This window comes from Methanobacterium sp. CWC-01 (assembly GCF_030323845.1).
In the GTDB taxonomy this organism is placed as follows: Archaea; Methanobacteriota; Methanobacteria; order Methanobacteriales; family Methanobacteriaceae; genus Methanobacterium; species Methanobacterium aridiramus.
In genome coordinates this window covers 57,672-115,342 of the sequence record NZ_CP040735.1, presented here as the reverse complement: position 1 = coordinate 115,342, position 57,671 = coordinate 57,672, and the positions used below count along the sequence as shown (strand labels likewise).

Annotated in this window: 59 protein-coding genes (2 of these 59 cut by a window edge); 27 read left to right on the top strand and 32 right to left on the bottom strand. The window is 48.6% G+C overall.

Annotated elements, in window-relative coordinates:
* The 3 genes in view from FGU46_RS00530 to FGU46_RS00520 are tightly spaced (at most 17 nt apart) and all read right to left on the bottom strand, a layout consistent with a single transcriptional unit that may run on beyond the window.
* Window positions 1–1,034, bottom strand: partial view of a 3-dehydroquinate synthase II gene (locus FGU46_RS00530; protein ID WP_286475428.1) — the 5' portion only. It extends 91 nt beyond the left edge of the window; only the first 1,034 of its 1,125 coding nucleotides appear in the window; its start codon is at window positions 1,032–1,034; its stop codon lies off the left edge, out of view.
* Between the two features lie 17 nt (window positions 1,035–1,051).
* Complete coding sequence (locus FGU46_RS00525) at window positions 1,052–1,846, bottom strand: 2-amino-3,7-dideoxy-D-threo-hept-6-ulosonate synthase (protein ID WP_286475426.1); 795 nt, start codon at window positions 1,844–1,846, stop codon at window positions 1,052–1,054.
* A 16-nt stretch (window positions 1,847–1,862) separates the two neighbouring features.
* Window positions 1,863–2,399: a class I SAM-dependent methyltransferase gene (locus FGU46_RS00520; protein WP_286475424.1), complete on the bottom strand. Its 537-nt coding sequence runs from the start codon at window positions 2,397–2,399 to the stop codon at window positions 1,863–1,865.
* A gap of 194 nt (window positions 2,400–2,593) precedes the next feature.
* Between FGU46_RS00520 and FGU46_RS00515 the strand changes: the two genes are divergently transcribed.
* Window positions 2,594–3,220: a hypothetical protein gene (locus FGU46_RS00515; RefSeq protein ID WP_286475422.1), complete on the top strand. Its 627-nt coding sequence runs from the start codon at window positions 2,594–2,596 to the stop codon at window positions 3,218–3,220.
* Between the two features lie 42 nt (window positions 3,221–3,262).
* Here FGU46_RS00515 and FGU46_RS00510 read toward each other — a convergent pair whose 3' ends face one another.
* The 3 genes from FGU46_RS00510 to hisD all read right to left on the bottom strand — a co-directional run bounded on the left by FGU46_RS00510 (window position 3,263) and on the right by hisD (window position 7,472).
* Window positions 3,263–4,588: a BaiN/RdsA family NAD(P)/FAD-dependent oxidoreductase gene (locus tag FGU46_RS00510; protein ID WP_286475420.1), complete on the bottom strand. Its 1,326-nt coding sequence runs from the start codon at window positions 4,586–4,588 to the stop codon at window positions 3,263–3,265.
* Between the two features lie 76 nt (window positions 4,589–4,664).
* Complete coding sequence (gene aspS / locus FGU46_RS00505; RefSeq protein ID WP_286475418.1) at window positions 4,665–5,984, bottom strand: aspartate--tRNA(Asn) ligase; 1,320 nt, start codon at window positions 5,982–5,984, stop codon at window positions 4,665–4,667.
* A gap of 210 nt (window positions 5,985–6,194) precedes the next feature.
* A complete protein-coding gene (gene hisD, locus FGU46_RS00500) occupies window positions 6,195–7,472 on the bottom strand; it encodes a histidinol dehydrogenase (protein WP_286475416.1) in 1,278 nt (425 codons plus the stop codon).
* 305 nt (window positions 7,473–7,777) lie between these two features.
* On the opposite strand from hisD, the gene FGU46_RS00495 reads away from it, so the two are divergent.
* From FGU46_RS00495 to thiI, 7 genes are all read left to right on the top strand, one after another.
* Complete coding sequence (locus tag FGU46_RS00495) at window positions 7,778–8,113, top strand: UPF0058 family protein (protein WP_286475411.1); 336 nt, start codon at window positions 7,778–7,780, stop codon at window positions 8,111–8,113.
* Between the two features lie 25 nt (window positions 8,114–8,138).
* The gene (locus FGU46_RS00490) at window positions 8,139–9,518 is read left to right on the top strand and encodes a 2,3-diphosphoglycerate synthetase (RefSeq protein WP_286475408.1); all 1,380 of its coding nucleotides are present in this window, start codon (window positions 8,139–8,141) and stop codon (window positions 9,516–9,518) included.
* 58 nt (window positions 9,519–9,576) lie between these two features.
* Window positions 9,577–10,110, top strand: coding sequence for a putative ATP-dependent zinc protease (locus FGU46_RS00485; RefSeq protein ID WP_286475406.1), 534 nt, complete (start codon window positions 9,577–9,579; stop codon window positions 10,108–10,110).
* Between the two features lie 118 nt (window positions 10,111–10,228).
* The gene (thsA, locus tag FGU46_RS00480) at window positions 10,229–11,866 is read left to right on the top strand and encodes a thermosome subunit alpha (protein WP_286475404.1); all 1,638 of its coding nucleotides are present in this window, start codon (window positions 10,229–10,231) and stop codon (window positions 11,864–11,866) included.
* A 201-nt stretch (window positions 11,867–12,067) separates the two neighbouring features.
* A complete protein-coding gene (gene acs / locus FGU46_RS00475; protein ID WP_286475402.1) occupies window positions 12,068–13,972 on the top strand; it encodes an acetate--CoA ligase in 1,905 nt (634 codons plus the stop codon).
* Between the two features lie 48 nt (window positions 13,973–14,020).
* Window positions 14,021–15,286 carry an L-lactate MFS transporter gene (locus FGU46_RS00470; protein ID WP_286475399.1) on the top strand — a complete coding sequence of 422 codons (1,266 nt, stop codon included), beginning with the start codon at window positions 14,021–14,023 and terminating at the stop codon, window positions 15,284–15,286.
* Between the two features lie 360 nt (window positions 15,287–15,646).
* Window positions 15,647–16,801, top strand: coding sequence for a tRNA uracil 4-sulfurtransferase ThiI (thiI, locus tag FGU46_RS00465; RefSeq protein WP_286475392.1), 1,155 nt, complete (start codon window positions 15,647–15,649; stop codon window positions 16,799–16,801).
* Here thiI and FGU46_RS00460 read toward each other — a convergent pair.
* A complete protein-coding gene (locus FGU46_RS00460; RefSeq protein WP_286475390.1) occupies window positions 16,798–17,994 on the bottom strand; it encodes an FAD-dependent oxidoreductase in 1,197 nt (398 codons plus the stop codon). The two genes, thiI and FGU46_RS00460, sit on opposite strands and share 4 nt — an antisense overlap.
* A 16-nt stretch (window positions 17,995–18,010) precedes the next feature.
* Complete coding sequence (locus tag FGU46_RS00455; protein WP_286475387.1) at window positions 18,011–18,487, bottom strand: DUF5518 domain-containing protein; 477 nt, start codon at window positions 18,485–18,487, stop codon at window positions 18,011–18,013.
* A gap of 184 nt (window positions 18,488–18,671) precedes the next feature.
* On the opposite strand from FGU46_RS00455, the gene FGU46_RS00450 reads away from it, so the two are divergent.
* The 4 genes from FGU46_RS00450 to FGU46_RS00435 all read left to right on the top strand — a co-directional run bounded on the left by FGU46_RS00450 (window position 18,672) and on the right by FGU46_RS00435 (window position 22,136).
* Complete coding sequence (locus FGU46_RS00450; protein ID WP_286475385.1) at window positions 18,672–18,899, top strand: FeoA family protein; 228 nt, start codon at window positions 18,672–18,674, stop codon at window positions 18,897–18,899.
* Window positions 18,900–18,949: 50 nt separating this feature from the next.
* Window positions 18,950–20,677, top strand: a complete 1,728-nt coding sequence (locus FGU46_RS00445) for a ferrous iron transporter B (protein ID WP_286475382.1) — start codon at window positions 18,950–18,952, stop codon at window positions 20,675–20,677.
* Window positions 20,678–20,796: 119 nt separating this feature from the next.
* Window positions 20,797–21,252: a metal-dependent transcriptional regulator gene (locus FGU46_RS00440; RefSeq protein WP_286475381.1), complete on the top strand. Its 456-nt coding sequence runs from the start codon at window positions 20,797–20,799 to the stop codon at window positions 21,250–21,252.
* A 176-nt stretch (window positions 21,253–21,428) separates the two neighbouring features.
* Window positions 21,429–22,136 (top strand): HEAT repeat domain-containing protein, encoded by a 708-nt coding sequence (locus FGU46_RS00435; protein ID WP_286475378.1) that lies wholly within the window; start codon window positions 21,429–21,431, stop codon window positions 22,134–22,136.
* 47 nt (window positions 22,137–22,183) lie between these two features.
* On the opposite strand, the gene FGU46_RS00430 is transcribed toward FGU46_RS00435, so the two are convergent.
* Entirely contained in the window at window positions 22,184–22,639 is a 456-nt protein-coding gene (locus tag FGU46_RS00430) for an HIT family protein (RefSeq protein WP_286475376.1), read from the bottom strand.
* A gap of 15 nt (window positions 22,640–22,654) precedes the next feature.
* The gene (locus tag FGU46_RS00425; RefSeq protein ID WP_286475374.1) at window positions 22,655–23,398 is read right to left on the bottom strand and encodes a ZIP family metal transporter; all 744 of its coding nucleotides are present in this window, start codon (window positions 23,396–23,398) and stop codon (window positions 22,655–22,657) included.
* 94 nt (window positions 23,399–23,492) lie between these two features.
* Here FGU46_RS00425 and FGU46_RS00420 point away from each other — a divergent pair, with 94 nt between their 5' ends.
* A complete protein-coding gene (locus tag FGU46_RS00420; RefSeq protein WP_286478464.1) occupies window positions 23,493–24,869 on the top strand; it encodes an MFS transporter in 1,377 nt (458 codons plus the stop codon).
* Between the two features lie 2 nt (window positions 24,870–24,871).
* On the opposite strand, the gene FGU46_RS00415 is transcribed toward FGU46_RS00420, so the two are convergent.
* Both FGU46_RS00415 and FGU46_RS00410 read right to left on the bottom strand, forming a co-directional pair.
* Window positions 24,872–25,126, bottom strand: coding sequence for a hypothetical protein (locus FGU46_RS00415; RefSeq protein WP_286475371.1), 255 nt, complete (start codon window positions 25,124–25,126; stop codon window positions 24,872–24,874).
* An 8-nt stretch (window positions 25,127–25,134) separates the two neighbouring features.
* Window positions 25,135–26,559, bottom strand: coding sequence for a M48 family metallopeptidase (locus tag FGU46_RS00410; RefSeq protein WP_286475368.1), 1,425 nt, complete (start codon window positions 26,557–26,559; stop codon window positions 25,135–25,137).
* 111 nt (window positions 26,560–26,670) lie between these two features.
* Here FGU46_RS00410 and nucS point away from each other — a divergent pair, with 111 nt between their 5' ends.
* Together nucS and FGU46_RS00400 are read left to right on the top strand one after the other, a co-directional pair.
* On the top strand, window positions 26,671–27,426 hold the full coding sequence (gene nucS, locus FGU46_RS00405) for an endonuclease NucS (protein WP_286475366.1): 756 nt from the start codon (window positions 26,671–26,673) through the stop codon (window positions 27,424–27,426).
* A 44-nt stretch (window positions 27,427–27,470) separates the two neighbouring features.
* Window positions 27,471–28,250: a methyltransferase domain-containing protein gene (locus tag FGU46_RS00400; RefSeq protein WP_286475364.1), complete on the top strand. Its 780-nt coding sequence runs from the start codon at window positions 27,471–27,473 to the stop codon at window positions 28,248–28,250.
* A 21-nt stretch (window positions 28,251–28,271) separates the two neighbouring features.
* Here FGU46_RS00400 and mmp10 read toward each other — a convergent pair whose 3' ends face one another.
* From mmp10 to FGU46_RS00365, 7 genes are all read right to left on the bottom strand, one after another.
* A complete protein-coding gene (gene mmp10, locus FGU46_RS00395) occupies window positions 28,272–29,528 on the bottom strand; it encodes a methyl coenzyme M reductase-arginine methyltransferase Mmp10 (protein ID WP_286475359.1) in 1,257 nt (418 codons plus the stop codon).
* A gap of 9 nt (window positions 29,529–29,537) precedes the next feature.
* On the bottom strand, window positions 29,538–29,939 hold the full coding sequence (locus FGU46_RS00390) for a hypothetical protein (protein WP_286475357.1): 402 nt from the start codon (window positions 29,937–29,939) through the stop codon (window positions 29,538–29,540).
* Window positions 29,936–32,203, bottom strand: a complete 2,268-nt coding sequence (locus FGU46_RS00385) for a DUF4350 domain-containing protein (RefSeq protein WP_286475355.1) — start codon at window positions 32,201–32,203, stop codon at window positions 29,936–29,938. The genes FGU46_RS00390 and FGU46_RS00385 overlap by 4 nt, the downstream gene beginning before the upstream one ends.
* Before the next feature lie 15 nt (window positions 32,204–32,218).
* Window positions 32,219–32,644: an FHA domain-containing protein gene (locus FGU46_RS00380; protein WP_286475352.1), complete on the bottom strand. Its 426-nt coding sequence runs from the start codon at window positions 32,642–32,644 to the stop codon at window positions 32,219–32,221.
* Window positions 32,645–32,874: 230 nt separating this feature from the next.
* Window positions 32,875–33,129, bottom strand: a complete 255-nt coding sequence (locus FGU46_RS00375; RefSeq protein WP_286475350.1) for a hypothetical protein — start codon at window positions 33,127–33,129, stop codon at window positions 32,875–32,877.
* 110 nt (window positions 33,130–33,239) lie between these two features.
* On the bottom strand, window positions 33,240–34,316 hold the full coding sequence (locus FGU46_RS00370; protein ID WP_286475348.1) for a pentapeptide repeat-containing protein: 1,077 nt from the start codon (window positions 34,314–34,316) through the stop codon (window positions 33,240–33,242).
* A 13-nt stretch (window positions 34,317–34,329) separates the two neighbouring features.
* Complete coding sequence (locus tag FGU46_RS00365; RefSeq protein WP_286475346.1) at window positions 34,330–34,884, bottom strand: FHA domain-containing protein; 555 nt, start codon at window positions 34,882–34,884, stop codon at window positions 34,330–34,332.
* Window positions 34,885–34,989: 105 nt separating this feature from the next.
* On the opposite strand from FGU46_RS00365, the gene FGU46_RS00360 reads away from it, so the two are divergent.
* A complete protein-coding gene (locus FGU46_RS00360) occupies window positions 34,990–35,754 on the top strand; it encodes a metallophosphoesterase (protein WP_286475344.1) in 765 nt (254 codons plus the stop codon).
* A 14-nt stretch (window positions 35,755–35,768) separates the two neighbouring features.
* Here the strand turns inward: FGU46_RS00360 and FGU46_RS00355 are convergent, their stop codons facing one another.
* The 5 genes from FGU46_RS00355 to FGU46_RS00335 form a co-directional block, all read right to left on the bottom strand.
* On the bottom strand, window positions 35,769–36,581 hold the full coding sequence (locus FGU46_RS00355) for a ZIP family metal transporter (RefSeq protein ID WP_286475342.1): 813 nt from the start codon (window positions 36,579–36,581) through the stop codon (window positions 35,769–35,771).
* 83 nt (window positions 36,582–36,664) lie between these two features.
* Entirely contained in the window at window positions 36,665–37,816 is a 1,152-nt protein-coding gene (locus tag FGU46_RS00350) for a vWA domain-containing protein (protein WP_286475339.1), read from the bottom strand.
* Between the two features lie 9 nt (window positions 37,817–37,825).
* Window positions 37,826–38,701: an AAA family ATPase gene (locus FGU46_RS00345; protein WP_286478463.1), complete on the bottom strand. Its 876-nt coding sequence runs from the start codon at window positions 38,699–38,701 to the stop codon at window positions 37,826–37,828.
* A 159-nt stretch (window positions 38,702–38,860) separates the two neighbouring features.
* Window positions 38,861–39,256 (bottom strand): TIR domain-containing protein, encoded by a 396-nt coding sequence (locus tag FGU46_RS00340; RefSeq protein WP_286475337.1) that lies wholly within the window; start codon window positions 39,254–39,256, stop codon window positions 38,861–38,863.
* A 12-nt stretch (window positions 39,257–39,268) separates the two neighbouring features.
* Complete coding sequence (locus FGU46_RS00335) at window positions 39,269–39,481, bottom strand: hypothetical protein (protein ID WP_286475335.1); 213 nt, start codon at window positions 39,479–39,481, stop codon at window positions 39,269–39,271.
* Between the two features lie 62 nt (window positions 39,482–39,543).
* On the opposite strand from FGU46_RS00335, the gene FGU46_RS00330 reads away from it, so the two are divergent.
* Both FGU46_RS00330 and FGU46_RS00325 read left to right on the top strand, forming a co-directional pair.
* Complete coding sequence (locus FGU46_RS00330; protein ID WP_286475333.1) at window positions 39,544–40,557, top strand: alpha/beta hydrolase family protein; 1,014 nt, start codon at window positions 39,544–39,546, stop codon at window positions 40,555–40,557.
* A gap of 13 nt (window positions 40,558–40,570) precedes the next feature.
* A complete protein-coding gene (locus FGU46_RS00325) occupies window positions 40,571–41,398 on the top strand; it encodes a carbon-nitrogen hydrolase family protein (RefSeq protein WP_286475331.1) in 828 nt (275 codons plus the stop codon).
* Window positions 41,399–41,428: 30 nt separating this feature from the next.
* On the opposite strand, the gene FGU46_RS00320 is transcribed toward FGU46_RS00325, so the two are convergent.
* The 5 genes from FGU46_RS00320 to FGU46_RS00300 form a co-directional block, all read right to left on the bottom strand.
* Window positions 41,429–41,767, bottom strand: coding sequence for a DsrE family protein (locus FGU46_RS00320; protein ID WP_286475329.1), 339 nt, complete (start codon window positions 41,765–41,767; stop codon window positions 41,429–41,431).
* Between the two features lie 17 nt (window positions 41,768–41,784).
* Window positions 41,785–42,270 carry a HEAT repeat domain-containing protein gene (locus FGU46_RS00315; protein WP_286475326.1) on the bottom strand — a complete coding sequence of 162 codons (486 nt, stop codon included), beginning with the start codon at window positions 42,268–42,270 and terminating at the stop codon, window positions 41,785–41,787.
* 82 nt (window positions 42,271–42,352) lie between these two features.
* Complete coding sequence (locus tag FGU46_RS00310) at window positions 42,353–42,787, bottom strand: Hsp20/alpha crystallin family protein (protein ID WP_286475323.1); 435 nt, start codon at window positions 42,785–42,787, stop codon at window positions 42,353–42,355.
* A 125-nt stretch (window positions 42,788–42,912) separates the two neighbouring features.
* Window positions 42,913–43,275 carry a DUF5518 domain-containing protein gene (locus FGU46_RS00305; RefSeq protein WP_286475321.1) on the bottom strand — a complete coding sequence of 121 codons (363 nt, stop codon included), beginning with the start codon at window positions 43,273–43,275 and terminating at the stop codon, window positions 42,913–42,915.
* A gap of 54 nt (window positions 43,276–43,329) precedes the next feature.
* Entirely contained in the window at window positions 43,330–45,009 is a 1,680-nt protein-coding gene (locus tag FGU46_RS00300) for an ABC1 kinase family protein (RefSeq protein WP_286475318.1), read from the bottom strand.
* A gap of 80 nt (window positions 45,010–45,089) precedes the next feature.
* Here FGU46_RS00300 and FGU46_RS00295 point away from each other — a divergent pair, with 80 nt between their 5' ends.
* Window positions 45,090–45,896 (top strand): carotenoid biosynthesis protein, encoded by an 807-nt coding sequence (locus FGU46_RS00295; RefSeq protein WP_286475315.1) that lies wholly within the window; start codon window positions 45,090–45,092, stop codon window positions 45,894–45,896.
* A 9-nt stretch (window positions 45,897–45,905) separates the two neighbouring features.
* Here the strand turns inward: FGU46_RS00295 and FGU46_RS00290 are convergent, their stop codons facing one another.
* On the bottom strand, window positions 45,906–46,814 hold the full coding sequence (locus FGU46_RS00290) for a prenyltransferase (protein WP_286475313.1): 909 nt from the start codon (window positions 46,812–46,814) through the stop codon (window positions 45,906–45,908).
* A 221-nt stretch (window positions 46,815–47,035) separates the two neighbouring features.
* Between FGU46_RS00290 and FGU46_RS00285 the strand changes: the two genes are divergently transcribed.
* From FGU46_RS00285 to FGU46_RS00270, 4 genes are all read left to right on the top strand, one after another.
* The gene (locus FGU46_RS00285; RefSeq protein WP_286475310.1) at window positions 47,036–48,511 is read left to right on the top strand and encodes a phytoene desaturase family protein; all 1,476 of its coding nucleotides are present in this window, start codon (window positions 47,036–47,038) and stop codon (window positions 48,509–48,511) included.
* A 24-nt stretch (window positions 48,512–48,535) separates the two neighbouring features.
* Window positions 48,536–49,369, top strand: a complete 834-nt coding sequence (locus tag FGU46_RS00280; protein WP_286475307.1) for a phytoene/squalene synthase family protein — start codon at window positions 48,536–48,538, stop codon at window positions 49,367–49,369.
* 29 nt (window positions 49,370–49,398) lie between these two features.
* Window positions 49,399–50,250, top strand: coding sequence for a prenyltransferase (locus FGU46_RS00275; protein ID WP_286475305.1), 852 nt, complete (start codon window positions 49,399–49,401; stop codon window positions 50,248–50,250).
* Between the two features lie 135 nt (window positions 50,251–50,385).
* The gene (locus FGU46_RS00270) at window positions 50,386–52,686 is read left to right on the top strand and encodes a PAS domain S-box protein (RefSeq protein WP_286475303.1); all 2,301 of its coding nucleotides are present in this window, start codon (window positions 50,386–50,388) and stop codon (window positions 52,684–52,686) included.
* Window positions 52,687–52,691: 5 nt separating this feature from the next.
* On the opposite strand, the gene FGU46_RS00265 is transcribed toward FGU46_RS00270, so the two are convergent.
* A complete protein-coding gene (locus FGU46_RS00265) occupies window positions 52,692–53,372 on the bottom strand; it encodes a methyltransferase domain-containing protein (protein ID WP_286475301.1) in 681 nt (226 codons plus the stop codon).
* A 70-nt stretch (window positions 53,373–53,442) separates the two neighbouring features.
* On the opposite strand from FGU46_RS00265, the gene FGU46_RS00260 reads away from it, so the two are divergent.
* Window positions 53,443–53,823 (top strand): hypothetical protein, encoded by a 381-nt coding sequence (locus FGU46_RS00260; RefSeq protein WP_286475299.1) that lies wholly within the window; start codon window positions 53,443–53,445, stop codon window positions 53,821–53,823.
* 246 nt (window positions 53,824–54,069) lie between these two features.
* Here the strand turns inward: FGU46_RS00260 and FGU46_RS00255 are convergent, their stop codons facing one another.
* A complete protein-coding gene (locus FGU46_RS00255; RefSeq protein ID WP_286475297.1) occupies window positions 54,070–54,657 on the bottom strand; it encodes a tetratricopeptide repeat protein in 588 nt (195 codons plus the stop codon).
* A 153-nt stretch (window positions 54,658–54,810) separates the two neighbouring features.
* Here FGU46_RS00255 and FGU46_RS00250 point away from each other — a divergent pair, with 153 nt between their 5' ends.
* From FGU46_RS00250 to FGU46_RS00240, 3 genes are all read left to right on the top strand, one after another.
* Window positions 54,811–55,362 carry a manganese efflux pump MntP gene (locus FGU46_RS00250; RefSeq protein ID WP_286475295.1) on the top strand — a complete coding sequence of 184 codons (552 nt, stop codon included), beginning with the start codon at window positions 54,811–54,813 and terminating at the stop codon, window positions 55,360–55,362.
* A gap of 307 nt (window positions 55,363–55,669) precedes the next feature.
* Window positions 55,670–56,278 (top strand): CRISPR-associated CARF protein Csa3, encoded by a 609-nt coding sequence (gene csa3 / locus FGU46_RS00245; RefSeq protein WP_286475293.1) that lies wholly within the window; start codon window positions 55,670–55,672, stop codon window positions 56,276–56,278.
* A gap of 116 nt (window positions 56,279–56,394) precedes the next feature.
* Window positions 56,395–57,671: the 5' portion of an ABC-ATPase domain-containing protein gene (locus FGU46_RS00240; protein WP_286475290.1), read on the top strand. The gene runs 415 nt beyond the window's last position; 1,277 of the gene's 1,692 nt are visible here — the first part of the coding sequence; it begins with the start codon at window positions 56,395–56,397; the stop codon falls past the right edge of the window.

Genomic DNA, 57,671 nt, shown 5'->3' with positions numbered 1-57,671 from the left:
TCCGCCACTGATATGGGGTTACCATCTTCTCCCACCAGCCGAATTGTCTCGGCATTTTGTAAGAGAGTCCGGAGTACCACACCTTCGGTTTCTGCTTCCACCAGCATCAGGGGTCTTTTCTCAATTTTAACCCTTCCCACTATGACGTTTCGAGTCTTACCATCCTTATCCACGGCTAGAATCTCATCTCCAGTCTGGATTTCGGAGAGATAGCGGGTACGATTACCGGGGGCCATGACATAGGCATGCACCGGTCCAGCGTTAACTCGGAAGGGCCTGGAGGCCACGTATTCACTCTCCAGGGATTCGCTGTGCACCAGGAAAAGTCCCTGACTGTAGGATCCCACCAGCATACCCTCACCCAGGGACATCATACTGCAGGTGTCCACACAAACCCGGTCGCCACTGCCCACTGGCTCCACCCGGGTAACAGTGGCAACTTTCAAAGAGTAAGATTCGGATTCAATCTTTTCCAGTAACTCGGCCACCTTCTTGATCTCTCCCACTTCACGGGGAGAGAGCATGATTCCATCGGTACCGTATTCCAGAGTTTCCAGGGCCAGCTTGGCCTCTTCAAAGTCAGAAACCGAGGCGATGAGCTGCACATCTTCCTTCTGCAGGTCGGCGATTATGTTCTCCAGGGGTATCACCTTCCAGTCCCGGCCCAGCAGTATCAAGTAGTCGGCTTCTCTTCCCAAGAGAGAAGCCAGTTCCTCATGTTTTTTACTGGTGATTTCCACATAAGCGGCGGTTAATTTACCCCTTTTCTTCAGATGGCGCACGGCTGCCAGATCCTTGGATTCGGCAAGGTTCTGGGGCAGGGACAGGGTGCTGTCTCCTTCTCCGTTGCGACCCACCAGTACGATGTCTGATCCTTCCATATCTGATATGATGGTTATGTTCCCTAATTTACGAATTCTATCCACGTCGGTGAAGTCCACCACGTGGTCAATACCTGACTCCAAAGCGGCAGTGATGAGGGTCTTCTTTTGGTCCCACTCGGTTCCTTCAGCCATTATCCAAGCAAATTTCATGATACTTTCCACCTATTTTACCCTTTCAGAATCTTCAGGGCCTCATCCACTCCCAGATTGTTATGGACGATTTCGGCAATGGCCCGGGTAGTCTTCCGGGGTGATTTGGCCTGGAAAATGTTCCGTCCGATGGCCACTCCAGCGCCTCCCACATCTACGGAGTTTTTAACCATTTCCAGAAGTTCCCGGTCGGTCTCCACCCGGGGGCCTCCAGCTATTACCAGGGGCACGGGGCAGCCTTCAATGACTTCCTGGAAGGTGTCCGGATCTCCGGTATAATTGGTCTTGATGATATCGGCTCCCAGTTCTGCGCCCGCCCGGGAGGCGAGTTTAACCACTTCAGCATCATGTTCATTATCGATCTTCTTACCGCGGGGGTACATCATGGCGATGAGGGGCATTCCCCAGTCATCACAGATCTCGGCAATGCTTCCCAGCTGCATGAGCATTTCGGGTTCTTTCTCGGATCCCACGTTAACATGAACCGAGACAGCGTCGGCTCCCATCTGGATGGCCTTCTCCACCGAGGTCACCAGCACCTTATGGTTCGGATCTGGTCCAAGGCCAGTACTGGCTGAGAGATGTATTATCAAACCTATATCCCTTCCATATCCTCTGTGTCCGCTTCCAACCATTCCTTTGTGCATTATAACTGCATTAGCACCGCCACTGGCTGCCTCGTCAATGGTGTGGGCCATGTCGATTATGCCTGGTACCGGTCCAATGGAAACCCCATGATCCATGGGAACAATGACACATCTTCCCGTTTTCCGATCCAATATTCTTTCGATCCTGATTCGCTTGCCGATCATAAACACCCTCCTTTAGTTAAATGTTGGTGGACCACAGTTGGAGTTCTTTAAGTCGGGGAGGAACACCATCCCCACCAGAGGATTCCAACCAGCCCTCCTGGGATTTAATTATTTCAGAGCTTGTTGAGGAGTGCAGGAAATCTAAAAGTCCTCTATTTCTAATTATGGTTTCCCTGGGTCTTAAAGTTGATGACCAGATGAAGAACACCTTGAAGGTGGTATCGGGATAGTGACCACCACCCAAGTCAATGGATAACACGTCACAACCACCCTGTTCTTTTAACCTTTTGGCGACTTTTTCCAGAGTCTCATGTAGTCGTACATCTGCCTTTAAGAACTTTATATTAGCATAGGAACTGGTAAGATCATTCATAGACTGGGCTGCTTCCTCAGATTTGTCCAGTGCAATAATCCTACCTTCCGGGGCTAATTCCGCCATAATTTTGGTTGAATTGCCAAGGTGGCACCCTAACTCCACCACTAGATCATCCTGTTTAATTGTATCTCTTAGAACTTCCCTATAAATTTTAATATTGTATACAACATTGATCATATCTGATCACCAGATGGTGGGGGGATTTCTGGAAGTTTTCTGGGGGTAGTGGAGTCGGTTTATCCTACCAGGGGAGTCATGTTTTTTCGTTAAAGAATCTCTATACCAGAATTTTCATCCGCCACACTTATAAACTTAAATAATAGTCTGGACATAGTTAGATTTAGTTTTTATTATTTCCAGGGGGCTTGGCCATGATTGAACAGGAAAGAGAACAACTGGAAAGACAAGTTAATGAACTTCAACGCCAAAAAATGGATCTGGAACACCAGATCCAGGAGCTGGACCTGGAGAAGCTGAACAAGATAGAAACCCTAAAAAACGATCTGGAAAGACAGGTTGAATGGTTGGATAAGGATAAAATCAAGCTCACCAAGGAAAGGGACAACCTAGTCCGGAAAATACGTATTTCCAATGAAAAAAAATGGAAAAACGCCCTTAAAATGATCACACTGCTGATTATGCTGGATCTAGTCATTATCCCCATTATAATATATCTGATGGGCCTTCCCATCTACTGGTTCTTTATATCCCTGGGATTGGTGACCTTCTTTGGTATGGTGGTGGTGGTCAACTACATGTCCGGCACCGCACCCCTCAACACCGGCGAAGTGAGAAAGGCCCTAAGCGTGTCCTTCATAGCAGTTTACTTTGCCATGATGCCCCTCTTGGTATTTGGTGGTGTGCAGTATCTTCCTGGCCAGCCAGTGACCATCCTGATCCAGAGTTTCACGGTGTTAATGGCCATTATAATCGGATTCTACTTTGGTACCCGGGCCATTGAGAAATACGTTAAAGCCAAAAAGAAGGGTAAATCCTGAAAATAATTTATAAAACCCCTCCTATTTTTAAATTAATTTATTTCAATCGATAATAGCACTAGCACCGGCCAGAAAACCGGTAGAGAATGCCTGCTGTAAATTGTAGCCACCACTGGGGGCACATCCTGCTATAATCTCCCCTGCCAGGTACAGGCCTGGGATCAGACGAGATTCCATGGTTTGTGGGTCAATTTCATTTTTAGAAACACCTCCACAGGTAACCATAGCCCTAGATAATGGTAGATGACCACTAACTGTGATTTTCAGTCCTTTAATGTTATCGGCAAGTTTCAATCGTTCCTTACGATTAACCTGGTTCAACTTCTTATGGGGATCAATATCCACCACCTCCATGAAGGTCTTGATGAAACCCAGGGGCAGATAACTCCTAAGGTAGTTCTGCAGATCCCTTTTACTATGTTTCTTAAAATCAGAAAGCAGAATATCTTCCAATTGTTCTCGGGGAACAGTGGGCATCAGATCCAGGTACAACTTTACTTCAGCTTCCTTGTCCAGGATCTTCACCACCTCCTGGCTCAGATCCAGGAGGGTGGGTCCCGATACACCGAAGTGGGTGAAAAGGATATCGCCTTCTCCCTTTATCTTCCCCTGCTTCCCGTGTCGGAAGGTAAGGCCCACTTTTTTGAGCACAACTCCCTGTAGGGACAGAGCCCAATTTTCTTTAATCTTCAAGGGGACTAAGCCTGGTTTGAGGGGGGTTATATTGTGCCCCAACTTCTGAGCCAGCCCATAGCCATCACCGGTGGATCCGGTTTTGGGGTAGGAGGCCCCGCCGGTGGATAGGATAACTCTGGTGGCCTGGATTAGATCATCATCCGGAGAGATGTATTGTTCAGAGTCAGGACCAAAATGCTGTTTATTGGTGTGATCCTTCTTATCCTCGGTTTTGTTGGAAAGCTGGAAGTATCCATCCATTTTTCTTAACTCCTTCACCCGGTAGTTGTAGATTATGGTTACTTTATGTTTTTTCAACTGGGCCCGCAGTACGTCGATCACCGATTGTGAACGGTTGGTTATGGGGAAGATTCTTCCTCCATCTTCCTCTTTCACTTCCAGACCGGACTCTTGGAAGAAGTTTACCAGATCAGTGATGGTGAAACTGGAAAAGGCGGAGCGAAAAAAGGATCCTCTTCTACCGAACCTGTCAATTAAACCCGTGAGGGAGGAATTGTTGGTGAGATTGCAGCGCCCATTCCCGGTTAAAAGAATTTTCCGTCCAATTTCCGGGTTTCTCTCCAGAAGCACCACCTTCTTACCAGCTTCACTGGCTTTAATGGCGGCCATACACCCTGCTGGGCCTCCTCCCACCACGGCGATGTCGTATGATTTCATTTGAATTCTTTCCATAGATATCCTGTCCATGAGAATAAAAAAATTTTCTAGGGGAAGCTCAAAACTAAAAAAAAAGAGAAAAAAATGGGGATCAAGGTGTTAACCGGCGGCGATCCCGGGGGAAGAGAACAGTTTCCCTTACATTTTTGGCACTGGTGAGGCACATGGTAAATCTTTCCGCGCCCAGACCCCAACCCGCGTGGGGTGGCATGCCGAACTGGAAGGCAGCCAGGTAGCGGTTGAAGGAATCAGGGTTAAGTCCCTTGCTTTTTATACGATCTACCAGTAGATCATGCAGATGCACCCGCATGGCCCCCGAGGATATCTCCAGATCCCGGTACATTAAGTCAAAGGCATGACTGATCTCGGGGTTTTCACTGTTGGGCATGACGTAGAAGGGCTTGATCTCACTGGGCCAACCACTGATGAAGTAGTAGCCATCCATTACTTCTCCCATGGCCTTTTCTGCAGCCCGAGAAAGGTCTTCGCCGTAACGGAGGTTAACCCCCTGGGCGTTAACCAGGTCCACCACATCCGAGTACTGTAGACGGGGGAAGGGTGTTTTGGGAACTTCCAGTTCCACACCAATGGTCTCCAGCTCCTCACTGCAGCTTTTCTTCACGTCCTTTATGGCGTTGGCCACCATTTCCTCCAGGAGGATCATCACATCGTCCTGGTCAGCGAAGGCCACTTCCACGTCGATGGAGATGGCCTCGTTAAGGTGTCGGAGGGTGTCATGTTCCTCGGCCCGGAAGATGGGTGCGATCTCGTAAACCTTGTCCAGACTGGTGGCCATCATCATCTGCTTGTAAAGCTGGGGACTCTGGCCCAGGAAGGCCTCCCTTTCAAAGTAGGTTATGGGGAAAAGTTCGGTACCTCCCTCGGTGGCAGAAGCCACCAGTTTGGGGGTGTTAATTTCAATAAATTCCTGTTCTTCCAGAAACAGCCGGACGGAATGGAGCATTCTACTTTTTATCTTGAATATGGAGTTCACACTGTGTTTACGCAAGTCCAGGAAGCGAGAATCCAGTCGAGTGTCTATCTCCGCCCGTACCTTTTCGGTGGGATCCAGGGGTAGGGGTTGCTGGGACTGGTTTAGTAGTTTTATCTCTTCAGGGATTATCTCCACACCACCCGGGGCCTTGCCGGATTCCTGAACGCTGCCCTTAACTGCCACCACTGATTCTTTCCTGAGTTTTCTGATCTCTTCCAAGAGTTTCGGTGAAACCTTCTTGCTGGGAGCGGTTATCTGGGTTACACCATCCCGGTCCCTTAACAGCAGGAATATTATTCCACCCAGGTCACGGATTTCGTGAATCCATCCCATAAGAGTGACTTTCTGACTGTTCATATCGGGCTTTACTTGTCGTGAATAATGGGTTCGTCTCCAATCTCCTAATGATTCTGTCAATCTAATTCACCTCGTTAACGTAAAATGTGTATTATTAAATGGATTTTATTTCTATCAAATTATTATTTTATCAAATAATCATTCGATCTAATATCAAAAATTATCCTCATGTAGTTAATACTATAAATCTCTAAATTCCGGCCTTATAAAAGTGCCTTAATAAAATATTTAACATTATGATATGCGATTTTTTTTGACTGACTCTTCACCTTAATCCCTGGATATTCTCCTTTTGAAAGATTCAGCGTGGGCATATAATCCTTCATATTCGGCCAGGGTCACCACCGTTTTTTCTAGATTATCCAGTCCTTCTTTAGTGATTTTCTGGACGGTGGGTTTTTTCAGGAAGGATTCGGTGGATAAACCAGAGTACATGCGTGCACAAAATGAGGTGGGAAGCACGTGGTTGGTTCCGGATCCATAATCACCTGCGGCCACCGGGGTTAAATCTCCCAGGAATATGGAACCGGCATTGTTGATATTTTTCATTTCTTTTTCCGGTTCGTTGGTCATGATGATCAGGTGTTCCGGAGCGTAGCGATTGGTGAACCGGACCGCCTCTTCCATGGATGAGGCCACAAATATGTGCCCATATTTTGCTAGTGACTCCTCTATGATTTCTCGTCTTTTCATGAGGGGCAGTTCCTGCTTTACCAGTTGGCTGACCTCCTCGGCCAGTTCTGGGGAAGTGGTTACCAGTACCGATGCAGCCTCCGGGTCATGTTCGGCCTGGGCTAAAAGATCCAGGGCAATGTACTCGGGGTTTCCACCTTCATCAGCCAGAATTAGCACCTCCGATGGCCCGGCTGGGAAGTCGATATCCACCGTTCCGTACACCTCCTTCTTAGCGGCGGTAACGTAGATGTTTCCAGGGCCCACGATTTTATCCACCATGGGAATGGTTTCGGTGCCGTAGGCCATGGCAGCGATGGCCTGAGCTCCTCCTACCTTATAGATCTGGTGGGCTCCGGCCAGGTGAGCCGCAGCCAGGACCACATCCTTCACCGTACCGTTCTGGTCTGGGGGAGTGCAGCATATCACCTTTTCTACTCCAGCCACCCGGGCTGGGATGACGGTCATGAGGATGGTGGATGGATATACTGCCCGGCCTCCAGGAATGTAGCAGCCCACCTTTTCCAGGGGCCTTATTATCTGTCCCGCAGTGATTCCTTCCTGAACGTTAATGGACCATTCCGGAGGAAGCTGTGCCTGGTGAAATTTGGTTATGTTCTGGGCGGCACTTTCCAGGGCCTCTGAAACTGGGGGTTCAATCCTTTCCAGGGCAGTGTCTATCTCCTGGCTGCTGACCTGGAAATCCCTAAGGGAAACTCCGTCAAACTTCTGGGTATAATACTTTAGACTCTGATCCCCATTTTTCCGCACGTCACTGATAATTTCCCGAACGGGTTTAATAACGCTTTCTGAATCGATTTGGGCCCTATACAGAAGTTCATCTCCTGCCTGGTCTTTTAATTTTATGATTTTCATTTTTTTTCACCACGGAGTGTAGCCTTTTAAGGATTGTACTATGGGTGAGTGGTTGGTATCTTTACTTCGATTTTTATGTTGAGGGTCAAAAGATTTATTTGTAATGATACTATAATTATAGAATACCGTGTGCATAATCATTGGATATTGGTTTGAAGTTACTACCCGCTGAGGACTTTTTTTAAATCATGAGTGGTAGTAATATAGGGTAGTACAAATAAGGGTAATACCAATTTGGTATTACAAAGGTATAAATGCATACCAAATTAATCTAAAAACGCTTTAAATAGAGGTGTCTGGTAGATATGTACAAAGACGAGCTAATACAGCTACATCAATTTCTGGTATATGTTTTAAAAAATCTCGAAAGCGAATATGAGGTTAAGGATGAATGCGGGGAATATCTATCCTTGAATATAAGTCCACATCACATACACCGCACTAAGGCCGAACACAAACATGCTATTTTTGTTTTATCAGCCTCCATCTCTCATGTGGTGGCTGCCAATAATGGAGGGAACTCTTCCAACATCTCCAACGGCCTATCGGAACTGGTTAAGCGATCCAGAAAGGAACTTATCCGCTCCCAGAATGAGGATCCCCTAAAATACGAGAAAAAATACCAGAAAATCATGATGTAAAGACTCCTGACGGGAGTGTGGAATTATGGATGGCCTAAGGAAGATGATATGCCTAATTGATGGTGAGCATTATTTCCCGGTAACCAGAAATGCCTTAGAAACCCTGGATAACCTGGAACATAACGAAGTGGTTGCTGCTGTTTTTATTGGAGGCACAGAAAAGCTTCGGGATGCGTCACCGGCGTCTATCGAAGAAAAATTGGGAGTGCCTGTTTATTATGATGAAAATTTTCATGAAATTCCCTATCATCTTATTAGTCAAAGTTTAACGGATCATGAACCGGATGTGGTCATGGATCTCAGTGATGAACCAGTGGTGGACTATTCCAAACGGTTCAAAATTGCTTCACTGGTGTTGGAGATGGGCATCCCCTATGAGGGACCGGATTTCCAGTTCCAGCCCCTGGATGAACATGACCTACTGCAAAAACCTTCCCTGAAAATCCTGGGCACCGGTAAACGCATAGGAAAAACTGCAGTTTCCGCTTATGCAGCTCGTTTAATTCATAAAGAAAAATACAATCCCTGTGTAGTGGCCATGGGTCGTGGAGGCCCGAAGGAGCCGGAGATTGTCAGGGGAGATCAGATCGAGATCACACCCCAATTCTTAATGGAACAGTCCAACAAGGGAGTTCACGCCGCCTCGGACCACTGGGAAGACGCCCTCATGAGCAGAATACTGACCATCGGCTGCCGAAGGTGTGGTGGGGGTATGCTGGGCCAGGTGTTCATCACCAACATGAAAAGAGGAGCCCAGATGGCCAACGAAGTTGATGCTGATTTTGTGATAATGGAGGGCAGTGGAGCTGCCATACCCCCGGTTAAAACTGATAAACACGTAGTGCTGGTGGGTGCCAACCAGCCCCTCATAAATATTGAACGCTTCTTCGGACCATTCCGGATCAAGAAAGCCGACCTGGTGGTTATCACCATGTGCGAAGAGCCCCTGGCCAGTAAACACAAGGTAAAAACCATTGAAACCTTCATAAATAACCTGAATCCCGGGGCTATCGTTATATCCACCGTGTTCCGGCCCAAACCTTTAGAATCGGTGCAGGGTAAGAAGGTGTTATTTGCCACCACCGCCCCGGATTCCATTAAGGAGGTCCTAATAGAGCACCTGGAAAATGTTTACGGATGCCAGGTAGTGGGTACCACATCCCATCTTTCTAACCGTCCCCTGCTTCAGCAGGATATTGAAAAGTACCTAGACGAAGCGGAAGTGATGCTCACCGAACTTAAGGCAGCGGCTGTGGACGTGGCTACCAAGGATGCCTTGGAGGCCGGTATGGAAGTGGTTTACTGTGACAACATACCCCTGGCCATTCGAGAAGAGGATGACCTGGACCAGGCCATAATCCGGGTGGTGGACAGCGCTATCCAGGACTTCCCGCAGAACAATTAACGAAGTGGATACCAACATCCTCTAATTTTTTAAATTAAATATTATTTCTGGTGATAGATTGGATTATTCAGAGTATGATCGCTTGAAAAAACAACTCTCCTTTAACTTGAAGGAAGAAAACGCCATCAGAAGCCTGAATATCCAGCCTGATGCCTTTCTCCCCGTTCTTTTCTCCCTTAAATTCGGCGGGGACTGGAGCTTCAAAACCAGGGATCTGGAAGCATTAGCGGTTAAAGAGAAGATAACCCGCTACCATGAAGATAAAAAGGAAGGCTACACCCTGGAGAGGGTGACCCTCCTGGTAAATCCTAGGGTAACCGATACTGAGGGCCGGATACTGCGCCTGGAAAAATGCGGCAACAAGAAGGAGCGGGAACTGGTGGAAAGACCTTACCGTGTGGAACTACAGGCGGACGATATTATCCTAGCCGAGCTGAATCCGGGTTCCATGGAGATTGTGCTTAAACGTATGGAAGGACCATTATTCTTTGAGGGATCCGCGGCTTACGGTGTCTCCCATGAGATGGAACACCTGGAGGGACTGGAAACATCAGGCAAGTATCTCTGGGAGTTTAACTACCGGGTGGAATAGTAGATTCATGCTGGTGTAACCTTAGGACGGTGTAACCGGCACTCTACTCCATGAGGAAAGTATTTATATAACCTCTAACCCACCCCTAAATTACTGTAAGAAAAATGGAGATGATATTGTGGCACAGTTAGGCGGACAAGGCCAACAGATTATAATACTACCTGAAGGTACATCAAGACTTTTGGGACGAGACGCTCAAAGAATGAACATAATGGCAGGAAAAGCCCTGGCAGGAATTGTCAGAACCACATTGGGTCCTAAGGGAATGGACAAGATGCTGGTAGATGGTATGGGTGATATCGTGGTGACCAACGACGGGGTGACCATCCTCCGGGAAATGGACATCGAACACCCTGCTGCCAAGATGCTGGTGGAAGTAGCCAAAACCCAGGAAGACGAAGTGGGGGATGGAACCACCACCGCGGTTATCATTGCCGGTGAACTACTCCAGAAAGCCGAAGAACTGCTGGATCTGGAAATACACCCCACCACTCTGGTAATGGGATACCGTCGAGCAGCAGCCAAGGCTCTGGAAGTATTAGAAGAAATTTCCATGGACGCTTCTGACCGTGAAACCCTCCTGCAAGTGGCCATGACCGCCATGACTGGGAAAGGTACCGAAACTGCCCGTGAACCCCTGGCTGAACTCATAGTTAGCGCCGTGCAGCAGGTGGAAGAAGACGGTGAAGTTAACAAGAAAAGCATTAACATCCAGCGTATCCAGGGTGCCACCATTAACGAGTCAGAAATCGTTAACGGAGTGGTGCTGGACAAGGGACGAGCCGACAACTCCATGCCCAAGAATATTGAAAACGCACGGATAGCTCTTTTAAAGTACCCACTGGAAGTTAAGGACCTGGAAACAGATGCCAAGATCAAACTAACCGACCCCACTCAGATGCAGGCCTTCCTGGAAAATGAGGAACAGATGATCCGGGACATGGTGGATAAAGTCATAGAAAGCGGAGCCAACGTTATATTCTGCCAGAAGGGAATAGATGACCTGGCCCAGCACTACCTGGCCCGGGAGGGAATCCTGGCCTTGAAGAGGGTTAGAAAATCTGACATGGAAAGATTAGAGAAAGCAACCGGTGCTCGATTAGTGACCAACATCGAAGATCTCAGCTCTGATGACCTGGGAGAAGCTGGGAAGGTCTATGAGAAGAAGATCTTCGACGAAGTCCTGACCTTCATTGAAGAGTGTCCGGACCCCAAGGCAGTGTCCATCATCCTCCGGGGCAGCACCAAACATGTGGCTGCTGAGGTGGAAAGAGCTGTGGAGGATGCCATTGGTGTGGTATCATCCACCGTGGAAGATGGAAAAGTTGTTTATGGAGGAGGAGCACCTGAAATAGCTATATCTAAGGCCCTGCGTGACTACGCAGACACGGTCAGCGGTAGGGAACAGCTGGCCATTTCTGCCTTCGCCGATGCCCTGGAAGTGGTTCCCAGAACCCTGGCCGAGAACGCCGGACTGGACCAGATCGATGCCATCGTGGACCTGAGGGCTGCCCATGAACACAGCCACCACATGGGCCTGGACGTCTTCAAAGGCGATGTCACCGACATGAAGGAAGCCAACGTGGTGGAACCACAACGAGTGAAAAAACAGGCTATCCAGTCTGCCGCCGAAGCCGCCGAGATGATCCTGCGTATCGACGACATGATCGCCTCTTCCGGTATTAAAGAACCTGAAGGCATGGAAGGCATGCCACCAGGTATGGGTGGAATGGGCGGAATGCCTCCCATGATGTAATAGAAGGATAAATCCTTCCATTTTTTTTATTTTTTTATTTTTCCAATTAACCCTAAAATACAGCATTTTTTATTGAGTCTTCAAATCACTTATTTATCATGATTAATATGAATTTATAATGATTAATCATAGTAAAATATAAATAGCAAGAGCAACTTAGTTAGTATCATTAGTTAACCAGGGAAAAATGGTGGAATATAAATGGTACACGATACCACAGTCCTTATGGACGAGAAAAGGGTTTTCAAACCTAGCGAAGATGTGAAAAACCGAGCCCACGTCAAGGATTGGGATGCAGAAATAGAGAAGGGTAAAGACCTGGATAAATACTGGTCTGAGCAGGCAGAACAATTTGAATGGTTCAAGAAGTGGGATAAAGTCCTAGATGACTCGGAAAAACCATTCTATAAGTGGTTCACCGGGGGTAAGATTAACCTGGCCTACAATGCCGTGGACCGCTGGATCGAAACCGAAAAACGTAACCAGATCGCCATCCTTTACATTAACGAACGAGGTCATGAAAAGAAGATAACCTACTACGAACTGTACCTGGAAGTTAATAAACTGGCTAACGCCCTGAAAAACCTGGGAGTCAAGAAGGGAGACACAGTTTCCATGTACCTGCCCATGTGTCCCGAACTTTTAATAGCGCTCCTGGCTTGCAACAAGATCGGGGCGGTGCACAGTGTGGTTTATTCCGGCCTCTCAGTGGGAGCCTTTGTGGATCGAATGAACGATGCCAAAGCTAAGGTATTATTCACCGCCGATGGAACCTACCGGAGAGGTAAGATCATTGATTTAAAGAAAATCGCTGACGAGGCTATCCTGCAGTGTCCTACCATTGAAACCATCGTGGTGGTCAAGCACACCGGCAGTGACATTGAAATATCCGAACTATCGGGACGGGAAATATTCTATGAACGCCTGGTGGAGGGAGAACCGGTGGACTGTCCTCCTGAACCTATGGATGCTGAGGACCCACTTTTCATACTCTACACCTCGGGCAGCACTGGTAAACCCAAGGGGGTTATGCACACTACTGCTGGATACATGGTCGGGGTGGCCACCACCCTGCGAAATATATTCGACATTCATGAAGATGATATGTGGTGGTGTACCGGAGACATTGGATGGATCACTGGTCACAGCTACGTTATATACGGCCCGTTACTACTGGGAACCACCACCGTGGTCTACGAGGGCGCGCCAGACTACCCCGACCTGGGGGTGTGGTGGAAGATCGTGGAAAAATATGGGGTTACCAAGTTTTACACCGCCCCCACTGCTATCCGGCATCTGATGCGTTTCGGGGCCAGATACACCAACCTCTACAACCTCAGTTCCCTGAGGATTCTGGGAACGGTGGGGGAACCCATCAACCCCGAGGCCTGGATGTGGTACTACACCAACGTGGGTAAGGAGAAATGTCCCATTATGGACACCTGGTGGCAGACTGAAACCGGCATGCACCTCATATCTCCACTACCGGTATCTCCCCTTAAACCCGGCTCCTGTACCAGGGCATTTCCAGGTATAGATGCCCAGGTGGTTGATGAAGAGGGTAACCAAGTCCCACTGGGCAAAGGTGGCTATTTGGTTGTGAAAAATCCCTGGCCCTCCATGTTCCGAACCCTCTACAAGGATAAGGAACGTTTCCTGGACGTATACTGGAAAGACATTCCTGGATGCGTCTACAAGGCGGGGGACATGGTACGTCAAGACGAAGACGGTTACTTCTGGATACAGGGCCGTTCCGATGATGTACTGAAAATTGCCGGGCACCGTATTGGATCAGCTGAGGTGGAATCCGCCTTTGTCAGTCACCCCGCAGTGGCTGAGGCCGCAGTTATCGGCCGGTCTGATCCCATTAAGGGGGAGGTCATAAAGGCCTTTGTCATTTTGAGGGAAGGAAACGAACTCAAAACCCAACTCATCGAAGATCTAAAAAAACACGTACGATACGAGTTAGGACCGGTAGCTGTTTTGGGTGAGATCGTAGAGGTGGATAAACTCCCCAAAACCCGTAGTGGAAAGATCATGCGCCGAATACTCCGCGCCCAGGAAGAAGGTGAAGATCTAGGTGACACCTCCACCCTGGAAGAATAACAAAATAAAAACTCCAAGAATGAGTTAAAACGTTTTTGGGGTGATTTGATGGGAAAAAGTGCAGATGAAAAAATAATGGGGATGGATGCTCTAAAGGGACGATGGATACTCGTCGTCCTGGGCATGATCATCAACCTCTGTCTGGGCACCATCTACTCCTGGAGTGTGTTTGTAGCACCCCTAACCACATACTTCACCACCCAACTCGGGCAGGTGGTGAATGCCAACGAGATTCTCCTGCCCTTCTCGGTGTTCCTGGCATTCTTTGCCATTGCCATGCCCTTCACCGGGAAGTACATCGAAAAGTACGGGCCAAGAAACATGGTCATAATGGGCGGTCTACTGACCGGTCTGGGTTGGCTTCTGTCATCCTTCGCCATCTCCGTACAGTGGCTGTACATCTTCTATGGTGTAATCGCCGGGGCGGGGGTGGGCATAGCCTACGGAGTACCAGTGGCCGTCGCCTCCCGCTGGTTCCCCGACAAACGGGGGCTGGCCGTGGGCCTAACCCTCCTGGGGTTCGGCTTCTCGGCACTTATCACCGCCAACATCGCCGGGTATCTAATAGCTTCGGCGGGGGTTATGAACACCTTCCGCGTCTTCGGTATAGCCTTCATTCTACTCACCGTACTCCTGGCTTTACCCCTCAGATTCCCAAAGACGGGTTGGACCCCGGCAGGTTGGACTCCCACTCCACCCGAGCCGGGACAGGATGCCTTATGTGAACTCATGCGGGAGGACATGGTCCGGACCAGATCATTCTATGCCCTATGGGTGTGCTACTTCATCGGCTGTCTGGCCGGTCTCATGGCCATCGGGATTTCCAAACCCCTGGGAGTGGAAGTGGGGGTGGAAGCGACACTGGCCACCACCCTGGTGGGTGTCTTTGCTGTTTTCAACGGCTTCGGAAGACCGGTCTTTGGTTTTTTAACGGACCGAGTGACACCCCGTAACACCGCCGTACTATCCTTCATCCTCATCACCCTGGCGTCACTACTTATCATGGTGATACCCAGCGTCACGGTTTATATACTGGCCTTTGCCATCCTGTGGGGATGTCTGGGAGGATGGCTGGCCATAGCACCCACCACCTGCGGCAGTTACTTTGGAAACCTGGATTATCCCCGGAATTATGGTCTGCTCTTTTTGGCTTATGGTGCCGGGGGCATAGTCGGCCCCCAGCTGGCCGGGTTCATAAAAACCTCAACTGGATCTTACCTGGGGGTGTTCCCCTACGTCCTGGTATTGGCCATTATAGGCCTAATACTGGCCTTCACTCTGCTCAGACCGCCACAACCGGTAAAAACAGGATAACAGAAAAATTTCAATTCCTACCGCCTCCCTCCCGGGATTCGCTTCCCGGGGTCATCTATTTTTTTAATTATTATTCAAACCTAAAATTAGACTTCCAGATGGAAGCCCAAAATCAATTTCACTGGCTAGCTACATCCCTTTCACACCAATTAGAAGAGGCGATTCTAGCAACATGATCACCAATATGTTCATATCCTCACGGATTTCTATTTTAACCAGGGACCGGTTCTTCACTTTAAAAAAACCAATGATTATTCAAGCTTAAAATTCAAATAAAATATTAGATTACTCAACATAATAAAAAGAAAGTTAGATTACTCAACCTATAAAAAGGCTTTAGAAATTTACGAAAGGAGAATCATGAAAGAAGATTTAATAATCGTCCGCTATGGGGAAATTGGTATAAAAAGTCCGGTGGTGCGGAAGCGGTTTGAGAAAAGACTTTTAAGTAACATTAAATCAGCCCTGGAATGCCAGTCCACCATGGAGCAGGGACGCATCTTCCTCCAGGTTGAAGACCTAAATAGATCTGTGGAGGTTCTAACCAAGACCTTCGGGGTGGTGTCCTTCAGCCCCGCCGTGGTCACCGACACTGACTATGGGGTCATAAAAGAAAGGTTAGCCAGCTACACCCGGGAGTTGGTGGAAGAAGGTGTATTCTCGGGCGAAGATTCCTTCGCCATCCGCTGCCGCCGGGTGGGCCAGCACAAGTTCACCAGCCAGGAACTGGCAGCATTTGCTGGTTCGGTGGTTTATGGAGTCACCCAGTCCCGGGTGGATCTCACCAACCCTGATTTTGAAATATTCCTGGAGGTGAGGGAGGATAAGACCTACATCTTTCACCAGAAAATCCCTGGTCCCGGGGGTCTGCCTATCGGTACCCAGGGGAGGTTGGTAGCCCTTCTATCGACAGGAATTGACTCTCCGGTGGCCTGTTATCTCATGATGAAGCGGGGCTGCAGTATCACCGCGTTACACTTCAACAACTATCCCTACACCTCCGGCGAGGAGGAGAAAATCACCAAAATGGCCGGGAAGCTTAAGGAATACTCCCATGGCTCCCGTTTAGATCTTTACTGTGTGGATTATGGTGAATTCCTCACCCACTGCCAGAAGGAGGCACCTTCCCGCATGACCTGTGTACTGTGCAAAAGTGGCATGTACCAGGTGGCTGAGAAACTGGCAGGAAGAGAGGGAGCCCTGGCCACCCTGGATGGGAGTAGCATGGGCCAGGTAGCATCCCAGACACTTCCTAACCTGGTGGCCACCCGTTACTTCACCACCATGCCTCTCTTAAGCCCCCTGATAGGCCTAGATAAGGTGGAGATTGAGAATCTGGCCAAGAAGATAGGCACCTACCAGATATCCATCCTGCCCGAGGCCGGTTGTAGCGCCGCACCCCGACACCCGGAAACCCATGCTGAACTGGAGAAAGTGTTGGAAGCACAGGATAAACTGAACATGGCCACCGTGCTGGATGAATTAATGGATGGTATACGTAAAATAAGAATCTAAACCCTTTCCGCGGATAAGTATCTGCCCAGGCGCTTGGACATGGCCAGGATGGTCAGGACTGGTGGAGCTCCCGGTGCACGGGGCAGGACACTGGCATCGGCCACAAATAGGCCATCTATTTCTGTTTCCAGATTGGAATCAACTACTTCGCCAATAGCGGCCGTTCCTCCGGGATGAGCTCCTCGAGCGGGACTTGACACCAGGGTTAGGGGATCAACACCAGCAGCTGTTAGTATGGAACCGGCCATAGCCGCTCCCTCGCATAACAGGCCCACATCCCTGGCGGTACTGTACTTTACAACTGAATTAGTTGTGACTCTGCCTTGGTTATCATCTTTTATTTTCACCATCAAGCCCAGTATGTCTTCCGGAGCCGCATCTGGTATCTTATCTACCAGTATACTGGAAAAATGGGGCGTGATAATCAGATCCTCTCTTTTAAGGAGGGCGTTCATTTGCACCTCTTCGTTGAAGCCAATACCCTTTAGCACTCCGCCGATGGTGATGAAGGTATCCACAAAAAGTTGTTTCCCAGCTTTTATCCCTGCTTGTTGCAACAATCGGGGGGTGGCCATGGCCCCAGCCGATAACACCACTATATCAGCGAAATAATCTTTATTGGTAGTTGTAACTCCCTTCAATTCCCCATTTTTTACTATTATATCCACCACGGGGCGGTTTTCTATTAAACTGGCTCCGAAGTTAACGGCAGTTTTAAGGTAATTCTGGGAGGTCCATTTGGCATCACGGGGACATCCCAGGGCACATTTACCGCAGGGCTTGCACAGACGGGGGTCAATGAACTTGGGCATGGGTCCCATGGTGAAACCCAGTTCCCGGGCACCGTCCATTATCTTGCGAGTTCCCTCCCCCAATAGTGAGTCCGGAAGGATGGAAACTCCCACTTCCTGTTCCACATCATCAAGCTCAGCATCAATATTGATGTTGTATTTTCTGAGCTCCTCCTGGCAGGTTCTCACGGCGTTGCCGGTGGTTACCATAGTGGTACCCCCTACGCAGTCGGTTTTAAGGATCTCTACACCGGTATTTATGATCTCATAGTGGCAGTAAGCATCACCCGGCGGAGTGGAGGGTCCCTTCTCGATGATGGTAACTTCCACCCCCCTTCGGGATAGTTCACTGGCCAGAATGCCTCCCCCCGCCCCGGATCCGACTACCAGTACCTTTGTCAATTAACCCACCAAAAAATTAAAGTTTTTTTCTTTCCAAGGTCCTTCTGGGCCTTTTTTTGGATACCATTTTAGGTTTTTTTTCCATGTATCGGGGTTTTTCTACCACTTCAGGTGGATTGAAGAACTGAGTGGCCAGGTAGCCTCCCAGGGCCCCCAGAAATCCGTATATTAAAAGTGACATTATGATGCCAAGTATCAGGACGAAGAATTCGTTGGCCATGGCTGACACTCCCAGAGAGGTGGCACTGGGCAGGGTGTAAGGTAGATCCGGTGGGGATAGAAAACTAATTACCAGTAATATAATGGCCATAACCACCCCGGCCGTGGCTCCCACCTTATAGCTGGTTTTCTCTGGAACGGTGTAGTAGCTGGCAATAAATCCCACTATGATTATGAAGAACATTCCCCGGATACCCACGATGGGAATGTTGGAGATGATAAGACCCACTACTATGCTGATGATTATGGATGTTTCCACACTGTACTTTGCCATATTATGTCCTTACCTCTTTTGTTAGAGATTATTCCCCGGTATGTCTTATAATGGTTTCCTTAGAAGTAAAACTTAGGTCCAGCAGATTCTGATCCCAAACTTTATATATTATGGAAGAGTTAGGTTATCCTAACAAATAGTTAGGGGAACCTAATATCTGGTTCACATTACTGGAAGTTTGATCATGATCACCATAGACCAGCTTAAAAATGGCCAACTAGGAACCATAATAGAAGTTAAGGGCGGCCGTGGATTGGTAAGACGTTTAGAATCACTTAATCTTCGTAAAGGAAAAAAAATACGGAAATTATCCGCAGCTCCCTTCCGGGGGCCGATAGTACTGGAAGTGGATGGTTGTCAGATTGCCCTGGGAAGGGGAATGGCTGCTAAAGTTATGGTGGAACCACTATGAACATCCCCCGTATCATTATGGTCTAATTTTAATCCCTAAAGGTAATCATCATGAAAATACTCTTAATGGGCAACCCCAACGTGGGTAAGAGTGTGGTCTTCTCCCGACTTACCGGAGTCCAGGTCACTTCCTCGAACTACCCTGGCACTACGGTGGGTTACACCAAGGGAAACCTAAAACTCGGAAAGATAACCGCCGAACTTATTGATGTTCCCGGCACATATTCCCTGCAACCAGCCTGTCAGGCTGAAGAAGTGGCTCGTAAAATGTTTCAGGAGGAAGATCCGGATCTGGTGATTTCTGTGATGGATGCCACCAATCTGGAACGTAATCTCTTTTTAACTTTACAGATCCTGGAGAGGGGACTACCCACCGTGGTGGTGCTGAACATGTGGGACTGCGCCCAGAGACGAGGAGTACACCTGAACATTCAAGGACTATCTGAAGCACTGGGGGTTCCCATTCTTCCGTTAGTAGCTGTCACCGGGGAGGGCTTGAAGGAACTCTCTGAAGTAATGGAGGATGCCCTGAAAAATCAACATAAATACTCTCCTCAAATTATTCCCATGCAAGATGAAGAGCGATGGGCATTTATAGGTCAATTAGTATCCAGTCTTCAAAAAATTGAGCATAGACACCCTACTTTCCTGGAAAAACTTGAAAGAGCTTCGGTTCATCCGGTTTACGGTATATTTATAGCCATATTTACCATCATAATTACTTTACAGGTGGTTATTGGTCTGGGGGAGTTTTTAATCACCTACCTCCTGGATCCCCTTTACTACCAGTACTACGGACCCTTCATCACTCAAACGGTTAGTAATATATTTCCCAGTGGTCTGATCCATGAAATACTGATTGGTACTGGTTACCAGTATGAAACCTCCTTCGGTATACTCACCACCGGGGTGTACGTGGAATTCGCAGTGGTGTTGCCCTACATACTATCCTTCTATCTCTTTCTGGGTTTACTGGAAGACCTGGGATATCTGCCCCGTTTAGCCGTACTGGTGGACAGCTTGATGCATCGTCTGGGGTTACACGGCTTCTCCATAATCCCCATCATCCTGGGATTCGGTTGCAACGTACCGGCAGTACTATCCACCCGTATATTAGAAGGAAAAAGAGAAAAGTTCATTGCTTCTGCTTTAATAGCAATGTCCATTCCCTGCATGGCTCAGACGGCAGTTATAATTGGACTTCTTGGCGCTTATGGCTTGCAGTATATTGCTGTGGTTTACGGGACCCTATTCATTCTGTTCATATCCCTGGGCATGGTCTTAAACCGATTAATTCCTGGGGAAAGTCCAGAAATATTTGTGGAAATACCGCCCTACCGTATTCCCCACCTCAAGACCCTCCTGCAAAAAACCTGGATCAGGGTTAAAGGATTCCTAATCGAGGCAGTTCCCTTTGTGTTTTTGGGAATTCTGGCCATCAACCTCCTGTACATCTTTGGCATCATGGACTTCCTCACCATTCTGGTGTCCCCCATATTATCCAACCTCCTGGGCCTGCCGGATGATGCCATTGGAGCATTGATCATGGGCTTTTTACGTAAAGATCTGGCCACAGCCATGCTAGCACCCCTAAATCTCACCGCCCAACAACTCACTGTGGCCACCACCTTCCTTGCCGTGAGCTTTCCCTGTATAGCTACCTTCGTGGTTCTTCTGAAGGAATTGGGGGTTAAGGATCTGCTAAAGGTGATCCTGATCATGGTTGTGGTGGCCCTCCTGGCAGGAACCACTTTGAACCTAATGTGGAGTGTGATATAAATGAAAATTTTAAATGTAATCCGCAAAATAGTGGGACATAACTGCGCAAGTTGTGGTCGATGTTCCCAGGCAAGCATCCAGATAAAATGGAAAGAAGATAAAAAGAAGAGGGATATTAGATGAAAACCATTCCCAGGTTAAGTCAGAGTGTGGAGGATTATCTGGAGACCATGTACTGTCTAAGTAGGGATAAAGGTGAAATTAAGGTAAAGGACATCTCTCAGGCTTTGAATGTCAAACCACCAAGTGTGGTGGAGGCAGTGCAGAAATTATCCCAGATGGGCCTGGTCTCTTACCAGCGCTACCGGGAGATAAAGTTAACCCCTGAGGGCCGGCAGGTGGCCGAGGCCATCAAAGAAAGACACACCGTCCTAGAAGACTTTTTAAACCTCCTGGGAGTGGGTGTGGAGGTGGCTGGTGATGATGCCTGTGCCATGGAACATGTTCTGAGCAAATCCACCATCTGCAACCTGAAAAGCTTCGCCGAGTTCATGGAGATCTATCCTTATGCCTCCCAGTTCATGGATGCCTTCTACCACTACCATCAACATGGAAAATTACCGGAAGAGAAATAGATGCAGATTCTTTTTAAAGTCAATACTATTTAAAACCCTATTTGCCCTATATAACTAATTTCAACTCTTTTTTAAGTTTAAAAACCGCTTTCTTCATACATAAACTAACTTGGAAGGATATTATTTATTTAATCCCCAACATAGTAATTAGCACAAAATGAGGGGTAGGTGAATGTATGGGGATTCTGGACGGTAAGTATGGGCCTGATGTTTCAAAACTGGAAAGGGAAGGAAATATTAAGGGTTTAATCAAAGCACTGAAAAAGGGGGATGACCAGACCCGCTGGGAAGCAGCCCGGGCCCTGGGCAGAAAAAGAGACAAATCCTCCCTGGAACCTTTACTGGAAGCATTAGCCGATGGTAATGGTGATGTGCGTTCCAATGCGGCCATTGCCCTGGGAGAAATGGGAGATCCCCTGGCCGTGCCGGATCTCATAGAAACCCTCACCGATGACCAGTGGAATGTACAACTTCACGCTGCCGAGTCCCTGGGAAAAATAAAAGATGATCGTGCCCTGGAACCTCTTCTACAAGCCCTTCAAGATGATAAGATCAGAAACCAGGCGGCCATTGCCCTGGGCATGATCGGTGATGGTCGGGCAGTTTTGCATCTCCTGGCTACCCTGGAAGATGAAGATTATAGCTTCCGCAGCGCAGCAATAGAGGCTCTGGGTATGATCGCTGATAATCGGGCCCTCTATCCTCTTATGGCGGCCTTGCAGGATGGTGATGTCAGTGTCCGCCGACACGCAGCCAGTGCCCTGGGAAAAATAGGTGATGAGCGGGCAGTACCAGCTCTTGAAAAGGCCCTGGAAGATGAGAGATGGTACGTGCGCCTGCAGATAGAAGAGGCCCTGCAGGATATACAGGCCGCCCAGAAATAGGATATGATCCTAGAAAAATTAAGAACAATTCCCCGGAATAAAGAAATTCACATATGTTTCCTTATTTTACTCATTATCTCCACCCGCACATCCTCGGATATCTTTTTAGGGGGACGGGGGCGCATGTAACCGAAGTGGGGGTCCTCGAAGGTGTGCCCGGCAAACTCCACCGGATCCCGGTAGCGGGGTATGAAGTGCCAGTGCAGGTGGGGATCCGGCTTATTCTCCATATAAAAGGAGTTCATCAGACAACCCCAGTTAACCAGGGTGGAATGGAAGGCCTTTTTAACCGCATTTTCCATCCTCTCCACCAGTTGGACGAATTCCTCCCATTCTTCACTGTTTAGTCCGGTTAAAGTGCCATGGTGCCGGTTGAGGGCAATTACACAGGTACCCAGGTTGCTCTGATTGGGTGCCAGGAAGATGATCCAGTGTTTGGTCTGATCAAGGTACGTCCCAAAGTTGTAGGCTTCCAGTTTCCTGCAGTAAGGACATTCGTGCATAATATTCTCCTCATTTTAGTATAATTTGGATAGCATGAAGGATATGGTAAATCCCACCACGGTGATCAAGCCGGACAGGTCATGGGTCTGGCTGAAGGCCTCCGGGATCATGGTATCAACCAGCATGGCCAGGATTCCACCGGCAGCTATGGCCAGGGCCACCGAGGTAATCTCCGCTGGCAGTAACTGGAAAACGGTGTAACCCAGAATAGAGGCTAAAGCAGTGGAAAGGGCAATGGCCAGCCACAAACTGAAGACATGAGCGGCCTTCCAGCCGTCACTTTTCATACCCGCCGAGCTGGACAGGCCCTCGGGTATGTTGGATAGAAACACAGCCACCAGGGTGGCGGTACTCACTCCCAACCCTCCGATCATGGTCAGTCCAATGGCAATGGACTCCGGGATTCCGTCGATAACTGAACCTGCGGCAATGGCCACACCATTACCTTCGAAGTCCTCTGGTCTACGGGACCTTTTCCGGTGCTTAGCCCCCCTCCGGGCCAGATACAGATTGGTGAGAGTGAAAATAACAGCCCCCATCAGGAACCCAACCGCTACGTCTAGGAAACTTCCCAGCTGGTAGGCCTCGTCTAAAAGTTCGAAGGACACCGCTGATAGGAGCACCCCACTACCAAAGGCCATGATAGAAGCCACCAGCTTGGGAGGCATCTTGTAGTAGTAGCCGAAGATGGCCCCTATAACCAGGGCAAATCCTCCCAGAAATCCCCACAGCCCAGAGAGCACCAGATCTGATACCATACTAAATCACTTTGTGTATAATTTTATGTATGGGGATCAGGGCATATAATTAATGGGGATGAAAATAGGTTTTGGGGTGTGATGATTTTTGATTGTGGACCGGTCAATGCAGCGGATAACTCTGTTTCTGGTATCTCTAGCCGCCTTTCTAATACCATTCATGGGTTCCTCCCTCAGCCTGGCCCTGCCCGTCATCCAGAAGGAACTGGTGGTAAATGTGATTATCCTAGGATGGATACCCACCGCCTTCGTTCTGGCTAACGCGGCCACTGTCCTTCCTTTCGGTCGCTTATCCGATATCTACGGCCGAAAAAGAATATTCTCCTATGGGGTTTTGATCTACACAACTGCCTCCCTTCTAGCGGCCTTCTCCAATTCTGGTGAAATATTAGTGTTTTTCAGCTTCCTGCAGGGCCTGGGCTGTGCCATGATCTTCGCCACCATGGTGGCTCTTCTAAGTTCAGTGTTCCCCATGGAAAGAAGGGGAGAAGCCCTGGGCCTGTACGTAAGTGCGGTTTTCATCGGACTCTTCCTGGGACCCATCCTGGGAGGGGTGCTCATACAGTACCTGGGCTGGCGGAGCATCTACCTATTCAACATCCCTGTCGGCATCATACTCCTTTCCATACTCTTCTGGAAGCTGAGGATGGAATGGGCCGAGGCCCAGGGGGAAAGTTTCGATATCAAAGGGGCGTTGATCTACTCCTTATCCCTGGTGGCCTTACTCTACGGGTTCTCATCCCTCCTGGAAGATCTGGGAAAAACAGTACTGGTGGCAGGTTTTCTGGGAATCCTGGGCTTCTTTTTAATGGAAAGAAGAACTGAAAGCCCTATTTTGAAGTTTGATATATTTAAAAGCAGAAGGTCTTCCTTCACAGCCCTATCGATGCTTTTTTTAAACATTGCCATCTCCGCCATGGCCACATTCCTCAGCCTCTACTTTCAGTCCCTGCGGGGATTGGAACCTCAAACCACGGCTTTTATCTTAGCTGCCCAACCATTAATGGTGGCAGTGTTATCGCCGGTCATTGGTCGGGCTGCTGATAGAACCGAAAACCGGTTTTTACCCATTGGTGGATTAATTTTAATTACGGCGGGCCTCTTAATGCTCTCTTTCCTGAGCCAGGAAACTATAATCCTGGTCCCAGTCCTGGCCCTCATCTTGGTGGGGGTGGGACAGGCCATGTTCTCCTCCCCTACTACCCGGATCTTCATGGGCTCAGTTGATAGTAAAATCTATGGAATGGCCTCTTCTGCCTTTTCCACCATGATATATCTGGGTCAAACCCTATCACTGGCCCTGATGCTTTTCATCTTCGCCATCTACCTGGGCCAGGTGGAGATCAACCCCTCCAACTACCAGGTATTTTTAGATAGCATGCGGGTGGCCTTTCTGGTGTTTTCCATCATATCTGGACTGGCACTGGTGTTTTCCATCCTGGTAGGTCCAAACGTATCTAAAAATAAGTAAATTCATTTTAAAAGCCGTTTTAACTTCCACTCCACTTCCAGGGTGGCAGCCTTTATTATCTCTTCCAGGGGCTCATCTTCCCAGGGTTCGGAAAGATCGAAGTAGTTTTTGAAATAGATCTGCTCACCCTGAATGGTTATCTCCCAGTCCTCCATCTTCATGAGTTCCTTTCGGTTCATATCCGGCTGAAATTGGCTTTGGAGTGTTATTAGCCAACCCTTATCTTTACCTTCCACAGAGTGTAGCGTAACATCCATCTCAACACCTACTTTATCCCCAGGGAACGTTTGAAACCATCAAAAACATCTCTCGCCGATTTTAGTAGGGGGCGTTTAACATCCAGGGGGGTTTTCATCCGCTCCAGGCGGTCGATGCGGAAGTAGATGGGCGGATGGGGGTCGAAGTTCAGCCAGCTGGGAGCCCGGGTGGGGGATATACGTTCGGCCTGGAGGCGCTGGTAGCCAATCTTACGCAGGGCCCGGGCCAGGACCTGGGGCTGACCGATCTTCATAGCCGACAGGAGGTCGGCCCGGGTTTCGAAGAACTTGGCCACGAAGAAGATGAAGCCCAGGGCCACGATGAGGTACACAATGGGGGATAAGATCACCAGAGGCAAGAGCAGGGTGAAACGCAGTATAAACTCCAGGGAGATAATAGTAAACAGAATTAGGGGGTCGCGTCCGGCCAGATGACCCATTTCATGCCCTAAAACTGCTAGAATTTCATCCTCTTCCAGTTGCACCAAGAGTCCGGTGGTAATAAGCACCAATCCCCTGCTGGGACTGGGGCCAGTGGCAGCGGCGTTGGCGATCATGGTGTTACTGACGGCGATGCGGGGCATGGGGATTCCGAACTTCATAGCAGCAGTCTCCACAATTCGGTACACATCTACCACCTTGGAGACCTTTTCCTCGGCCTGACAGTGGAATCCGTATTTCTGGAAGATATCCTCCCCCAGATCGCAGGTGGGCTCCTGTCCCTGGGCCAGACTCCTCTGGTAGATCTCGTTTTTCATCTTCAGGACCTCATCCTTGCCGAACTTCTTCTGGAATTCCTTGAAGTCCTCCACCGGGAGCTGGTACTCCAGGATATGCACCCGGGGATTTTCGGGGGTGATGGTCCAGTCAGCGGTCTTATCCAGGATACGGTCTGATAAGAGGACGATGACCAGTTGCACTCCCAGGATAGCTGCCACTGCGGCGTACATGCCCAGCAGCAGGAACAGAACGATGTTAACCCCGAAAAAGAGCAGATAAATCAGGAGCAGGTTACTGCCGAAGATCTTGAAGGAGGTCTTTTTACGCTGGGTGGGTGGCTTCTCGGGTATGATCTCCTTTCCCTCCACCCAGGCGAAGTAGAGGGTGGACTGACGTATCAGGTCCTCGAAGTACTGGATGGCGATGAACACCTCCTCCGAGAGCCGGTTCACCACCTCCTGTATATCAGGACGGGATGGAGTTAACTTTACTTGGAAGGGTTGACGGGCGGTTATTTCCACATCAACTGTCCATTCTCCAGTTTTATCCTGGGCCGGGTAATTTAAAACTTTATAGCCATCCCGAGTGTACATCCTTAGCTGGGGGAATCTTTCCGGCTGGGGTAAGAGATAATACTCTTTTATAAAGTCCAGGGCCTCTTCCAGGTGTCCCCGGGAGAGTTCCGTCTCGATGGTGTTGAGCTCGGCTGACATCTAACTATTCTTATGTGTGGTTAGTTATTTAAAACCGGACAAGTATGAACAAGCTCCCGATCGTTATGATAACCGTGAAATATTTCTAGTCATCTGAATAGAATCTGCAGTATGAAACTCTTCTCAGAGAACTATCCTGACAACCAGCGATTATGCCAGCTACTCATCCAGGGCCTGTCAAAAAGGGCCTTCATAACTTTAATCGCATCCTGCAAGGTCTTCTATGATGGCCGGGCCACCAGCCGCCTGGGAATGGGAGACCGCACCGTACTCATCAAGGCCGACGGGGCCTTCATCATCCACCAGGACCGCAACCTGGAACCGGTGAACTGGCAACCCGCCAAGACCAAGCTGGCGGTGGAACTCAAAAATGGACTAGTGTACCTGAAGGGCATGCGCCGCAACCCATCTGAGACCCTGGAGGTGGAGATCCACCGGGGCTACCAGATCAGCTACTACCGGGGTGAGGACTCCCAGGACCTGGAACTGGCCGGATACGAGGCCGACATGGGGGATATGATCTGGCAGCGACCAGAACTGGTGGAACCCGGCTTCCGGGCCACTAGCCGGGAGTACCACACCCCCCAGGGTTACATTGACATCCTGGGCAAGGACCGGGAGGGTAATCTTACCATACTGGAATTGAAAAGTAGGAAGGCCGGGGTGCAGGCGGTTAAACAACTACGTCGGTACCTGGACTGTTTCACGGACCACAAGGGCCATGTCCGGGGGGTTTTAGTGGCTCCTTCAGCTACGGATGATGCCCTGGAGATGCTGGAGAACCAGGGGATGGAATTCAAATCCATGGAGGCCCCTAGGGAATTGGGGAATCAGAAGAAGGTGACTTTGAAGGATTACTTCGGGTGAGGGAGAGAAATTGAAGTATTTTTAAATGGAGGGAGAAGAAACGGATGAATCTCGAGATCCTACGCTGCACAAAATGTCATGGGGCCCTGATTAATTGTGGAGATGACCTGAAATGTACAGAATGTGGCCAGCAGTATCCACAACAGGAAGGAATACCCAACTTCCATGGGGAAGTTTTCGAGTCACCGCAGGAGGAGATGTACCAATTCTTTGACGCCTCCGCAGAGAACTACGAGTCCGGGGAGCACCAATCTGTTTTATATAATTTTTATGGGCGGCTGAAACTGCCTCCGGAGGCCATACCGGAGTTAAACCAGTACTTCCAGGACCTTCTCCTGAAGATGATTCTGCCTGGGGAGCGGGTGCTGGACGTGGCCTGCGGCACCGGTCTTTTCAGCCGGGGATTACTGGCAAAGGCTAGTGAAGTGTATGGAGTGGATTTATCCTGGGGAATGCTCCAACAGGCCAGGGAGTATTCATCGGAGATGAAGTTGGTGCGGGCTGGTGCCGATAAACTGCCCTTCCAGGATGACTCCTTTGATCTGGTGATCTGCTTCGTGGCCCTCCACCTCTTTGATAATGTTGGAAAAGTTTTAAAAGAAATGCACCGGGTGTTGGTTGAGGGAGGAGTGTTGGTGGGACTGACTTATCTATTAACTGGAGAGTGGGAAAAAGAAGAACACATACAGACCTACCTGGACCCCCAGGGTATACACTTCTTCACCGTGGATGAACTCGATGAACTACTGGAAAAAAGCGGTTTTATGAATTATCAGCACCAGGAACACCAGGCATTGATATTTTTCACCGCGGAAAAAGATTAATTTTAAGAAAAAATACTTAATTTAAGTCGCGTTGATCAGATTTATTAGTTCCGTGAAGGATCTTAACTCGTGGGCGATAAATTCTTCTTCCTTTCCATTCAGGTAGACGTTGCTGGGTAAAAAGAGTAACTCCGGACCTCTCACTACTGTTCTATTCTTATCATCCCGGTTTAGTAACTGATGGGCCTCCTTATCGTGGAGTAGTGCACCTCCAGGTAGGATGGCCTTGGATTTGACAAATTTAAGATCCACTTCTTCTAGATCGGCGGGGACTATTAAATCCCCGATATCCTTATTCACCGCCAGGATGTTGACATTCCCATTTCCATCTATCCCCTGGAATATCTTCTCCATGAAGGGTGCGGAGAGGGAGCTGGTGATAATGGTGGCCTCGGATTCGATGGCGGGTAACTGTTCGAGATACTTTCTATTCCTCCTCCGGGCCAGGATGTAGGGAAGTCCCTTATCCGGATCCGCCGCCGGGGACCCTAAAACCCGGAAACTGAACTCTCGGGCAATATTGCCCACCAGGTCGTAGAACTCCTGGTAAGGCTGGGATTCAATACCATCCTCCACCGGTTTATAGTTGAAAAGCAGGCCCTGATTCTGGTGGTTGGCAAAGCGACTTAACACGAAGGATTTAATACCCCACTCCTCCAGGATGCTGCAGGTATCGATGATCTCCTCCTTGGTGATCACCCCTGGCACCACCACCGTGGAGGCGTTAACCTCACACAACTCGCATAACCTCTGCAGGGCTTCTAAAGATTTTTCTGGAGTCTTATCCCGCATCCACTCCCGCCTTAAATCCGGGTTCATGGAGAACACCGAGAAACTAACCTCAGTTACGCCCCTATCGACCAGTTCATCGGCAGTTTCAGCCCCCTTTATGCCCTTACCACTGGTGTAGCCCAGGTTCACCGGAAATTCATATTTCTGGAAGACAGCGAGGAGTTCATGGAGGTAGGGATAGTTGATTACATCGGCCCAGCTGCCCACGTTTATCTTCAGGTCATGAACCTCCTGCTGGGTATTTCTAAGCTGCTCCAGGTTCATTACCAGACGAGTTAAAACTTCGTTGGGGGATTTAAAACCATTTTTAACTTCCCGGATGAGTTCATGGCAGTAGCTACACCCTATCTGCTGGGGCGGGCAGAATTTACATCCCAGGGCCACGGAGTCGAGGTCCTTGAAGTTAACGGTTTTGAAGTAGCAGAACTTGCAGAAGCCACCACAGTCTTTGCCCGGAGTTCCTCCCACGTGGGTTAGTATTTCCATTTTGGTCTCCTATTCACTCATCATAATCTTATATTGTTTTATCTGAGCGAGAAATTCTTCTTTTGATATTTCCTTTCTAACGTACTTTTTTCGGAGTTCTGTACAGTTGTTGATGGCTTTTATTTGCTGTTGATAAAAGTCAATTTCCAATGTTAGTTCTTTTTCTGGATCATTGGGATTATTCCAGTATTTTATATCTGTAAAATGGCCTTCTAAATGGTTTTCAGCCAATGACTTCTGATTATCGGACTCCTTATCGATTTGCTTAATTAATTTTTCACAGGCCACCCCTGATTCACTGGATTGTATCAGTTCCTGGTCAAAGTCTGAATTGTAGAAAAAGATTGCCCATAGGATAATGATGAAAATGCATAAACCGCCTACAGCGCCTATCCATATCGATTTATTCATGATCTCCCATTTTCAGGCTCTTCCTTTAACACGATGGTTTCATCCATACTAATAGGGGTGTAATATTCCTTCAAGTCCTTCTGAAGTTCACTCATGGAGGAATACCTTTCATCTTTAACCTTGCTCAGACACTTCATAACTATGGGTTCCAGGAGAGCTGATTCAGGATTAATCTCACTGGGAAGTGTGGGTTGGGTAGTAAGTATGGATCCGTATATCTCAGACATTTCACCCTCAAATGGAACTTTGCCCGTTAATAACTCATAAAATACAGTTCCTAACTGATAAATATCGGTTCTTTCATCGGATCTACCAAATTCCCTTGATATCTGTTCAGGAGCAGCGTATTGGGGTGTGGCACCGGATAAGGTTACGGATCCATCTGTGGTGACCTTGCTCAGGCCCCAATCGGATATCTTGTATACTCCTTTTTTAATCATGATGTTGGAGGTCTTGATATCACCGTGGATGATGTTCTTCTGGTGGGCATATCCTAGTGCCTGGGCTATTTCGTAGATAATAGCCACCGCGACTTCATTGGGCTGTTTTTTATGTGGTAATGATTCTTCACAGTACTCCATCTCGAGATAGGGTATGGGCAATATTTTGAATCCGAACAGTTTGACAATATGTGGATGGTCGAGCTGGCTCCAGTTGGAGACCTCAGAGACGAAAATCTTTTCCGAGCGTTTATCAAAGCTTTTGGGGATTTTTATGGCCACTTCCATACCATCCTTACGCGTAGCCTTAAATACCCGGCCAAATCCTCCTTCCCCCACAAAACTGGGTTCAGCATATAATGATTGCAGTTCATAGGGCAATGATCTTTCTGAAATCTTCTGAAGCCTGTTGAACTCTTTTCCTTCTATGATCAGATCCTGAGTGTGCTGTCTGATACTTATCCAGTTTATTACTAACGGAATTAGCAGGAATAAACTTCCCATGGTGAAAATCTCCATCATGGAAAATCCAAATAAATCCCCCAATATTACAGTAAATCCGGCGAAGAAAATTAGAAGAGCCATGAGGCAGAAGTTGTAAGTGCTGTTGAGCCTCTGCCTAATCAGGAGGTTGTACATAATGCCTCCATAAATCATTAAGAATATTATGCCAATGGGGATCAAGGTATATCCTAAATAGGGGTCGTATATTAAACTTGAAATATCTAATACAAAATAACCCATTAAAATAAACAGTAACGCACCTAATGCCATGAATACTCCATTCAAGATGGCCAATAAATTGAATTTCCAGGTTTTGATGGTCTTCAATGTCTGAGACGCTTCTTGTTTCTTACTTCTTTGAATAGCTAAAAATAGGCCGGCTATGATAATGATGGCTATTATGATAGTAATTGCGATTTTAGTTTCCAGATCAGCCAGCGTTGGGGAGATCAATCCTGCTTTTTTATAATTTGCAGGTATGGGTTGATCTGCTAACCAGTAAACAGAGTTTAATCCCACCTTCCATCCATTACTGCGGTACAACCAGGAATTTATGAACGTTCCTGCTGCTCCGAAGAATACTACTTTTCCCTGGCCATATTCTAATGATGACCATAATGGGAATGGTCCGGAAGTTTCATTACTGTCTTTTATTTCATTTATATCTGAATAACCATCACTTTTTAGAAAAGTTTGATCTGCCCATGAATCTGGACTTGAATATGCTATTACTGAAGAAGGACCAGTATTCTGGATGTAAGTCCCTCTGAAATAAATAAATTCAGTAATTCCGGTAGTTAAAGTGCTATTCTGGATATCAGTAATTTTCACTCGACTTGGTGATACAATATAATTAACAGAATCTGCTACAAGTTCATATGGTTTGTACGATACTCCAAACGCATCGGCTATTTTGTTAAATGAATAATTTAAACCACCATCCTCGACACCCCACCCATCTCCAACAAGAAATAGTCCTCCTCCACGTTCCACGAATTTTTGTATCGATTGAACCTCTGAATCAGTGTAGTTTCGTCCTGGGGCCATGATAATTAAGATATTAAAATCCTTAATCTTGTCATAAGTTATGGGAGAATCCGTATATCTAACCACTTCTAAACCATTGGCTTCTAATACAGAAGCAAAACTAGACCCGCCCAATGGGCCAGTGCTATAGATTGTGTAACGTTTTTCAAAAGATCCAGTTTCATCAAAGGCTACTTTAATATCTTGAGCAGTAGAAGCGCCCATGGATAAGATGGGCATTAAAAATATGGCTAATATAATTAATAATTTGAATTTCCGGTTATGGATATTCATTTAACCACCTACCTATTAATCTTCAAAATATTTAATTCGCAACGTTTTAGCCACTAATATCTCATCATCATCTGTTAATTTTCGTTTTCCCTGTCCCGAAATATCTTCTCCATCTAAATAGGTCCCATTTTTGGTATTTAAATCTTCAATATAGTAGCCATCATTGTCTCTGGTAATTTTGAAATGTTCTTTGCCTATGAACATTAATTCATCTGCAGGAACAACTCCAATGAAATCTTCCCTCCCAAAGGTTCTTTCATACTCTTTAATCAAAAACTCCTGGTTTTCTTTCAGCACCAATTTTGCCATGAACTTTGATGATTCTGTTGCGGGAGTCATGGTAGTTTGGAGCATCTTTGATTTGGCAGAATATCTTCTGTAAATAAATTCAATTAATAATCCTGCGATTATAGCAAGGATAATAGCATAAATAAGATCCATCCACTCGTATTTAAGCCATTGAGTTAATGTTTCAGTTTGAAAAATAGTCAAAATTAAAACTATCACGGTGAAAAATGTTACGATGAATACTAATAATCTAGAGCCTGACATTTTTTTGAAGATATTTTTTTAATCGACTTAGATTTGGTGGTGTCAGGAAACAGTTTACTAAAAAAATGGATATATGGCTCAAGTAGAGTATATCTCCCAAATCTAAGCCTCTTATTATATTATGGCCACCATGGGATAGATATCCTCAATGGTTCAATTGTTCCTGGGGCGGTTAATGTATCTGTAGGTGGTTCTACTGCCTTAATCTTATCGTTATTTACAGCTTTCACATCACCTTCTTTCTTAGCAGCTGCGTAGCCTGCTAGATATGCCCAAGCCGCTTTATCAATTAATGTTTCATTATCAACAGTTGAAGGCATTTCATCTGTATCTATTTGTTCTTTCAATTTTTTAACCTTTTCATCCATAGTCATATACAAACCCCCTAAACTAATTAGTATATATTATAGTAACTACTAATATTAAGAATTTACTATTTTTTTCCTCGAGAAAAGGCAAAGTGTTCACTTTATCTGAGAATCAATCAGCGCATGTACTTCCGGGCGAAGATAACCATAAACGTGGGCCAGGTGAAGGCCCCAATAAACGCCTCCAGGATAGTTAACCACCCATACACCCCGGTCTGGGCATTGATCACACCATAGGCCGGGATCAGCATGGTCAGAAAACTGAACCTTAACTTCTCCATCAGCACATCGGTGGTGAAGATGCCCTCCGCCACCCAGTAAAATAAACCAAACAGGATCATTATGCCGATGAAGGTAAGAATCAGCCGAAGGGGCCGCACTCCGTAGCCAAAGGGGTACTGGACGATCAACTCCAGGTAACGACTAAGATATCCTTTCTGTTTCCTTTTGGCCTCCATCTCCCGGTAGAAGTGGTAGTCGGCCTTGCCCCGGTCGCCTAATTTCTCCCACAGGATCTTGGCGCTGCGGCAGGCCCGCTCCTGGCTCTTGATGTACTTGAACCGAGTGCCCTTGAAACACAGTGCTCCCCGGATCTCGGCCAGGTCGAACCAAGTGTTACCCCCCAGGTAGGCGTCCTCGAACCAGGCGTTGCCCTCGATGGTCGACCCATAAAAGGATACATTTTCATCGATCCGGGCCTGGTTAAAGGAGATACTGCTCCCCAGGTAACAGTGATTAAAGGAGGCCTCCCCATCTACCTTCACTCCCTCAAACCACACGTACTTATCCACCCGGGCATGGTCGAAGGAGATGTTACCCCCCACTTTCCCCCTGAAAAAGGAGATGCTCCCCCGGATGAGGGAGGATTCGAAGAATGCATGTCCCCCTACCCGGCCCTGGTCGAACCAGATCCCACCATCCACCTCGGAGTCCAGGCAGTGAAAGTCGTTCTCCACCACGGCCTGGGTCAGGACCAGGTCCCCGGGGATGTGCAGGCCACTGAAGTTAACATCATAAAACTTAGCCCCCTTGAAGTTGAGATCACCAGCTTGGATCTTCCTCTCCACTTCCTCTTCCTTCAACTCCTTTATTAACTCCAGATCCTCACCTGTGGTGGGCAGATCCAAGTGTAAGATGCAGTAATCCTCCTCCTGGTAGGCTTCAGATTCACAGCCTGCAAACTTACAATTCATTTCTATCTACCCTTCAAAGGTCTTCTTCCTGGTACACGGTGGAGAGGGCGTGGGCCACGTCGATCTCATCGTTGTGCATTAATTTAATCTTACCCAGGCCCTGGATATTCTCCCCATTGACCCAGGTACCGTTCTTGGTGTCCAGGTCCTCGATGTAGAATCCATCATCCATGCGGGTGATCTTGAAGTGTTCCTTCCCAATGTAGAGTAGTTTTTCACCGACCACCACCCCCAGGAAATCTTCCCGGCCGAAGATGCGGTTGTACTTGCTGATGGTGAGGTGTTTACCATCGGGCAGGTTCACCCGGGCCAGCACCTTACGGGGCTTCAGAACCATGGTGGTCTTGGAGAACCGGGATTTGGTTGAAAACTTCCGATAAAAGAATTCAATGCCCAGTCCAGCTATGATGGCCAGTATAACCGCGTAGAGTACGTCTAATCCCTCGTTCTGGAGCCACTGACTCAGGGTTACCCTCTGAAATATGGCTAAAACTAGTAAAATAAAAACTAGGATGATCAGGATCAGTCCTGACCACTGTCGAACCCCCCCGGACTTCCCAAGGTTCAACAATTATCAAACCCCCTAAACCTTACTTATATTTTGGGCCTAGGAACCTATAATAATTAATCACTAAGCCACCCATTAAATATGAGAAAAAAATAAATAATTATTATGAAATACGTGGAGGGGGACCTGGTCACCCTACCCCGCCGGGGCCGGGCCCTGGTGGTGACGGATCTGCATGGCAATCTGGAGGATTTTAACAAGATAATGACCCTGTGGGGGAAGTGTTTCAACCGCAAGTGCCATCTGATCCTCACCGGCGACTTCATACATGCCATGGGCCGGGAAAACGACCACTCCATCGACATCATTGAAGAGATGCAGTACTACTCCGCTAAGTATGATAACTTCCATCCCCTCCTGGGAAACCATGAATGGGCCACCCTCACCAAGATACTGATCTACAAGGGTGGAGTGAACCAGAACCTTAATTTTGAACAGCTTCTTAAGAAGACTTTCCCCGACGCCTGGGAGGAAAAATTAGAAGAATACATAAATTTCTTCCAGACCCTGCCGGTGGCGGTCAGAACCGATAATCAGGTCTTCATCAGTCACGCCGGGCCAACTAGTGTAAACAGTTTAGAGGATATCATAAACCTCACCAGGAATGGTTACCTGGATAATCAGCCCCTTTACGATCTTTTATGGCGTCGTGAGGCCAAAAAAAGGGATGTGAACCAGTTCCTGGATAAGGTGAATTGCCAGGCCATGGTGGTGGGCCACACCCCGGTGGATGGGTACAAACTCAAGGGAAACCTCTTAATTCTATCTTCCAGCTACGGGAAGGGCCGAAAGGTCTACCTGGACTTGGATCTGGAACAGGAGATAAATAGTGGACGGGATCTGGAGTCCATGATCAAATTTTTCAGATAAAAAAAACCTTATTTTTATGCAAATCCGATGTTCAGACCCATCATCAGGGCGAAGCCCAGGATCAGGGAGAAGGTGGCCAGGTCGGTGTGGTTACCCCGCTGACATTCGGGTATGAGCTCCTCCACCGCCACGTAGATCATGGCTCCGGCTGCGAATCCCAGGGCGTAAGGTAGGAGGGGCTGAAACACCGCCACCAGTACAAATCCCAGAAATGCAGATAGGGGTTCGAAGACCCCGGAGAGCTGACCGTACCAGAAACTTTTCAGGGCTGATTTTCCCTCGGCCCGCATGGGCATGGCCACCGCCATTCCCTCCGGGAAGTTGTGAATACCCATCCCAATAGCCAGGGTTATAGCGGCCATCAGTGAGTAAGGGTTGTAGCTTAATGCTGCCGCAGCGAAGGCCACCCCTATGGCCAGTCCCTCGGGGATGTGGTGTAATACCATGGCCAGCACCAGGAGACGGTTACGTTTCCAGGTGGTGTGGATACCCTCTGCTTCGGCACAGGGAGCTCCAGGGTGAACGTGGGGCAGTAACCGGTCACTGACCCCCAGAAATAAAGCCCCTAACAGGAAGCCGAATATAACCGGGAACCACTGGGGCACGTTAGGCGCGGTGTAAATAGTAGCGGCGGGTAAAAGCAGAGAGAAGAAACTTACCGAGATCATAACTCCCGCTGCAAAACCCAGAGAAGCGTCCAGTAAACGGCGGCCTACATTTTTGGTTAAAAATACGGTGGAAGCTCCCAGACCAGTCATGAACCAGGTGAAACAGGTGGCCAGGAGTACCTGTACCAGGGGGTTCGCTAGGAGGTTACCGTTACTCATAACTTTACATAGTTAGGAATGCCTAATAAAAGTAATGGCTTTTTTCAAATACATTGGGGTCCCTTTAAGGTGCACATGACTGTTTAGATGAAACTGACCAGCCGGGCCATCTGCTCCAGGTTACGCACCTCATGCACCTGAGCCCCGGCATCCCGGTACTCGGTTACGCAGCTATCCACCACATCCCACTTCTTGTTCTCCTCCGGGTTGAAAATCAACACCCTCCGGGACTTTCCAGCCATCTCCCGGATGAGGGATGCGCTGAGGGGCTGGCCATCCTCCTTGGGCCCGGCCCAGTCCCGGCAGTCACTCAGGATTATGAGGTTGGACCTGCCATTTAATGTGGCCCGGTCCTGGAAGTCTGTGAATGCCTGGTACATGTTGGAGGTGCCGTGGATCATCAGGTTCTTCATCCGGAGGTCCCTTACCCGGGTGAAGGCATCCAGGAGTCCGGTTTCCCCCAGGGCGGAGGTGGTTTCCACTACCTTGTTATCAAAGTCAAAGACCCTAACCCGGCGGAAGCTGTTCTGGGCAGCGTAGACCAGGCAGAAGAACCAGTTACTTATCCAGTCGCAGGAACCGCTCACATCACACAGGAAATAGTAGTAACCCCCCTTTATCCGGGGACGGGTTTTCACCAGCTCCAGGAGGGTGCCCCCATTTTTAAGGTTCTTACGGATGGTGCGGCGCACATCCGGCCGGAGCCTCTGGGCCTGGCGCATCCGCCGGCTTCTTAAAGTGGCTATCTTTTTACCCATCTCCTGACATAACTGGAAAAGTTCTGGCTGGAAGGAATTCAGGGTGTTAATATCCTGATGCAGCAGGTCCCGTTTCTCATCCAGGTCCAGGTAATCCTCCAGGGGTGGCTGGTAATCAACTTCGGTGGACTGAATCTCCACGGCCTTAAGTTCAGATTGATTTTCCTCATTAAAGAAGAATTGGTGCTGGTTCTTACCCTCGCTGGGGATGTTAACGACAGATTTAACTTTCTTCTTTTTAGGTACATCCTCCTCGGGGGATGGTGCCGGATTCCCCTGGAAAAAGGTCTCATAGAGGGTATTGAACTTCTCCCGCTGGCCCTGGGTTTTCACGTACACCGCCGCCAGGGCATCCTGCAGCTGGGGCTCCTTAAGATGGAATTGTTCCACCACCTGACAGGCAGTCTGGGTGCTCCGGATACTGGCCGGGATCCCGTTACGTCTTAAAAGATCTGAAAAATTAACTATTTTATCCATGATTTTCCCTTAAAAATCATCGTAGAGATGTCCCTCTAACTTGAAAAGATGTTCCTTCACCTTCTTACGATCCTCCTGGGACTTGACCACCACCCCCAGGGTTTCGGTCAGAACCTCCGGTGATGGTTCTTCTTCACCCAGGGTCAATAAACTGCGCACCCAGTCCACTGTGGCCCGTATGGATGGTTTTTTAAGGATATCCATCCTTCGAATACGCTGGATAAGGCTTACCACTTCTTTCAGGAGGGGTAAAGGTGCCTCGGGTACCAGAGCCTTCACGATTTCTAGCTCCCGCTCCGGGTCGGGGTAGTCCAGGTACAGATATAAACAGCGGTCCCGGGTTTCATCCAGGAGGGTGCGCTGGGAGTTGGAAGTTAAAACCACCAGCAGATCGTTGGCCAGCTGGAAGGTACCCAGGTCGTTGACGGTGATCTCCTTCTCCCCCAGGGCCTGCAGGAGGAAGCTCTCCACCTCCTCATCGGCCTTGTCTATCTCGTCAATGAGTATCACCGCGGGCTGCTGGTTGATGAAGGCCTGGAGCAGGGGACGTTTAATGAAAAAGCCCTCCTGGAAGATGTCCTCCTCCCCACTTTTCTGCCGGGATATCTCCAGTTGCAGGAGCTGCTTCTGGTAGTTCCACTCCCCCACGATCTGTTCAAAGGTGATGCCCTCGTAGCACTGCACCCGGAAAAATTCACGGCCCAGGGCCCTGGAAGTAGCCTTGGCCAGTTCGGTCTTACCAGTGCCCGGAGGACCCTCCACCAGGATGGGCTTTTTCATCTGCAGCGCCAGGAAAAGGGTTATCACCAGGTTCTCATCCGGCAGATAATTAACCCCCTCCAATGCCCGAGTCAGGATATCGGGTGTGATCTGTTCGGTGTTCATCATCATGTGGTATGGGGTAATCTACTAAATAAATCTACTAAAAATGGGGGGAAAGGTCCAGCTCCGGGGATTAAAAATAATTATAAATTAGAAAATGTTTCGATGATCTCGTTTCTAGAAAAGGGTTAATCTCGTTTATCTTGTAAAGGGTTAGTTAATCTATTCTATCCCCAAAACGTCCAGAATGGTTTCCACAATACACACCCGATTCCAGCCCACCACCCCACTGGCCAGTTTATCCAGTTCTGGGGGTACCTCTTCCAGTCCGTAGGGCCGGATTAAAATTATGGGTTTATCCAGCTTAAGGGCTAGTTCCACTTGTTTTTTAACCAGTTCCCGGTGGCGGTTGTAGAGTCCCGATAGCACCACCACCACCTGGGCCGATCGGATCTGGTCCTCCAGTTCTTCTTCCTGATTCATATCCGGAACTCCATGGTCCTTCCACTCGAACTCAGGAGCCTCCAGTAGTCTCTGGAAGAAGGCCAGGTACTCCTCATCTCCCGGGCCATTATGGGTGATGAACAAGTGGTGGGTTTCCAGTTCTTCTTCAAACATTCCAGGATACCTCTAACCCTTTAACTTCTCCACCAGGAGGGCCTTCTGCTCATCATCCGCCAGCCAGACCTTAACCTCCTTCCACACCACGTTGCACTTGTCCTTTTCACTTTTTCCCACTACTCGACGTATGGCCAGGTCCACCTCTTTACGTTCTTTCCGGTCCTGGGGGTGAAGGTCTGCCTCTTCCAGGACATCTTTCATATGGCGTAAGTAACAGCTCATGAAAACACCTCTTTGCTTGGTTTAGATAAAATATAATATGGCTACATCTCATAATTAAGCACATGTACCACAGGGCATTATCTAAGACCTTCATCATCCTCACCATGCTACTAATTATCAATTCTTTCTCTCTCCCCCTGGTAAATGCCACGGTCCAGGCACCATCCCAGCCCCTCACCGGTACAGGGGGATCCAATTACACCCATAATGGGGTTACCACCAGTGTCCATGGTGAAGGAGCCACCCAGTACTGGATATTTGAGCCTGCCTCACCTCAACCTGAATCGGCGCCAGTGGTGGTTTTTAACCACGGCTGGCTGGCTACCACCCCCACCTTCTACCAGGCCTGGATAGATCACCTGGTAAAACAGGGCTACATCGTGATTTATCCCCGCTACCAGGAGGACTTCACCACACCCTCCGACCACTTCACCCCCAACGCCTTCAACTCCACCCTGGAGGCCCTGAAAGTCCTGGAAACCGGCAACCACGTACGTCCCATCCGGGACCAGTGGGCCGTTGTGGGCCACTCGGTGGGGGGACTGATCAGCGTGAACATGGCTTCCACTTATGCGACCTACGGTTTATCCCCACCCCTGGCGGTCTTCGCTGTGGAACCCGGCCGCTCCCGTTCCTCCCAGGATCAGGTAGGGCCCCTACTCGCAAATCTGAGCAACATCCCCCCTAATACCCTGCTTTTAGCCCTGGCCGGTGACCAGGACACCTGGGTGGGAGCGGATGATGCTATCCGGATCATAAACAGCACCCCCCAGATACCCCCTCAGAACAAGGACTACATTTTAATGGTCTCTGATACTCATGGAACCCCGGAACTGGTGGCCGACCACTTCACCCCCCTGGCAGCCAGTTTCAATGTTCTGGGCCAGGACTTCCACTTCCTGGTTGACGCCCAGGACTACTACGGCACCTGGAAACTCCTGGACGGACTTTTAGACGCCTCATTTAAGGGCACCAACCAGGAATATGCCCTGGGAAACACCAGCCAGCAACGTTTTATGGGTGCCTGGAGTGATGGACAGGCGGTGAAGGAATTAGTTGTAACTGACAACCCCTAATGGTATGATTCTCATGAATGATTTCCAAATAGCACTGTGCCAGATGAAAGTAGGGTTAGATAAGACTCAGAATGTCAAAAAAGCTGTTAAATTCATAAGAAAAGCAGGAGAAAAGGCGGACTTGGTGGTTTTACCGGAGATGTTCAACTGCCCCTACCAGACCGACCAGTTCCCATCATACGCCGAAGGAGCAGATGAAAGTCCCACCCTAAAGGCCGTATCTCGCGCAGCCCGGGACACAGAGGTCTACCTGGTAGCTGGATCCATACCCGAAAGGGACCAGGACCACATTTACAACACCAGCTTCATCTACAACCCCACCGGGGAACTGATAGGCCGCCACCGTAAGCTGCACCTCTTCGATATAGATGTTCCCGGCCAGATACAGTTTAAAGAATCAGAAACCCTCACCCCTGGAGACCAGGTCACCGTGGTGGACACGGATTTCGGCAAACTGGGAGTGGCCATCTGTTATGACATCCGCTTCCCGGAACTAGCCCGGCTCATGACCCTGCAGGGGGCCCAACTCCTGGTGTTCCCCGGGGCCTTTAACTTGACCACTGGCCCCGCCCACTGGGAGATCCTCTCACGGACACGGGCCCTGGATAATCAGGTCTACCTGGCCACTTGCTCGCCGGCCAGGGATGAAAAAGCATCCTATGTAGCCTACGGACATTCCCTGGTGGCTGATCCCTGGGGAGAGGTGATATTCCAGGCGGGTATCGGGGAAGAAATACTATACGCTTCTATTAAGGCCTCCCGGGTGGATGAAATCCGCCAGGAGCTGCCCCTTCTAAAAAACCGGCGCAGGGACCTTTACACTCTTGATCTGAAAAAATAGATGTATACTTATTAAAAAAATTAGAATTGATCAGGGACGGATGTAAATCCAGCCATCCTTCTGCCTTCTTACCAGCTCACCCACACCCGAAGGGACCACCCTAACTCCCTCTAACAGGTCCTCGGGTTTAAGATTCAGGGATCGCATGGTGTTTTTACACACTGCAAGGTGCACACCCTTCCCTTGAAGGTTCTGTACACGTTCCAAGTGGGGATTTTCCTCTTTCAGGTATAGCACCACTCCCTGAGAATAGGCCACCAGTTCGATCTCCGCTTCCTTCAGATCATACAGGAGGTTGGTTATATTGTTCAAAACCAGGTTAATGCGGTAGTCATCTGCTTCATTAAGCTGGAAGATCACCCGATACATATGGAAAACCTCAGGGATTATTTTTTCTGTATCTTCTTCAGGGCCTTGTTGGCCACCTTCTTGAAGTCTTTATCCCCGGTGGCTTTTCTTCTAGCCTTTTTAATGGGATCTATAGCCTTTTCATCACCTATATCCCCCAGGGCCTTCATCACTGCCAAGCGAACACCCCAATCATCATCTTCCAAGGTTTCCAAGAGGGGCTTCACGGCTTTACTGCTTTTAAGCTCACCCAGGGCTTTGGCCGAGAATTTACGCACCCCAAAGTCAGGGTCCTTCAGGGCGGCTATGAGGCTATCAGCCACCTGTTCGGAGCCCATATTCTTCAGGGCCACGGTGGCGTATTTGCGCATCTGGTCATCATTGGATTTTAAAAGTTTAACCAGAGGGTCTATGGCTTCATCACCTATTTCCCCTAGTTTCTGGGCGGCCTCAAATCGTACCAGGGGGTCATCGTCTTCAAATTTTCCAATTAATTCTGTAATGAGTTCTTCGGTTTTGGTCAACCAATCACCAACTACGATCCAGTTTGTAAAATAATTATAAAAAAATAGGTCATATCCGGTTTTAATCGGATATATGTCAATTTTACAGTATATCGACGCTGATGCCTTCGTCTTTTTCCTGTTTGGGTATTTCAATCTTCAATACACCGTTTTCGAATTTGGCCTCTGCTTCTTCAGGGACCACCTTCTTGGGCAGGCGTACCGTTCGGTGAATGTAGCCAGTCTTACGATCTTTGACCGTTACGAAGCTACCACCCATACTGTGTTCCACGTCGAATTTGGCTTTAACCTTCAACTTGGATTCGGTGAGCTTTAATGAAATGTCCTCTTTTTTGATACCGGGGAGTATTAAGTGCACGATGACGCTTTCATCAGTTTCCAGTATGTCCTTTCCCGGCAGGAACTTGTAGTCAACCAGTGACTTTTCAATGTCGAAGCGGACTTTATCCACGGTACGGGCCGTGTCGTCCAACATCTCCTTAACTATTTCTTTCATTTCTTTTTTGGTTTCTTTCATTTTTTCACCTCATATTTTGAGTCAGCTTATAATTTCTTTGCCTGATGATATAAAATTTTCGACAACAAAATAAAAGGGCCTTATAAGAAAACTTGGATGAGGATATATCACCAAAAACAGGTGTTTTAAAAGCCTTTAGCCCACATTAACCATCCCAGTGCACCGCCCACCGAACCGATAAGCCCATCTACCATGAGCCCAATGATCATAGCCAATATCCCCATTTCCATCATAGATGCCCCTGGTCCGAAGCCAATTAAGCTAGTCATGAGGAACATGGTTACCATAAACACCACCCCAGCCAATACCGCGCAAAGTGCACCCCACAGTGCTCCTTTTGCAAGGTCATTCCGACTGCGGTAACCCACCACCATGGTGGCCGCCAGAAATCCCAGATAGGATCCCAGACTACCCATTAAAAGTCCCAGAATTATACTTAAGATCAGAACTAAGATAATGCCCAGAATAACCTCGAAATAATCGTACAACTCTTATCACCCTTTGAAATGTGGTGGTGGAAACCTTAGACTGCATTAAAACTCTTAACTGAACTTCCGCAGTATGGCAATGGAGAAACCAATGGCCAGAGCCGCACCCACCAAGAATATGATGCTGCCTATGGTGGAAAAGCCGATACCGGGCATGGGCATCCCCTTGTCACTCTGCATGATGAGAGAAGAGCCGATGATGAGGGAGGATATGATCAGGGCCAGAGCCACCCGGTTGGTGATCTTCTCCAGGTGTAGGGAGAACTCATCCAGTTCTTTGTGTTCGATCTCCATCTTGATCCGGCCATCCTCGGCCCGCATCAGGATACGGTTAATAGTCTGGGGCAGATCCTTCAGGAGGTGCTCGGTTTCGAAGAGATAGCGTACCTGGTAGTTTCTCCAGCGCAGAGGATTTAAACGTCCCTTCAGGAGTTTGCGGATCATGGGCTCCGCCACTTCTATACCATTGAAGTTGGGGTCCAGTTTCCTTCCCAGATCCTCGGCCATGCTCAGCACCCGGCCCAGGAGTATGAAATCCCGGGGCAGTTTCAGCTGGTGCTCGGAGACCACGTCGGGCATGCTGAACTCGGTGATCATACCCCCCACATCCTTGATCTCCGCCCCGTAGTACTGGTCCAGGAGGTCCATCAGGGTGTACTTGAAGTGTTCCAGGTCCGAGTCCTCATCGATCATCCGCATGTACACCATCTGGTTGATAATGCCTTTAACATCGTACTTGGCGGTGTAGATGAATAATTCTGCCAAGTCATCCCGGAACTCCCGTTCCAGGTGGCCGGTCATGCCGAAGTCCACGAAGCATAAACGGTTACCGGGTAATACCATGATGTTACCCGGGTGGGGGTCGGCGTGGAAGAATCCGTGCATAAATATCTGTTTAAAGTAGCACTCGGTACCCACCAGCGCGATGGTCTTGCCACTAATCTTTTCATCCGATTCTAAAAGTTCACTGATCTTGGTACCATGTATAAACTCCATGGTCAGGACTTTACTGGTGGAGTAGTCCCGGTACACCTCCGGGGCAGAAACTTTCTCATCCCCCTCAAAGAGGGTGCGGAAACGTTCAATGTTACGGGCTTCCTGGGCAAAATCAAGTTCTCTACGTATAGTTCTCTCGAATTCATCCACTATTCCAGGGAAATTATAATATTTAACCTTCCTGATCCGGGTATCGGCCTGCTGGGCCAGGTAGCGCATGATGGCTACATCCTGTTTTATAATATCGATGATTCCCCTTTTCTGTACTTTAACCGCCACTTCAGTTCCATCCATCAGCCGGGCTTTGTGCACCTGGGCTATGGATGCCGAGGCTATGGATTTTTCTTCAAATTCCTGGAATAATTCCTCCAGGGGGGATCCCAGTTCCTCCTCCACCACCGCTTTGATTTCGCTGAAGGGAACCGGAGGCACATCATCCTGCAGTCTGGATAATTCATCGGCAATCTCCATACCAACCAGATCCGGTCGGGTGCTCAGGACCTGGCCCAGTTTAATGTAGGTGGTTCCCAACTCCTCCAAGGCAGCGCGGAAACGTGAGGGGGCGGTGTTATCTAACTCCTTACCCAGATCTCCACCCAGCAGAAATTCGGGTGAAAGCTTTCTTCTAAAGCCCAACTGCATCAGGGTGTTTCCGAAGCGGTACTTGGACAGGACGCCCAGTATTCCCCGTACCCGTTTAAGATCTGGCTTGGAGTTACCGAAGGGTGGTACGCTCATAGGTTTAGATTATGTGCTCTTTCATATATTATTTTTTAAGGTACTGGATGCAAAGATTAAGGATAAGGGGGAGAAGGTCTGTGCAAATCAACTGGGATTATAGTAAATACTTCTACATTACCGCAGTTATCCTGATAGTAGTCGCTTTTTTCGTGGCTAACGTGGAGATAAAGTCCCAAATGGCCAATATATCTGCTATATTCATCATCGCCCTCTCGCTACCCTGTTACGCGGCCATGATACTATGGTTGGGCTGGAAGAAGGGCCTGGTAACCATAGTAATATTCAGCATCTACGCCCTGATCATTGAAACCCTGGCCATCATCACCGGATTCCCCTACAGCCCCTTCGAATACACCGGTCTCATTGGGACTAAGGTCTTTGGATACACTCCCTTCACAGTCCCCTTCGCCTACGTACCCCTATTCCTGGGATGCATATACCTGGCTGGTAATATGACCATCCTAAAAAATGGTAGTAAAGATATCAAGTCTGGTGAAACCCCCTTGGGCCCTAAAATTCTCTTCATAGCAGCCACGGCGCTTTTGGTATTAGCCGCTGATCTGGTCCTGGACCCGGCAGCGGTGGCCCTTAACTTCTGGAACTACCTCTGGCCCGGCTTCTTCTACGATGTGCCCCTGGCGAACTTTCTGGGTTGGATATTAACCGGAGCCCTGGCATCGGGCCTGGCCCTCCTGGTCCTGGGCGCCTCCCTGCAACAGCCCCCACCCCGGGGAGTGGTCTCCAGTCTGTTTCTTATCCTGTCCTTCTGGGCAGCGGTATGCTTCTATCTGGGCCTGTTCATTCCGGGATTGATAGGGATAATCTTCGTAATCTACATCTTAAAGGAGACTGGAGGGCATGTGGGTGATTTCTCCAGAAATTGAACATTTTTTTTAAGTCAGGGCCCAGAAGTAGGCATCCAGGATGATGATGCAACTGAATAAGCCTACCAGGTTGTAGGTGGCCAGTCTGGTGGCTGTCTCCTTCTGGTTGCTGCTCTTCCACCAGGACCATAAAGCCAGACCCGTGGGTAACAGTGAAATCAGGGCCACCACCCTGAAATCGGGCACCACAAATAGATTAGAAAAGGATAGTAACAGGAAGAAGATCGTAGCTAATGACCCGAAAATACCGGCCAATCTAAACCCGGCTAAACGGCCATGATCCGCTACATAGGTGTGTTTAGCTCCCTTCACATCACTTTCCAGGTCAGGGATCTCCACGCTCATGATAAACAGCACCTGGTAGCACATCAGGGGCAGGGTGAAGATGACACTCTCCAGGGTCAGGTAACCGGCCAGGGACAGGAAACCCAGACTGGGAATTAAAAATCCACTGGCTACCATGGCTACTTCCCCCCAGCCACGATAGGAAAGTTGCAGGGGTGGGGCGGAGTAGTACCAGGCCAGGAAAACACCCAGAATGCTCAGGACCAGAAACAGGGGCACCTGAAAATAAATGGTGAATAGGACCGCCAGCAGGATGGAACCCCCGATGAGGGTGAGGGCAATTCTCCGAGCCAGGGGTCGCAGGTGGGGATGCTTGACCAGGATGCCACTGCCCCCGGTAAACAGGGTGGGCTCTCCATGTTTATCCACCTCCACGTCGAAGTAATCGTTGCTGTAGGACACCGAAAGATGGGCCGGCATCACTACCAAGTAAGCCCATAAGAATCTTTCCAGGGAGGAGGGAAAGTTAAAAAGCACCGCCAGGAGGGCACCCGCGGTGAATAAGAAAAAACCCGCCCCCAGAAAGTGGAAACGTCCCAGTTTAAGTAGATTTATGAAATCTTCCAGGTTCAAGCTGCGTTCAACTCCTTTAATCTGGGAAATACTCAGAATAAAGAAATTTCTGTAAATTCAGTCTTTTTATCTAGAATATTACCCCGTAAACACTCAATATTAATTATATTGTGCCTTTAAAGTTAAAATTTTTATAGTAAGTTAGCAAATACTATCTTAATGTCTATGAAAATAGACCCCATATTTGTACATAGTTTTAAGAGCATCTTTGGTGGAAAAAAATGAAAGTTATAGTAGTAGGAGCCGGATTCGGAGGATTATCTGCAGCAGCTTTACTGGCCAAAGACGGCTATGAAGTGAAGGTACTGGAAAAAAATGAAGGCCCGGGAGGTCGGGCCAGTGTCTACCGTGACCAGGGATTCCACTTCGACATGGGACCCTCCTGGTACCTAATGCCCGATGTGTACGAACACTTTTACGCTAACTTTAATAAAAAACCGGAAGACTTCTTCCAACTGGACCGCCTGGACCCATCCTACCGGGTCTACTTCTCCGAAGACGAGGTGGTGGATGTTGAATCCGAATTGGAGAAGAACTTCGCCCTGTTTGACACCTTCGAAGAAAATGGAGGCGAAAAACTGAAGGAATACCTGGCCTCAGCCGAGAAGATGTACGAATTATCGGTTAAGGAACTTTTATACAAGGATTATCGTACCATCCTGGACTTTTTGAATGGTAAAATGCTCCTGAGCGGTATTCGCCTTAACATCCTGGAAAACCTGGAGCACTTCGTGGACCGTAAATTCGAGAGTGACCAGGCCCGGAAGATAGTGCAGTACTCCATTGGATTTCTGGGAAGCTCACCCAAACGCACCCCCTCCCTTTACCATATCATGTCCCACATCGACCTCACTATGGGTGTCTTCTATCCCCAGGGAGGTATGAGAAGGGTGGCCAGTTCCATCTACGAACTGGCCCAGTCCCACGGTACCCAGTTCCTATTCAACGAACCAGTGGAGAAGATCATAGTAGAGGATGGCCTGGCCACAGGAGTACAGACCAGTAACGGGATTTATGAGGCTGACCTGGTCCTGGTCAACGCGGACTATCCCTTCACCGAGATGGAACTCCTGAAGGATAAGTACCAGACCTACCCGGCCAGTTACTGGGAAAAGAAGGTATTAGCCCCATCCTCCCTGGTGGCCTACGTGGGTATTGATCGGGAGATGCAGAACCTGGTACATCACAACCTCTTCCTGGACAAAGACTGGGCAGAAGGCTTCGACACCTTATTCGACCCCAAAAAGGCGACCTGGCCAGAAAATCCATCCTACTACGTTAACATACCCTCCAAGACCGACCGCACCGCCGCCCCACCTGGCATGGACACCCTGTTCATCCTGATACCTCTGGCTCCGGGATTGGAGGACACCGAAGAACGTCGTCAGAAGCTGTACCAGCACATCCTGGATGATCTGGAGGCCAAAACCGGAGAGAACATCCGGGACCACATCCTGGTGGAAAGGATCTTCGCCCTGAACGACTTCAAAGAAAGATACAACGCCTACAAGGGCACAGCCCTGGGACTTTCCCATACCATGCGCCAGACAGCCCTGTTCCGTCCGGCACACAAAAGTAAGAAGGTAAAAAACCTGTACTACACAGGACAATACACCCACCCTGGTATAGGGGTGCCCATGACCTTTATATCCTCCGAAATTGTAGCTAAAGAAATAAATGAAGATTATGGTAAATGATGTGACCAATATAAGGTGGATGAAATGACCCATAGCACCATCTACTCCCTCTTTAAAAAGGGAAGCAAAACATACTTTTACAGCACCCTCTTTTTCCCAAAACGGGTTAAGGAAGAGGTTTTCATACTCTACAGCTTCCTCCGTAAGGCCGATGACTACGTGGATGCCATCCCCCAGGATGCGGAAGGCTTTTATGCCTTCCAGGAACGTTACCACCAGGCCCGGGAGGGGATCACCACCGGGGATGTGGTGGTGGACTCCTTCGCCCACTTATCCGCGGAGAAGAAATTCGATGAAAAATGGACCCTGGCCTTCCTGAAATCCATGGAGATGGACGTTACCAAAACCGAGTACCAGGACATGGATGAACTTTTAACCTACCTCTACGGTTCCTCTGAGGTGGTGGGACTCTTCATGGCCCGGATCATGGGCCTGTCCCCTGATTCCTACCCTGCCGCGCGGTATCTGGGAAGGGCCATGCAGTACATCAACTTCATCCGGGACATCGACGAGGACCTGGATCTGGGAAGGGTGTACTTCCCCCAGGAAGATCTAAAAATGTTCGGACTGGACAGTCTCCAACCGGAAGAAGCCCGGAGGAATCCAGAGGGGTTCAGATCCTTTGTACATAAACAACTGGATACTTATATGGAGTGGCAGGTTAAAGCCGAGGCTGGATTCAAATATATACCCTACCGTTACCTGATACCAGTTAAAACTGCCTCCGACCTCTACAAGTGGACTGGGGCCCAGATCAGAAAGGATCCCCTGGTGGTCTACCAGCGCAAAGTCAAACCATCCCTACCCCAGATCATCAGCCACGTCTTCAGCAACTCCCTCCGCTTAGGATTCAACTAATAGTTATCCGGACAAACTAGGGGTATGTTATGAACCTTTTATCCTTCAGCTTCAAGGTATCCCGACCCCGGTTCTGGATCTACTCCGGCGGCACCTATGTGGTGGGATATGCCCTGGGTTTTGCCTTTTTAGGAGACTTCTTCCGCCCCGAGTACTACCTCTACCTTTTCTACTTTTTCTTCCCAGCCAACATCTTCATCTACGGGGTTAACGACTACTGGGATGAGGAAACTGATCTTCTAAATCCTAAAAAGGATGAAAAAGAATTAAGACTCCAGAGACGTGATAAAAAAAGACTTTTAAACCTGATATTTCTGGTCACTGGTTTTTCCTTCCTGTTGATGTTCATCCAGGATAACACTGAAAGGATACTCTTCGGGATCTTCCTGTTTCTATCCTACTTCTACAGTGCCCGGCCGCTACGCTTCAAAGAGAAGCCCTTCCTGGATTTTGCCTCCAACTACCTGTACATTATGCCCGGTATTTTTGCCTACTACCTGGCCGCCGGTTCCCTGCCACCCGGGATTTATATGCTGGGAGCCTTCTTTCACATATCCGCCATGCACATCTTCTCCGCCATACCAGACATTAAATATGATGCCGATGCTGGAATAAACACCACTCCCGTATATGTGGGGAAAAAAGCATCTCTAGTATTGTGCCTCCTTTTCTGGACATCATTGTCGGTTATTGTGGTCTACCTGTCCGAATTTTATCCATTGAGCTTCCTGGTCTTTCTATATCCGCTCTTCCCCCTCCTGTTACTGGTAAAACGGGATCTTGCCATTGAAAAGTTGTACTGGTATCTGCCTTACGTTAACACCGGCCTGGGTGGATTGTTATTCACATCTATGGTGGTTTACAAACTCTTTTTCGTATGAGGGGAGTTATGAATATTTTTAAACCAGTTTAACAGCTTATACCGCATTACGGTTACCCTATTTATTTTTTTCCTCTTGACTCCTGATAGTAACCCATAACTTATAGGATACCCTAGAGTTGTAGGGAATTGGTTAATGTCACAAACCACGATTATGGTGGCGGTGGAGGATGCCCTCGAAGCCCGGAAACTTGGCCAGATATTGGATTATAAAGGTTTTCAGGTTCTTGACGTTTCTAATATTAGTGAGGAATATTTAAACACAGTTTCTGATTCTATCCCTGATCTTATCATCATGGACGTTGTTTTTAATTCTGATAACAGGGTTTTAGAGGTTATTGATTCATTTAAAACCGAAAACAGTCTTCCTCTTATTTTTTTAAGCACGGGTAATACTGACCTGTATTTGAGCAAAAATGATTTATTAAACACCTACGGGTACCTGATAAAACCGGTGGATCCCCAGGAACTCGTCTACACGGTGGAAATGGCCCTTTACAAGCACCGGATGGAGAACGCCCTCCGGGTGAGTGAGGAGCGTTACCGGTTGCTGGTGGAAAATGCCGATGACCCGATAGCCATGGTGAACTACCAGGGCGAATTCGTCATGGCCAACAGCAGTGCCAACCGTTTTTTTGGCCTGAACCCCCAGGGACTGGTGGGTAAGAAGATGTGGGACATCTTTCCCCCTGAACATGCCGAACGTCAGATGGAAAGTATACGCCGGGTGATTGACACCAACCAGGGGATGACCGTAGAAGAGGAAACCGTGATAAAAGATGATAAACGGTGGTTCAGCACCAACCTCCAGCCCATAACCACTCCCCAGGGAAAATCACCAGCGGTACAGCTCATTGCCCGAGATATCACCGAGAACAAGAAAAATGAGATCTACCTACTGGAAAGGAGAAACTTCCTGACCGGGGTGCTGGATGATATGCTAACCTTCGTAGCAGTCCTGGAGCCTGATGGCCGGGTGGTGTTTGTTAACAACACTCCCCTGGCCCTGATCGACACTACCCTGGAGGAAGTGCAGGGGTCCATGTTCCCGGACTTGAAATTCTGGTCACTTTCCTCCCAGCTCCGGGAACGTATTGAACAGGACATTATGCTATGTGCCGGTGGAGAAACCATCAAGGAAGAACTGGAGATCTACACCAAAAACGGCCCCCTATGGATCGAGTACAGCATGCACCCGTTCTATGATCCGGAGGGCAACCTGCAGTATCTGGTCCCGGAGGGTAGGGATATCAGCTCCCAAAAGCAGATAGAAGAGAATCTATTATCAGAAAAATCAAAATTAAGAACTATAACCGAGAATGCACCCTTTGGACTGGTGCTTATTGATGCCCAGGGCCACTACCTCTACGTGAATCCCAAATTTGAGGAAATATCAGGTTACACCCTGGAAGATGTGTCTAATGGAAAAGAATGGTTTAAGAAGGCCTATCCTGATCCTGAAACCAGGCGTGAAGCAGTTTCTACCTGGATAGAAGATTTTAAAGGATCTAAACCGGGGGATAAGGCTTCCCGCATTTTTCCCATAACCAGTAAAGGGGGAGAGGTGAAGATCATCTACTTCATACCGGTGCGTTTGGAGAATGGCGAGTACCTCATGACCATGGAGGATATCACCAAACAGATGCAGGTGGAACGGGCCTTAAAGGGCAGTGAAGAGAAATTCCGTACCCTGGCCCAGACCGCCATGGATGCCATCATCATCACCGATGAGGACGGGGTCGTGGTTTTCTCCAACCGCAGTCTGGAACGGATCTTCGACTACAGTGAAGCGGATATACTGGGACAACCAGTGGACATCCTGATCCCGGAAAGATACCAGGCCGACTTTGCCGGACAGATGGAGCTGCCCCAATCCAAGCCAGATAATGGTTCCGGTAAAGTTTTCGAGTCTTATGGTCTACGTAAGGATGGGAGTGAATTTCCCCTGGAGATGTCACTCAACTCCTGGCAGCTGGAAGGAAAATGCTACACCACCGCTATTTTGAGGGATGTAACTCGCCGCAAGCTCAATGAATTTAAAATGAAGATGAGGGAGGAGATCTTCCAGTTAATGGCCCGGAATATTGAGGAGGTTTTCTGGATGATCGATCCTCTAAATGGCCAGTTACTGTACATGAGTCCCTCCTACCAGAAGATATGGGGCTCCTCCATAAGCCAACTCTACCAGAATCCCCGATCCTGGATTGAATCCATACACCCCCAGGACCAGAAGAAGTTCATCCACCACATCTACGGATCCCTGGAAATCAATGACCTGACCCGGACCAAATCCATGGAATGCCGATTAAAGCGTCCGGATGGAGCCACCCGCTGGATCAGGATCCGTTCCTTCCCGGTAATAAACGAAAATAAGCAAATATATCGCAGGGTGGGTCTGGCCAAGGACATAACCTACCGGAAAACCGGAGAAGAATAAATAAATCAAGATTTTCTAATTATCAACATCTGGTTCCCACCCCTGCGAAACTGGTAGTTCACCTTCACCAGTTCCAGTTCCGCCACCATTGACATCCTCTGCCAGGCTGGCTTCAAGAATTCTGATGTCTTATTCGCATGCTTCACCAGGGGATAGACCCGCACCTCCTCCCCCGACACGCGCAACATCTCATCTAGGACCTGTAGATGAAAGTCCAGGTCCAGACGATGGTCGTAGATAAAAAGCAGATGGGAGGAGAGAACTATATCAAATTCAGAATCAGCAAAGGGTAGCCTGGTTAGATCTCCCTTCTGGTAACGGTTCGGATTCTGGGAGTAGTCCTGGTAAAATTCCTGGCAGCTACGACTGCGATGTTCCTTCAGGTGGTTCAGATCCCGGAAGTAGCTCCATTCAAACTCCCTCTTTATGGGTTCCAGGGATTTTACCAGGGCCTCCAGGTGCTTCTGACATAATGATTTAAGAACCAGGGGGTCCTGGTCATAGAGAAGGTCCACCGCCTGCACCCGACCACCACCGTTGGCCAGGTAGGCGGTGAAGGAGCTGGCACCAGCGGCGCAGTCCAGGAAACTCCGGGTCTTCAGTTCCTCCCTGGTTAGTTTGAACATCTTCAGGTACTCATCCCAGCTGCGCCCGGTGAATATGGGACCCACAATTTTAGTTGTCATCAATTTTCTCTTGTATTTTTAAATTTATATGGTACCTGACCACATGAATTTATAGAGGGATGCCGATACCATGGAACCTGAAAATCAAATGGCTGATTTTTCACTGATATGTCCGGAATGTGGAGTGGGCAATCCACCCCAGACCAGTAACTGTCTGGTCTGTGACCGGGACCTGGAGAAGACCGTGGCCTTCCTGGAGGATGACTCCTTTGATTTGGAGGTGACTGTGGAGAGCCTAATTGAGTATCGAAAAAACTTCTGGGGCACCAATCGCACTGGTAAGGTGAACCAGTACCAGATTGCCAGGATGGAAAACCTGGAGTTCGGTAGTGAAATTTCCCGATTCAAATTTGACTACAATGGACAAAGAAAGGTCATAGCCTTTAGGAAAGAGAACCTGGAGAAACTGAAGGCCCTATTGAGTGAGGGTCAGGATGCAGGCTCTAGCTAATTTTCAAGTTATTTAGATAATTTTAAGATACCTAACCACAAAGTATATATGTCAGTGTGTACTTAAAGCACAACATACCTAGTTTGGTTTCAACACTTGAAAACTACTATTTCTCGTTGAAACCAGAAAATATATGCTTCCAGAGATAAATTAATAGGCCATTTTTCCCTCCTATACACCCCCCCATCTCTGGAAGCACTCTTATTACTAAAAAGCTTTTTATTACTAGGAAAATTGTTATCCAGCTTACTCTTCATCCCCTTTTCCCTTAGTTCTTATTTTCCACTCCAGGATCATAGCCCAGGCCTCTTCCACCTGGGGACTGTCCAGGCCAGCCGCCAACTCAATGAATCGTTCCATGCACTCAATGGCTTCCGGGTAGCGTTCCAGAAAACCCAGGGCGGATCCTTTACCTGCCCAGGCCTGGGGATTATCGGAATTCACTTTCAGGGCATGATCAAAGGAATCCACGGCTTCCTGGTATTTTTTCAGGGCAAGGAGGGCCGTGCCCCTATTATTCCAGGCTTCATCATTGTTTTCATCCAACTTCACTGCCTGATCCAGGGAGTTGAGGGCCTCTTCCAGGCGATTCTGTGATGCCAGGGCCACTCCCAGGTTGGACCAGGCCTGGGCATTGGAGGGGTCCATGTCTAGTGCCAGTTGGAATGATTCCTGGGACTCTTCCAGTAAACCCAGATGGGATAGGGCCACACCCCGATTATCCCACATAAAGGAGTTTTCAGGGTCCATCTCCAGGGCCCGGTCATAGGCCAGAACTGCGTCAGAATATAATCCATCCTTCATAAGCTGGTTTCCCCTGCGAAACCAGTACAAGGGTTCCTCGTTATCTTCACTGTGGTTGGGATTGATGTTAATACCTCTTCTATTTTAATTTAATCTAATCTCCCTCACCTATTGTTATATTATTGTAATCCTTAGATAATAGAATTATAGAAAATAGTTTACACTAGTTTAGGGATTTTTAATATGGATCTTCTGTCTATTCTATTACTGGCGGTGGGCCTGGCCATGGATGCCTTCAGCGTCTCCATCACCCGGGGCCTGAGCGTACGCTGCGATATTAAACATGCCCTGACCATTGCCCTATTTTTTGGAGGATTTCAGGCCCTTATGCCCGTCCTGGGCTGGGCTTCCGGCCGGGAACTGGCCAGTTTCATGAGCCAGTGGGCTCCCTGGGTGGCCTTCATTCTCCTAGGCTTAGTTGGGGTCAAGATGATCTACGAGAGTTTCCGCCACCCGGAGGAGGATGCCTGTGAAATATTATCCCTCCGTGAGCTTCTATTTTTGTCAGTGGCCACCAGTATCGACGCCTTCGCCGTGGGAGTCACCTTCGCCTTTTTAAACATCTCCCTCTTACAACCCATCATCATCATCGGATTGGTAACTTTCATCCTCTCCCTGGTGGGGGTTTACATCGGGAAACAGGTAGGCCACCTCTTCGAGAGCAAGATTGAGATCGTGGGCGGTATAATACTTATCGCCATCGGCTTCAAGATCCTCCTGGAAAACCTGCTTTGATTGGTTTAATTTCTCTAATCCTTTTAAAACATCTTCCATATGGAGATAATTGTCCTGGTAATCACCCTCCCCCCTGCTTAAAGGAGTAGATTATTATCTAGGACTAAACCATCATTTGTCAATATTTTTTAAGTATTAAACTGAAAATAGGACAACTGTTAAACAAATTTATATATGAGAGGAACTAAAATTCAACATTATATAAGTATGTATTCAAAATCTGCCCATTGTTAAACATACAACTAGGAAGGACCATATTGGGCCGATGTTTGTGGAGAATACAGATTAAACCCTTTTTTAAGGGTGGATGGGATGTGGTAGTATAGAAAATACTGTAATATCTACTATTTACTCCTTGGAGCCGGTGATGGCATGTATAACTCGTTTTTCACCAAAAAAACTTGTTTTATTACGTGAAGAGAATGCTCCGGAGAAAAAGTTAGAAGCTGAGCGCATGCTCACCGAAACGGTAGGTCGGGTCATGGATATCGAGACCCAGCTAACCAGCATCTACGAGGTGGTGAAGATCGCCCAGGACACCGCCGAGGTCATTGAGGCAGAAAATGCCCAGGGAAGGAGGGTGGTGGTGAATATCAGCGGTGGCCGCAAACCCCAGGCATTGGGGGCCCTGTTTGGCTGTTACGCCCGTCATAAAATGGTGGAGAGGATCGTGTACGTCACCGAGGAAGATGGTGAAGTGGTGGATCTGCCCATACTCAACTTCGGCATCTCCAAGACTAAACTCATGGTCTTGGAGGAACTTAAAAAAGGAGACACCTCGGTGAAGAACCTGGCTCTTAAAATTGGTATCAGCCGGGGCATGACTTACAATCACATCCGGGAGCTGCGGGAGATGGGATTCATCGACCCCCACCAGCTGGAAATAACCTCCGCCGGGGAACTGGCCATTATCTAAAGCCACACTACTACCAGCCCTATGTTCATTACCTTTTTTCTTATAATTTAATCTAAAGTTATTCTTCTGATGATAAAAAGGATTATAACTCTGGGATTAAACCGTGGGGGTTTTACATGAAGGATGGTCAATTTTTGGGTAAGATTCTGGGTAGAATCCATGGCCGGGGATACAAGGCCTACCAGGACCTGAGGGGTAGCTACCAGTTTAAACATTTCATCCTTCACGTGGAACATGTGCAACGGGATCCCTACGCCACTCCCTCCCTCTTGCGGGTGGAGGTGGAAGACCACCACTTCCCATCTCACTTTTTTAACTCCACCATCCGGAGGGTGGCCCTGGAGGACTACCTGGCTAGATCCTTCCAGAAGGCCATTCACGCCCACCCGGCCACTATCCTGGGAAGCGGCCGTAGTGGTGATTTCAGAATCGATGCTGGGGGCCAGGAGATCCTGGAGCGGAGCTGTGTTAACCTTGGTCCTGAGAATGTGGAGATGCGCTTTTCCCTGGGACTGCCAGCCAGAGGCCGGAGAATTATGGGGAAAGAAGCAAAACATCTCCTGGTGGATATCCTGCCTTTGATGGTGGATGAATCCTGTTTTTACACCGGAGACCCGGAGGTGGAGGCCCACCTGAACCTCACCGAAGATGCTCACGCCCTCCGGGAACAGCTCTCTGAAAGGGGTCTGGTGGCTTTTCTGGCCGAGGGGTCCACACTCCCCCGGCGCAGTGGTGTTTGTTCCCAGCCCCTGAAAACTGCGGTACCCCTCAAATCACCATCATCCCTGCGGGTATCCCTATCCACTCCCAACCGGGGAATGGTTACGGGTATGGGCATCCCTGAAGGGGTGACCCTCATCGTGGGGGGAGGGTACCATGGAAAATCCACCCTGCTGCAGGCGTTGGAGGCCGGGATCTACAACCACGTGCCAGGTGATGGCCGGGAACTGGTGGTCACCCGGGAATCAGCGGTGAAAATCCGTGCTGAGGATGGTCGCAGCATCCAGAAAACAGATATAAGCTCATTCATCCATGAACCACCCTTCATGGAGAGCACCCGTGAGTTCTCCACCCAGAATGCCTCGGGCTCCACCAGCCAGGCCGCCAACATCGTGGAAGCCCTGGAAGCCGGTTCCCATCTTCTACTCTTCGATGAGGATACTTCAGCGACCAACTTCATGATCAGGGATGAAAGGATGCAGGTCCTGGTCAAATCCCACCAGGAACCCATCACCCCCTTCATAGACCGGGTCCTGGAGTTGTATGAAGAGGAGGGAGTGTCCACGGTCATGGTCATGGGTGGCTCCGGGGACTACTTCGAGGTGGCCCACACTGTGGTTATGATGGACCGTTATCAGCCCCAAAACCGCACCAGGGAAGCCCGGATGGTGGC

Coding starts and splice junctions, on each gene's coding strand:
- FGU46_RS00360 (WP_286475344.1), top strand. CDS start 34,990: ATGAAATACGTGGAGGGGGACCTGGTCACCCTACCCCGCCGGGGCCGG.
- FGU46_RS00340 (WP_286475337.1), bottom strand. CDS start 39,256: ATGTTTGAAGAAGAACTGGAAACCCACCACTTGTTCATCACCCATAAT.
- FGU46_RS00285 (WP_286475310.1), top strand. CDS start 47,036: ATGAAAGTTATAGTAGTAGGAGCCGGATTCGGAGGATTATCTGCAGCA.
- nucS (WP_286475366.1), top strand. CDS start 26,671: ATGAAACTCTTCTCAGAGAACTATCCTGACAACCAGCGATTATGCCAG.
- FGU46_RS00430 (WP_286475376.1), bottom strand. CDS start 22,639: ATGCACGAATGTCCTTACTGCAGGAAACTGGAAGCCTACAACTTTGGG.
- FGU46_RS00410 (WP_286475368.1), bottom strand. CDS start 26,559: ATGTCAGCCGAGCTCAACACCATCGAGACGGAACTCTCCCGGGGACAC.
- FGU46_RS00320 (WP_286475329.1), bottom strand. CDS start 41,767: ATGTATCGGGTGATCTTCCAGCTTAATGAAGCAGATGACTACCGCATT.
- FGU46_RS00510 (WP_286475420.1), bottom strand. CDS start 4,588: ATGGAAAGAATTCAAATGAAATCATACGACATCGCCGTGGTGGGAGGA.
- mmp10 (WP_286475359.1), bottom strand. CDS start 29,528: ATGGAAATACTAACCCACGTGGGAGGAACTCCGGGCAAAGACTGTGGT.
- FGU46_RS00300 (WP_286475318.1), bottom strand. CDS start 45,009: ATGAGCGTACCACCCTTCGGTAACTCCAAGCCAGATCTTAAACGGGTA.
- FGU46_RS00520 (WP_286475424.1), bottom strand. CDS start 2,399: ATGATCAATGTTGTATACAATATTAAAATTTATAGGGAAGTTCTAAGA.
- FGU46_RS00385 (WP_286475355.1), bottom strand. CDS start 32,203: ATGAATATCCATAACCGGAAATTCAAATTATTAATTATATTAGCCATA.
- FGU46_RS00280 (WP_286475307.1), top strand. CDS start 48,536: ATGACCCATAGCACCATCTACTCCCTCTTTAAAAAGGGAAGCAAAACA.
- FGU46_RS00325 (WP_286475331.1), top strand. CDS start 40,571: ATGAATGATTTCCAAATAGCACTGTGCCAGATGAAAGTAGGGTTAGAT.
- hisD (WP_286475416.1), bottom strand. CDS start 7,472: ATGAAAATCATAAAATTAAAAGACCAGGCAGGAGATGAACTTCTGTAT.
- FGU46_RS00345 (WP_286478463.1), bottom strand. CDS start 38,701: ATGAACACCGAACAGATCACACCCGATATCCTGACTCGGGCATTGGAG.
- FGU46_RS00400 (WP_286475364.1), top strand. CDS start 27,471: ATGAATCTCGAGATCCTACGCTGCACAAAATGTCATGGGGCCCTGATT.
- FGU46_RS00260 (WP_286475299.1), top strand. CDS start 53,443: ATGGAACCTGAAAATCAAATGGCTGATTTTTCACTGATATGTCCGGAA.
- FGU46_RS00470 (WP_286475399.1), top strand. CDS start 14,021: ATGGGAAAAAGTGCAGATGAAAAAATAATGGGGATGGATGCTCTAAAG.
- FGU46_RS00335 (WP_286475335.1), bottom strand. CDS start 39,481: ATGAGCTGTTACTTACGCCATATGAAAGATGTCCTGGAAGAGGCAGAC.
- thiI (WP_286475392.1), top strand. CDS start 15,647: ATGAAAGAAGATTTAATAATCGTCCGCTATGGGGAAATTGGTATAAAA.
- FGU46_RS00515 (WP_286475422.1), top strand. CDS start 2,594: ATGATTGAACAGGAAAGAGAACAACTGGAAAGACAAGTTAATGAACTT.
- FGU46_RS00425 (WP_286475374.1), bottom strand. CDS start 23,398: ATGGTATCAGATCTGGTGCTCTCTGGGCTGTGGGGATTTCTGGGAGGA.
- FGU46_RS00355 (WP_286475342.1), bottom strand. CDS start 36,581: ATGAGTAACGGTAACCTCCTAGCGAACCCCCTGGTACAGGTACTCCTG.
- FGU46_RS00250 (WP_286475295.1), top strand. CDS start 54,811: ATGGATCTTCTGTCTATTCTATTACTGGCGGTGGGCCTGGCCATGGAT.
- FGU46_RS00310 (WP_286475323.1), bottom strand. CDS start 42,787: ATGAAAGAAACCAAAAAAGAAATGAAAGAAATAGTTAAGGAGATGTTG.
- FGU46_RS00390 (WP_286475357.1), bottom strand. CDS start 29,939: ATGAATAAATCGATATGGATAGGCGCTGTAGGCGGTTTATGCATTTTC.
- FGU46_RS00450 (WP_286475385.1), top strand. CDS start 18,672: ATGATCACCATAGACCAGCTTAAAAATGGCCAACTAGGAACCATAATA.
- FGU46_RS00265 (WP_286475301.1), bottom strand. CDS start 53,372: ATGACAACTAAAATTGTGGGTCCCATATTCACCGGGCGCAGCTGGGAT.
- FGU46_RS00490 (WP_286475408.1), top strand. CDS start 8,139: ATGGATGGCCTAAGGAAGATGATATGCCTAATTGATGGTGAGCATTAT.
- FGU46_RS00435 (WP_286475378.1), top strand. CDS start 21,429: ATGGGGATTCTGGACGGTAAGTATGGGCCTGATGTTTCAAAACTGGAA.
- FGU46_RS00455 (WP_286475387.1), bottom strand. CDS start 18,487: ATGGCAAAGTACAGTGTGGAAACATCCATAATCATCAGCATAGTAGTG.
- FGU46_RS00270 (WP_286475303.1), top strand. CDS start 50,386: ATGTCACAAACCACGATTATGGTGGCGGTGGAGGATGCCCTCGAAGCC.
- FGU46_RS00330 (WP_286475333.1), top strand. CDS start 39,544: ATGTACCACAGGGCATTATCTAAGACCTTCATCATCCTCACCATGCTA.
- acs (WP_286475402.1), top strand. CDS start 12,068: ATGGTACACGATACCACAGTCCTTATGGACGAGAAAAGGGTTTTCAAA.
- FGU46_RS00445 (WP_286475382.1), top strand. CDS start 18,950: ATGAAAATACTCTTAATGGGCAACCCCAACGTGGGTAAGAGTGTGGTC.
- FGU46_RS00440 (WP_286475381.1), top strand. CDS start 20,797: ATGAAAACCATTCCCAGGTTAAGTCAGAGTGTGGAGGATTATCTGGAG.
- csa3 (WP_286475293.1), top strand. CDS start 55,670: ATGGGATGTGGTAGTATAGAAAATACTGTAATATCTACTATTTACTCC.
- FGU46_RS00370 (WP_286475348.1), bottom strand. CDS start 34,316: ATGAATTGTAAGTTTGCAGGCTGTGAATCTGAAGCCTACCAGGAGGAG.
- FGU46_RS00275 (WP_286475305.1), top strand. CDS start 49,399: ATGAACCTTTTATCCTTCAGCTTCAAGGTATCCCGACCCCGGTTCTGG.
- FGU46_RS00525 (WP_286475426.1), bottom strand. CDS start 1,846: ATGATCGGCAAGCGAATCAGGATCGAAAGAATATTGGATCGGAAAACG.
- FGU46_RS00415 (WP_286475371.1), bottom strand. CDS start 25,126: ATGGATGTTACGCTACACTCTGTGGAAGGTAAAGATAAGGGTTGGCTA.
- FGU46_RS00375 (WP_286475350.1), bottom strand. CDS start 33,129: ATGACTATGGATGAAAAGGTTAAAAAATTGAAAGAACAAATAGATACA.
- FGU46_RS00380 (WP_286475352.1), bottom strand. CDS start 32,644: ATGGATCTTATTTATGCTATTATCCTTGCTATAATCGCAGGATTATTA.
- FGU46_RS00350 (WP_286475339.1), bottom strand. CDS start 37,816: ATGGATAAAATAGTTAATTTTTCAGATCTTTTAAGACGTAACGGGATC.
- FGU46_RS00495 (WP_286475411.1), top strand. CDS start 7,778: ATGTACAAAGACGAGCTAATACAGCTACATCAATTTCTGGTATATGTT.